At 56.3% G+C, this 55,722-nt stretch carries 64 protein-coding genes and 4 tRNA genes (1 of these 68 only partly in view); 12 read left to right on the top strand and 56 right to left on the bottom strand.

Annotated elements, in window-relative coordinates:
- The 4 genes in view from KFS80_RS24875 to KFS80_RS24860 are tightly spaced (each overlapping or abutting the next) and all read left to right on the top strand, a layout consistent with a single transcriptional unit that may run on beyond the window.
- On the top strand, positions 1-837 hold the 3' portion of the coding sequence (locus tag KFS80_RS24875; RefSeq protein ID WP_159815621.1) for a DUF72 domain-containing protein. Its footprint begins 90 nt before the window's first position; the window shows 837 of its 927 coding nt (coding positions 91-927); the start codon falls outside the window, past its left edge; the stop codon is at positions 835-837.
- Positions 834-1,631 (top strand): endonuclease/exonuclease/phosphatase family protein, encoded by a 798-nt coding sequence (locus KFS80_RS24870; RefSeq protein ID WP_053124281.1) that lies wholly within the window; start codon positions 834-836, stop codon positions 1,629-1,631. Before KFS80_RS24875 ends, KFS80_RS24870 begins: the two co-directional genes overlap by 4 nt.
- Complete coding sequence (gene clsB, locus KFS80_RS24865) at positions 1,628-2,902, top strand: cardiolipin synthase ClsB (RefSeq protein ID WP_212546244.1); 1,275 nt, start codon at positions 1,628-1,630, stop codon at positions 2,900-2,902. The genes KFS80_RS24870 and clsB overlap by 4 nt, the downstream gene beginning before the upstream one ends.
- The gene (locus tag KFS80_RS24860) at positions 2,899-3,888 is read left to right on the top strand and encodes a lysylphosphatidylglycerol synthase domain-containing protein (protein ID WP_212546243.1); all 990 of its coding nucleotides are present in this window, start codon (positions 2,899-2,901) and stop codon (positions 3,886-3,888) included. The genes clsB and KFS80_RS24860 overlap by 4 nt, the downstream gene beginning before the upstream one ends.
- Positions 3,889-3,975: 87 nt before the next feature.
- On the opposite strand, the gene KFS80_RS24855 is transcribed toward KFS80_RS24860, so the two are convergent.
- The 3 genes from KFS80_RS24855 to KFS80_RS24845 all read right to left on the bottom strand — a co-directional run bounded on the left by KFS80_RS24855 (position 3,976) and on the right by KFS80_RS24845 (position 7,112).
- Entirely contained in the window at positions 3,976-4,731 is a 756-nt protein-coding gene (locus KFS80_RS24855) for an alpha/beta hydrolase family protein (RefSeq protein WP_008081888.1), read from the bottom strand.
- The gene (locus tag KFS80_RS24850) at positions 4,721-5,830 is read right to left on the bottom strand and encodes a DUF3182 family protein (protein ID WP_212546242.1); all 1,110 of its coding nucleotides are present in this window, start codon (positions 5,828-5,830) and stop codon (positions 4,721-4,723) included. Before KFS80_RS24850 ends, KFS80_RS24855 begins: the two co-directional genes overlap by 11 nt.
- 280 nt (positions 5,831-6,110) lie before the next feature.
- Entirely contained in the window at positions 6,111-7,112 is a 1,002-nt protein-coding gene (locus KFS80_RS24845; RefSeq protein ID WP_212546241.1) for a GlxA family transcriptional regulator, read from the bottom strand.
- Positions 7,113-7,212: 100 nt separating this feature from the next.
- Here KFS80_RS24845 and KFS80_RS24840 point away from each other — a divergent pair, with 100 nt between their 5' ends.
- The 7 genes from KFS80_RS24840 to KFS80_RS24810 all read left to right on the top strand — a co-directional run bounded on the left by KFS80_RS24840 (position 7,213) and on the right by KFS80_RS24810 (position 12,442).
- A complete protein-coding gene (locus KFS80_RS24840; protein ID WP_159814923.1) occupies positions 7,213-7,767 on the top strand; it encodes a cysteine hydrolase family protein in 555 nt (184 codons plus the stop codon).
- A 241-nt stretch (positions 7,768-8,008) separates the two neighbouring features.
- Positions 8,009-8,590 carry a YjfI family protein gene (locus tag KFS80_RS24835; RefSeq protein ID WP_246542012.1) on the top strand — a complete coding sequence of 194 codons (582 nt, stop codon included), beginning with the start codon at positions 8,009-8,011 and terminating at the stop codon, positions 8,588-8,590.
- Positions 8,591-8,607: 17 nt separating this feature from the next.
- Entirely contained in the window at positions 8,608-9,306 is a 699-nt protein-coding gene (locus KFS80_RS24830; protein ID WP_053124296.1) for a PspA/IM30 family protein, read from the top strand.
- 177 nt (positions 9,307-9,483) lie between these two features.
- Positions 9,484-10,134: a DUF2491 family protein gene (locus tag KFS80_RS24825; RefSeq protein WP_053124297.1), complete on the top strand. Its 651-nt coding sequence runs from the start codon at positions 9,484-9,486 to the stop codon at positions 10,132-10,134.
- 15 nt (positions 10,135-10,149) lie between these two features.
- Positions 10,150-10,575, top strand: a complete 426-nt coding sequence (locus tag KFS80_RS24820; protein ID WP_053124298.1) for a DUF350 domain-containing protein — start codon at positions 10,150-10,152, stop codon at positions 10,573-10,575.
- 17 nt (positions 10,576-10,592) lie between these two features.
- Positions 10,593-11,282, top strand: coding sequence for a DUF1190 domain-containing protein (locus KFS80_RS24815; protein WP_212546239.1), 690 nt, complete (start codon positions 10,593-10,595; stop codon positions 11,280-11,282).
- Positions 11,283-11,284: 2 nt separating this feature from the next.
- On the top strand, positions 11,285-12,442 hold the full coding sequence (locus KFS80_RS24810) for a glutathionylspermidine synthase family protein (RefSeq protein ID WP_212546238.1): 1,158 nt from the start codon (positions 11,285-11,287) through the stop codon (positions 12,440-12,442).
- A 68-nt stretch (positions 12,443-12,510) separates the two neighbouring features.
- On the opposite strand, the gene KFS80_RS24805 is transcribed toward KFS80_RS24810, so the two are convergent.
- From KFS80_RS24805 to KFS80_RS24795, 3 genes are all read right to left on the bottom strand, one after another.
- Positions 12,511-13,812, bottom strand: coding sequence for an acyltransferase family protein (locus KFS80_RS24805; protein ID WP_246542010.1), 1,302 nt, complete (start codon positions 13,810-13,812; stop codon positions 12,511-12,513).
- 170 nt (positions 13,813-13,982) lie between these two features.
- Positions 13,983-14,507: a single-stranded DNA-binding protein gene (locus KFS80_RS24800; protein ID WP_008081898.1), complete on the bottom strand. Its 525-nt coding sequence runs from the start codon at positions 14,505-14,507 to the stop codon at positions 13,983-13,985.
- A gap of 9 nt (positions 14,508-14,516) precedes the next feature.
- Positions 14,517-15,914, bottom strand: a complete 1,398-nt coding sequence (locus tag KFS80_RS24795; RefSeq protein WP_053124304.1) for an MFS transporter — start codon at positions 15,912-15,914, stop codon at positions 14,517-14,519.
- A 191-nt stretch (positions 15,915-16,105) separates the two neighbouring features.
- Between KFS80_RS24795 and uvrA the strand changes: the two genes are divergently transcribed.
- Entirely contained in the window at positions 16,106-18,940 is a 2,835-nt protein-coding gene (gene uvrA / locus KFS80_RS24790; RefSeq protein ID WP_008081903.1) for an excinuclease ABC subunit UvrA, read from the top strand.
- 65 nt (positions 18,941-19,005) lie between these two features.
- Here uvrA and bfr read toward each other — a convergent pair whose 3' ends face one another.
- The 50 genes from bfr to birA form a co-directional block, all read right to left on the bottom strand.
- Entirely contained in the window at positions 19,006-19,473 is a 468-nt protein-coding gene (gene bfr, locus KFS80_RS24785; protein ID WP_053124309.1) for a bacterioferritin, read from the bottom strand.
- 149 nt (positions 19,474-19,622) lie between these two features.
- On the bottom strand, positions 19,623-21,077 hold the full coding sequence (locus KFS80_RS24780; RefSeq protein ID WP_212546237.1) for a catalase: 1,455 nt from the start codon (positions 21,075-21,077) through the stop codon (positions 19,623-19,625).
- 242 nt (positions 21,078-21,319) lie between these two features.
- On the bottom strand, positions 21,320-21,706 hold the full coding sequence (gene rplQ / locus KFS80_RS24775; RefSeq protein ID WP_007918448.1) for a 50S ribosomal protein L17: 387 nt from the start codon (positions 21,704-21,706) through the stop codon (positions 21,320-21,322).
- Positions 21,707-21,748: 42 nt separating this feature from the next.
- Positions 21,749-22,750 (bottom strand): DNA-directed RNA polymerase subunit alpha, encoded by a 1,002-nt coding sequence (locus KFS80_RS24770; RefSeq protein ID WP_003186012.1) that lies wholly within the window; start codon positions 22,748-22,750, stop codon positions 21,749-21,751.
- 22 nt (positions 22,751-22,772) lie between these two features.
- Complete coding sequence (gene rpsD / locus KFS80_RS24765; protein WP_003176404.1) at positions 22,773-23,393, bottom strand: 30S ribosomal protein S4; 621 nt, start codon at positions 23,391-23,393, stop codon at positions 22,773-22,775.
- An 18-nt stretch (positions 23,394-23,411) separates the two neighbouring features.
- A complete protein-coding gene (gene rpsK, locus KFS80_RS24760) occupies positions 23,412-23,801 on the bottom strand; it encodes a 30S ribosomal protein S11 (protein ID WP_002555466.1) in 390 nt (129 codons plus the stop codon).
- A gap of 30 nt (positions 23,802-23,831) precedes the next feature.
- Positions 23,832-24,188 (bottom strand): 30S ribosomal protein S13, encoded by a 357-nt coding sequence (gene rpsM, locus KFS80_RS24755; RefSeq protein ID WP_003186020.1) that lies wholly within the window; start codon positions 24,186-24,188, stop codon positions 23,832-23,834.
- 129 nt (positions 24,189-24,317) lie between these two features.
- Positions 24,318-24,434, bottom strand: coding sequence for a 50S ribosomal protein L36 (rpmJ, locus tag KFS80_RS24750; RefSeq protein ID WP_002555468.1), 117 nt, complete (start codon positions 24,432-24,434; stop codon positions 24,318-24,320).
- Positions 24,435-24,462: 28 nt separating this feature from the next.
- Positions 24,463-25,791 (bottom strand): preprotein translocase subunit SecY, encoded by a 1,329-nt coding sequence (gene secY / locus KFS80_RS24745; protein ID WP_003228718.1) that lies wholly within the window; start codon positions 25,789-25,791, stop codon positions 24,463-24,465.
- Positions 25,792-26,229 carry a 50S ribosomal protein L15 gene (gene rplO / locus KFS80_RS24740; RefSeq protein WP_042561340.1) on the bottom strand — a complete coding sequence of 146 codons (438 nt, stop codon included), beginning with the start codon at positions 26,227-26,229 and terminating at the stop codon, positions 25,792-25,794.
- Positions 26,230-26,232: 3 nt separating this feature from the next.
- On the bottom strand, positions 26,233-26,409 hold the full coding sequence (gene rpmD / locus KFS80_RS24735; protein ID WP_003176408.1) for a 50S ribosomal protein L30: 177 nt from the start codon (positions 26,407-26,409) through the stop codon (positions 26,233-26,235).
- Between the two features lie 2 nt (positions 26,410-26,411).
- Positions 26,412-26,912, bottom strand: coding sequence for a 30S ribosomal protein S5 (rpsE, locus tag KFS80_RS24730; RefSeq protein WP_007943782.1), 501 nt, complete (start codon positions 26,910-26,912; stop codon positions 26,412-26,414).
- A gap of 3 nt (positions 26,913-26,915) precedes the next feature.
- Positions 26,916-27,266 carry a 50S ribosomal protein L18 gene (gene rplR / locus KFS80_RS24725; protein WP_003186037.1) on the bottom strand — a complete coding sequence of 117 codons (351 nt, stop codon included), beginning with the start codon at positions 27,264-27,266 and terminating at the stop codon, positions 26,916-26,918.
- A gap of 10 nt (positions 27,267-27,276) precedes the next feature.
- A complete protein-coding gene (rplF, locus tag KFS80_RS24720; RefSeq protein WP_003176412.1) occupies positions 27,277-27,810 on the bottom strand; it encodes a 50S ribosomal protein L6 in 534 nt (177 codons plus the stop codon).
- Positions 27,811-27,822: 12 nt separating this feature from the next.
- Complete coding sequence (gene rpsH / locus KFS80_RS24715) at positions 27,823-28,215, bottom strand: 30S ribosomal protein S8 (RefSeq protein ID WP_007918458.1); 393 nt, start codon at positions 28,213-28,215, stop codon at positions 27,823-27,825.
- 209 nt (positions 28,216-28,424) lie between these two features.
- Complete coding sequence (gene rpsN / locus KFS80_RS24710; RefSeq protein WP_003228726.1) at positions 28,425-28,730, bottom strand: 30S ribosomal protein S14; 306 nt, start codon at positions 28,728-28,730, stop codon at positions 28,425-28,427.
- A gap of 13 nt (positions 28,731-28,743) precedes the next feature.
- Positions 28,744-29,283 carry a 50S ribosomal protein L5 gene (gene rplE, locus KFS80_RS24705; protein WP_003176415.1) on the bottom strand — a complete coding sequence of 180 codons (540 nt, stop codon included), beginning with the start codon at positions 29,281-29,283 and terminating at the stop codon, positions 28,744-28,746.
- Between the two features lie 20 nt (positions 29,284-29,303).
- Positions 29,304-29,618 carry a 50S ribosomal protein L24 gene (gene rplX / locus KFS80_RS24700; RefSeq protein WP_008081905.1) on the bottom strand — a complete coding sequence of 105 codons (315 nt, stop codon included), beginning with the start codon at positions 29,616-29,618 and terminating at the stop codon, positions 29,304-29,306.
- 11 nt (positions 29,619-29,629) lie between these two features.
- A complete protein-coding gene (gene rplN / locus KFS80_RS24695) occupies positions 29,630-29,998 on the bottom strand; it encodes a 50S ribosomal protein L14 (RefSeq protein WP_002555479.1) in 369 nt (122 codons plus the stop codon).
- Between the two features lie 23 nt (positions 29,999-30,021).
- Positions 30,022-30,288, bottom strand: coding sequence for a 30S ribosomal protein S17 (gene rpsQ / locus KFS80_RS24690; protein ID WP_003176419.1), 267 nt, complete (start codon positions 30,286-30,288; stop codon positions 30,022-30,024).
- Between the two features lie 2 nt (positions 30,289-30,290).
- Positions 30,291-30,482 carry a 50S ribosomal protein L29 gene (rpmC, locus tag KFS80_RS24685; protein WP_002555481.1) on the bottom strand — a complete coding sequence of 64 codons (192 nt, stop codon included), beginning with the start codon at positions 30,480-30,482 and terminating at the stop codon, positions 30,291-30,293.
- Positions 30,482-30,895, bottom strand: coding sequence for a 50S ribosomal protein L16 (gene rplP / locus KFS80_RS24680; RefSeq protein ID WP_007896757.1), 414 nt, complete (start codon positions 30,893-30,895; stop codon positions 30,482-30,484). The genes rpmC and rplP overlap by 1 nt, the downstream gene beginning before the upstream one ends.
- A 12-nt stretch (positions 30,896-30,907) precedes the next feature.
- On the bottom strand, positions 30,908-31,594 hold the full coding sequence (rpsC, locus tag KFS80_RS24675; RefSeq protein ID WP_003176422.1) for a 30S ribosomal protein S3: 687 nt from the start codon (positions 31,592-31,594) through the stop codon (positions 30,908-30,910).
- 13 nt (positions 31,595-31,607) lie between these two features.
- Positions 31,608-31,940 carry a 50S ribosomal protein L22 gene (gene rplV, locus KFS80_RS24670; RefSeq protein ID WP_003103908.1) on the bottom strand — a complete coding sequence of 111 codons (333 nt, stop codon included), beginning with the start codon at positions 31,938-31,940 and terminating at the stop codon, positions 31,608-31,610.
- Between the two features lie 11 nt (positions 31,941-31,951).
- Positions 31,952-32,227 (bottom strand): 30S ribosomal protein S19, encoded by a 276-nt coding sequence (rpsS, locus tag KFS80_RS24665; RefSeq protein ID WP_003228731.1) that lies wholly within the window; start codon positions 32,225-32,227, stop codon positions 31,952-31,954.
- Positions 32,228-32,243: 16 nt separating this feature from the next.
- A complete protein-coding gene (gene rplB / locus KFS80_RS24660) occupies positions 32,244-33,068 on the bottom strand; it encodes a 50S ribosomal protein L2 (RefSeq protein WP_003228734.1) in 825 nt (274 codons plus the stop codon).
- Between the two features lie 14 nt (positions 33,069-33,082).
- Positions 33,083-33,382 (bottom strand): 50S ribosomal protein L23, encoded by a 300-nt coding sequence (rplW, locus tag KFS80_RS24655; RefSeq protein ID WP_002555488.1) that lies wholly within the window; start codon positions 33,380-33,382, stop codon positions 33,083-33,085.
- Positions 33,379-33,981 (bottom strand): 50S ribosomal protein L4, encoded by a 603-nt coding sequence (gene rplD / locus KFS80_RS24650; RefSeq protein ID WP_212546236.1) that lies wholly within the window; start codon positions 33,979-33,981, stop codon positions 33,379-33,381. The genes rplW and rplD overlap by 4 nt, the downstream gene beginning before the upstream one ends.
- A gap of 12 nt (positions 33,982-33,993) precedes the next feature.
- Complete coding sequence (gene rplC / locus KFS80_RS24645) at positions 33,994-34,629, bottom strand: 50S ribosomal protein L3 (RefSeq protein WP_003228738.1); 636 nt, start codon at positions 34,627-34,629, stop codon at positions 33,994-33,996.
- Positions 34,630-34,709: 80 nt separating this feature from the next.
- Positions 34,710-35,021, bottom strand: a complete 312-nt coding sequence (rpsJ, locus tag KFS80_RS24640; protein WP_003186070.1) for a 30S ribosomal protein S10 — start codon at positions 35,019-35,021, stop codon at positions 34,710-34,712.
- 159 nt (positions 35,022-35,180) lie between these two features.
- Positions 35,181-36,374 carry an elongation factor Tu gene (gene tuf / locus KFS80_RS24635; protein ID WP_007918472.1) on the bottom strand — a complete coding sequence of 398 codons (1,194 nt, stop codon included), beginning with the start codon at positions 36,372-36,374 and terminating at the stop codon, positions 35,181-35,183.
- 31 nt (positions 36,375-36,405) lie between these two features.
- A complete protein-coding gene (fusA, locus tag KFS80_RS24630; protein ID WP_053124314.1) occupies positions 36,406-38,511 on the bottom strand; it encodes an elongation factor G in 2,106 nt (701 codons plus the stop codon).
- Positions 38,512-38,541: 30 nt separating this feature from the next.
- Positions 38,542-39,015 (bottom strand): 30S ribosomal protein S7, encoded by a 474-nt coding sequence (gene rpsG / locus KFS80_RS24625; RefSeq protein WP_007916467.1) that lies wholly within the window; start codon positions 39,013-39,015, stop codon positions 38,542-38,544.
- 107 nt (positions 39,016-39,122) lie between these two features.
- Complete coding sequence (gene rpsL / locus KFS80_RS24620) at positions 39,123-39,494, bottom strand: 30S ribosomal protein S12 (protein WP_003186084.1); 372 nt, start codon at positions 39,492-39,494, stop codon at positions 39,123-39,125.
- A 216-nt stretch (positions 39,495-39,710) separates the two neighbouring features.
- Positions 39,711-43,910 (bottom strand): DNA-directed RNA polymerase subunit beta', encoded by a 4,200-nt coding sequence (rpoC, locus tag KFS80_RS24615; protein WP_053124316.1) that lies wholly within the window; start codon positions 43,908-43,910, stop codon positions 39,711-39,713.
- A gap of 64 nt (positions 43,911-43,974) precedes the next feature.
- Positions 43,975-48,048 carry a DNA-directed RNA polymerase subunit beta gene (gene rpoB / locus KFS80_RS24610; RefSeq protein ID WP_212546235.1) on the bottom strand — a complete coding sequence of 1,358 codons (4,074 nt, stop codon included), beginning with the start codon at positions 48,046-48,048 and terminating at the stop codon, positions 43,975-43,977.
- 221 nt (positions 48,049-48,269) lie between these two features.
- The gene (gene rplL / locus KFS80_RS24605; protein WP_053124318.1) at positions 48,270-48,635 is read right to left on the bottom strand and encodes a 50S ribosomal protein L7/L12; all 366 of its coding nucleotides are present in this window, start codon (positions 48,633-48,635) and stop codon (positions 48,270-48,272) included.
- Positions 48,636-48,714: 79 nt separating this feature from the next.
- Entirely contained in the window at positions 48,715-49,215 is a 501-nt protein-coding gene (gene rplJ / locus KFS80_RS24600; RefSeq protein ID WP_053124320.1) for a 50S ribosomal protein L10, read from the bottom strand.
- 196 nt (positions 49,216-49,411) lie between these two features.
- Positions 49,412-50,107, bottom strand: coding sequence for a 50S ribosomal protein L1 (gene rplA / locus KFS80_RS24595; protein ID WP_053124322.1), 696 nt, complete (start codon positions 50,105-50,107; stop codon positions 49,412-49,414).
- Positions 50,107-50,538 (bottom strand): 50S ribosomal protein L11, encoded by a 432-nt coding sequence (gene rplK, locus KFS80_RS24590; protein WP_003228756.1) that lies wholly within the window; start codon positions 50,536-50,538, stop codon positions 50,107-50,109. The genes rplA and rplK overlap by 1 nt, the downstream gene beginning before the upstream one ends.
- A 117-nt stretch (positions 50,539-50,655) precedes the next feature.
- On the bottom strand, positions 50,656-51,189 hold the full coding sequence (gene nusG, locus KFS80_RS24585) for a transcription termination/antitermination protein NusG (RefSeq protein ID WP_007916492.1): 534 nt from the start codon (positions 51,187-51,189) through the stop codon (positions 50,656-50,658).
- A gap of 9 nt (positions 51,190-51,198) precedes the next feature.
- Positions 51,199-51,567: a preprotein translocase subunit SecE gene (secE, locus tag KFS80_RS24580; protein WP_008081915.1), complete on the bottom strand. Its 369-nt coding sequence runs from the start codon at positions 51,565-51,567 to the stop codon at positions 51,199-51,201.
- 45 nt (positions 51,568-51,612) lie between these two features.
- Positions 51,613-51,688 (bottom strand) — tRNA-Trp (locus KFS80_RS24575).
- A gap of 53 nt (positions 51,689-51,741) precedes the next feature.
- Positions 51,742-52,935, bottom strand: coding sequence for an elongation factor Tu (gene tuf, locus KFS80_RS24570; protein ID WP_053124324.1), 1,194 nt, complete (start codon positions 52,933-52,935; stop codon positions 51,742-51,744).
- 84 nt (positions 52,936-53,019) lie between these two features.
- A tRNA-Thr gene (locus KFS80_RS24565) sits at positions 53,020-53,095 on the bottom strand.
- A gap of 26 nt (positions 53,096-53,121) precedes the next feature.
- A tRNA-Gly gene (locus tag KFS80_RS24560) sits at positions 53,122-53,195 on the bottom strand.
- Positions 53,196-53,220: 25 nt separating this feature from the next.
- Positions 53,221-53,305: transfer RNA gene (locus tag KFS80_RS24555), tRNA-Tyr, on the bottom strand.
- A gap of 143 nt (positions 53,306-53,448) precedes the next feature.
- Positions 53,449-53,886, bottom strand: coding sequence for a hypothetical protein (locus tag KFS80_RS24550; RefSeq protein WP_159814927.1), 438 nt, complete (start codon positions 53,884-53,886; stop codon positions 53,449-53,451).
- Positions 53,887-53,893: 7 nt separating this feature from the next.
- Positions 53,894-54,643, bottom strand: a complete 750-nt coding sequence (locus KFS80_RS24545) for a pantothenate kinase (protein WP_212546234.1) — start codon at positions 54,641-54,643, stop codon at positions 53,894-53,896.
- Entirely contained in the window at positions 54,633-55,586 is a 954-nt protein-coding gene (gene birA, locus KFS80_RS24540) for a bifunctional biotin--[acetyl-CoA-carboxylase] ligase/biotin operon repressor BirA (protein ID WP_212546233.1), read from the bottom strand. Before birA ends, KFS80_RS24545 begins: the two co-directional genes overlap by 11 nt.
- Positions 55,587-55,722 lie beyond the last annotated feature (136 nt).

Genomic DNA, 55,722 nt, shown 5'->3' with positions numbered 1-55,722 from the left:
CTGCAGTTCGCGTCGAGGGCGGTCAACAGCATCGAAATCAATGGATCGTTCTACGCCCTGCAACGGCCCGAACGCTATGCGCAGTGGTACGCCGAAACACCCGACGACTTCGTCTTCAGCGTCAAAGCCCCGCGCTTCATCACCCATATCCGCCGTTTGCGCGATATCGAAAAACCCTTGGCTAACTTCTTCGCCTCCGGGATTCTCGAGCTCAAGGAAAAACTCGGGCCGATCCTTTGGCAGTTCCCGCCGAACTTCAAATTCGAGCCCGAGCGTTTCGAGCATTTCCTCGCGCTATTGCCGCACGACACCGAAGCGGCGGCCGCCCTCGCCCATCAACACGACTCCCACCTGCACGGCCACGCGAGCATGAAAGCCTGGCGCAAAAAGCCGCTGCGTCATGCCGTGGAAATCCGCAACGACAGCTTCCTCGATCCCGAATTTGTGCGGTTACTGAAGCGTTACAACACCGCGCTGGTAATCGCCGACACCGCCGATAAATGGCCCTACCGCGAAGACCTGACCAGCGACTTCGTTTATCTGCGCCTGCACGGCGCCGAAGAACTCTACGCCAGCGGTTACACCGCGCCAGCCCTCAAGCGTTGGGCCGAGCGCATCGACGCCTGGCACCATGGCGAGCAACCGAAAGATGCCCATCTGATCGCCCCGCGCTTGAAGCCGCGCGCACGCAAATCCCGCGAAGTGTTCTGCTATTTCGACAACGACATCAAAGTCCGCGCGCCCTACGACGCCCGTGATCTGCTGCACCGTTTCGAGCTGGATAAAGACCTCGCCACCACCCCCGGCGAACCCGCTGGCGAAGGAGTGCTGGCATGAGTATTTCAGAACCGGTCGGCTTCACCGATGAAGGCTCGGTCGTCGCGCCGTCGGTGCGCACATTCACCGTGCTGACGGTCAATACCCACAAGGGTTTTACCGCCCTCAACCGGCGCTTCATCCTTCCGGAATTGCGCGAAGCGGTGCGCAGCGTCGCCGCCGACGTGGTGTTCCTGCAGGAAGTCCACGGCACCCACGAACATCATCACAAGCGCTACAGCAATTGGCCGACGATGCCGCAGTATGAATTCCTCGCCGACAGCCTCTGGCCGCAGTTCGCCTATGGGCGCAACGCGGTGTACCCGGACGGTGATCACGGCAATGCGTTGCTGTCGAAATTCCAGATCATCCGCCACGACAATCTCGACGTGTCGATCAGCGGCCATGAGAACCGTGGCCTGCTGCATTGCGTGCTGCGTCTGCCCGGCGACGGCGCCGAGATCCATGCGATCTGCGTGCATCTGGGCCTGCGTGAAAGTCATCGCAACGCGCAGCTGAAGCTACTCGGCGAACGCTTGGCCGAACTGCCGGACGACGCGCCCGTGATCGTCGCCGGTGACTTCAATGACTGGCGCCAGCGCGCCGATGCGTTGCTCAAACCCTGCGGCCTGCGCGAAGTCTTTGCCGAGCACCACGGCAAACCGGCGCGCAGTTTCCCCGCACGTCTGCCGACCCTGCGCCTCGACCGTATCTATGTCCGTAACCTCAAAGCCAGCCAGCCGAAAGTCCTTGCCAACCGGCCCTGGTCTCACCTTTCCGACCACGCACCGTTATCGGTGGAGATCGAACTATGAACAGCACGCCGCTGGAGAAATCCGCCGTGGAACCCATCAGCATTACCCCTCCGGTGCGCGAGCCCGGCCAGGTCGACGTCGAGTACCGCTGGCAGGGCGGCAACCATGTGCAATTGCTGGAAAACGGCGAGGAATATTTTCCTCGCGTGTTTGAAGCGATGCGCGCGGCGAAGAGTGAAATTCTGCTGGAGACCTTTATCGTTTTCGAAGACAAGGTCGGCGCCGAGTTGCAGGAGATTCTGATTGATGCGGCCAAGCGCGGCGTGCGCACCACCGTCAGCCTCGACGGCTTCGGTTGTGGCGAGTTGACCACCGGCTATCTCGCCGCGCTGAGCGAGGCCGGTGTGCATTTGCAGATCTTCGATCCAGCGCCGAAACGCCTCGGCATTCGTACCAACTGGTTCCGCCGCTTGCACCGCAAAATCGTCGTGGTCGACGGCATGGTCGCGTTCATCGGCGGGATCAATTTTTCCGGCGATCATCTGGCTGATTTCGGTCCTGAAGCCAAGCAGGATTATTCGGTGGAAATTCAGGGCCCGGCGGTCGCCGACATCCATCACTTCGCCCTGCTGCAAAGTGGCCGGCCGGGCCGCGCGCGGTTCTGGTGGCAACGCCGGCGCCAGCGTCGCGCGGAAATGGCCTTCGATGATCATGACGGTCAGGTACGCCTGGTGTTCCGCGACAACGACCAGCACAGCACCGATATCGAAGACGTTTATCTGCAAGTGCTGCGCCGCGCCAAACGCCGTGTGGTGATCGCCAACGCCTACTTCTTTCCCGGTTACCGCTTGCTGCGTGAAATGCGCAATGCCGCCCGGCGCGGTGTCGATGTGCGGCTGATCCTGCAAGGCCAGCCAGACATGCTGGTGGCGAAGCTCGCGGCGCGCATGACCTACGATTATTTGCTCAAGGCTGGCGTGCAGATTCATGAGTATTGCCAGCGTCCGCTGCACGGCAAAGTCGCGCTGGTCGATGAAGAATGGAGCACCGTCGGTTCGAGCAATCTCGATCCGCTGAGTCTGTCGCTGAACCTGGAAGCCAACGTGCTGATCCGTGACCGCGCGTTCAATCAGCACCTGTTCGAGCGCCTCGAAGACCTCAGCCAAAACCACTGCAAAGCCATGGACGCCAGCAAGTCGCCGCGCGGACGTATCTGGCACATGACCGTGGGCTTTCTGGTGTTCCACTTTCTGCGGCATTTCCCGGCGATGGCGGGTTGGTTGCCGGCGCACAAACCGCGGCTCAAGCCGTTTCGAGGTAACCGCTCATGAGCCATTCCGAAGCGCACCCGAGCGGTCACGCGGCGCCAGCGACGCACTCGAAATGGAGCCGCTGGAAACGTCCGCTGACGCTGCTGTTTTTCCTCGCACTGATCGTGCTGCTGACGATGTTCGCCACGCGCATCGAATGGAAAGAAGTGCTGGAAACCCTCGCCGACTTCAAGGTGCGCACGCTGATCATTGCCGCCAGCCTGACGCTGCTGAGCTTTCTGGTGTACGCCAGTTTCGACCTGATCGGCCGCACCTACATTCGTCAGGATCTGACCTGGAAACAGATCCTGCCGGTGGGGATTATCAGCTACGCGTTCAATCTGAACCTGAGCGCGTGGGTCGGCGGCATCGCCATGCGTTATCGGCTGTATTCACGGTTGGGCGTGAGTAAAGGCAACATCGCCAAGATTCTCGGGCTGAGCCTGGCGACTAACTGGTTTGGCTACATGACCATTGCCGGTGCGGTGTTCAGCAGCGGTCTGGTGACTATGCCGCCGGGGTGGAAGGTCAGCAGCGATGCGTTGCAGGGCATCGGGATTTTATTGCTGCTGGTCAGCGCCGGCTACCTCGCGGCGTGTCAGTTTTCCAAGCGCCGCGAGTGGTCGATTCGTGGCGTGGAAATCAACCTGCCGTCGCTGCGCATGGCAGTGTTGCAACTGCTGTTGGGCGCGTTGAACTGGTCGCTCATGGCGGCGGTGATTTTCACGTTATTGCCGAGCAAATTGGATTATCCGTTGGTGCTGGGCGTGCTGTTGATCAGCGCGATTGCCGGGGTGATCACGCATATTCCGGCGGGGCTTGGCGTGCTGGAAGCGGTGTTTGTTGCGCTGCTGCAACACGAGGCTTCGCGAGGGAGCCTGGTGGCGGGGTTGTTGGCGTATCGGGCGATTTATTTTCTGTTGCCGTTGTTGATAACGGTGGTGATGTATTTGGTGGTAGAGGCGAAGGCCAAGGCGTTGCGGATAGAGAAAAAACCTAGGCATTAAGATCAAGAGATCGCAGCCTTCGGCAGCTCCTACAGTTGGAATGCATTCTCCCTGTAGGAGCTGCCGCAGGCTGCGATCTTTTGATCCTCAAGACTGAATAATGCTCAACCGTTCGCCGACGACCATCTCGGTAATCCAGTCCACCAATATCGAGGTGTAAGCCTGCTGCGAAACCGGCTCGCTCAGCGCGTGATCGGCGCCATCGATAATCCGATGCGTCAACGAATGCGTCTGCTGACACGCCGCGCGATAACTCATGATCGCCGCGTGCGGCACGTAGTCGTCGGTTTCCGATTCCACCAGCAACACATCCCCGGTGAACTGCGAGCACGCATGCAGCGCACGGTTACTGTCGGCGCGCACCAGCGTGCTTCGATAATCACGTAAATCCGCTTTATCCAGCTCCCGCTTCGGCGTGTGCCATTGCTCGTCGCGATACAACGCCGGCACCCGCAGCGCCAGCCAACGCACCGGGCGCAGCGACGTCAGGATTGCAGCCAGATAACCACCGTAACTGGTGCCGACCACCGCAATCGCCGAGGTATCGAGCGCCGGATGCGCGAGCAAGCGATCGTAAGCAGCAAGCAGATCACGCAGATTGTCTTCACGGGTGACGCGGGTCAGCGGAATTCCGGTGCCACCGGTATGCCCGCGCAAGTCGAAGGTCAGGCACACGCAACCCAGCCCGGCGATACCTTTGGCCCGTTCAAGATCTCGCTCCTGACTGCCGCCCCATCCGTGAACAAACAATACCCCCGGGACTTTCGATTTGGGACTGAGAAACGTCCCGCTCATCTGTTCATCATCAATGTCGATTTGAATGCTTTCGCTTCTAGCCGTCATAAGATTTGACCGTTACGTATTTGAGGAGAAATTCACTGTTTTCCGCCGGGCCGCGATACACCTCGATGGCGTCCGCCGGCAGCGGCTGATCGATGTAGGTTTCCACCGACGACACACGAATCGCGCGCATCCCCGGGTCGTTGACGAAGCTTTGCAGCGCGGCAACTTCAGCACTGCTGGCACCGCCCATGCGCCAGGATTGTTCGAGCACGCCGCTGCGGGTTTTGCCGTTGCTGTCCAACCCTTGAGCGATGTCGTAATTGCGCCGCGAGGCGTAGAAGCGCGGATAAGCTTCATCGGCGGCACTGTCGAAAATCTGCGCCTGTTCGATGGCCAGCCGGACATCATCCGCCAGATCCAGCGCCAGCAGATCGTCATAGCCGCCCTGCACCACCAGCAGGTTCGAACCACCATACACGTCTTCGCCGTGGGCATCTTTGGTCAAGTATTGATCACCGCAGTAGCTCAGCACTTTGTCGCCGATGAACGTCTGCCCGACGCTGTGAGTAACGACGTCGCTCAAGTCCTGTTCCAGCACCACGCCTTCGCTGAACTGTTTTTCGCTATCGGGCCGGGCGAGGATTTCATCGAAGGCGTCGAGGCTCTTGATCACTTCCTGGCCGCGACCGGCGCAGGCATGAACCGGCTTCAAACGGATCGGCCCGCTGTACAGCAAATGCTCGGCGGCGGGTCGCGCATCTTCCAGGGAAAACACGCTGAGGCCGTCGAGCACCACGTTGCGCACCCGTTCGGAAAACAGCGGCGACCAGCCCTCAGGCGCATGAGCCAAGTGGCTGCGCAAACCGTGGCTGATGGCTTTGGTGCAAATGAAGTCGTGCTCGACAAATCCGCCCCACAAATCTTCCGGGCCTTTGATGCCGAGCTCGTGAGCGTGGGTAGCGCCGACGATGGTTTGCGTCGGCAGCAAGTAGAGGTCACGACCGCGATGTTTTTCCGGGTCGTAACTGCCACCGAATTTGAACCCGAGAATTTGCGCCAGCCAGCGGGCCAGCGCTTTGTTGGTTTGCACTTCATGCTGCGGCGCGCCGGCACGCACCGAGTGGGCGACGACGATTTTCCTGCGGGTGATCGGGGTCATGCGTCCCCCTTCCCTCGGTTCGATGACTGTAGCGGTGAAGGGTGCAGAGATCAGGCCAACGGCTGCTCTACGGAAACTTTTGTTTAATCAAAAACTTGGCGAAATCGTGCTGGCACCACGCCTGTTTCAATCTGCACGACCACCCGTAAATCCCCGGCAAATTGCACGATCCTCAGCCCTGTGGGGTTCATTGTGGGAGCGAGCCTGCTCGCGAAGACGTAGTGTCAGTCCACATCAATTTCGCAGATCCACCGCTTTCGCGAGCAGGCTCGCTCCCACATTAAGAATTTGTCGCCTTCAAGTTCGGGGTCACACCAAACCGCGCCCGATAATCACTCGGCGCCAGCCCGGTGATCTTCCTGAAGATCGCCCGAAACGCTCCCGGATCCTGATACCCCACCGTCCACGCAATGTGATCGATCGTGCCATTGGTGAACTCGAGCATCTCGCGCGCCTTGCCCACCCGCAGATGCTGACAATACTCGGTCGGCTTCAACCCGCTCGCCGCGCGAAACCGCCGCAGAAACGTGCGCTCCTCCAGCCCTGCACGCTCGGCCATCGCGGTCAGCGAAACATCCGTCGCGCCGGTGCTTTGCAGCCAATGCTGAACCTTGAGAATCGCCGCATCGCCATGGCTGAGAATCGGTGCAAAATTGCTCCCGCACTCACTGGCACTGTCGCTATGCTCGATCACCAGAAAACGTGCGGTGCCGGTGGCGATGCTCGGCCCGAGCAGCCTGTCGACCAGGCGCAAGCCAAGCTCCGACCAGGCCATCAATCCAGCGGTGGTAATCAGGTCGCCGTCATCGACGATGGGCGTATCGGCTTTCAATTTGATCTTCGGGTATTGCTCGGCGAACGCCTTGGCCGACGTCCAGTGGGTGGTGGCGCTACGGCCATCGAGCAAACCGCTTTCCGCCAACATCAGCGAACCCACGCAGACTCCGCCGAGTGTCGCGCCACGGGCATGTTGATCGCGCAACCACTGCGCAAGGCTGGGTGGCATGTTTGCCGAACTGAAGCCGCCAATTGACGGCGGAATCAGCACCGCCAGCAAATCGCTTTCGTCGCCCGGATGACTGTCGTAAACCCGCGCGGGCGGCTGATCACCGTTGACCTGCCAATGACTGACCCGCAGCACCGGCAATTGCGCGGTCTGATGCTCAGCGGCAATGCGGTTGGCCACGCCGAACAGATCGGTCAAGCCATGCACCGCCGCCATCTGCGCGCCGGGATAGATCAGCACGCCGAGTTCAGCGATGGCGGCTTTTTCAACGCCCATTGTCAGTTCTCCCCTGTCTATTGTCGGTGCGGCCAATCCTCGAATCATCGGCCAGCGCCAATACTTGCACCACACCAACAAGCACTTCGAGGACACACCCATGGCCAAGCAAGCACTCATCGTAGTCGATATCCAGAACGACTACTTCCCCCAAGGCAAGTGGCCGCTGGTCGGCGCTGATGCCGCCGCCGACAACGCCGTGCGACTGATTGCAGCGTTCCGTGAGGCGGGCGATTCAGTGGTGCACATCCGCCACGAATTCACTTCGCCGGATGCGCCGTTTTTCACCCCGGGCTCAGACGGCGCCAAGCTGCACCCGAAAGTGCTCAACCGCGCCGACGAGCCGGTCGTGCTCAAGCACTTCGTCAATTCGTTTCGCGAGACTGAACTGCAATCGATCCTCGATGAGCAAGGCATCAAGGAGCTGGTGGTGGTCGGCAGCATGAGCCACATGTGCGTCGATGGCATCACTCGCGCGGCAGCGGATCTTGGCTACACCGTGACGGTGATTCACGACGCCTGCGCCAGCCGCGATCTGGAATTCAACGGCCTGACCGTGCCTGCCGCCCATGTACACGCTGCGTTCATGTCGGCACTGCGCTTTGCCTACGCCAGTGTGATCTCGACGGACGAATTTCTGTCGGCTGATCGCTAAGCAACACTTTGCAAACAGTCTATAAACAGAGGGCCCGCCACGTTGCGGGCCTTTTTTCGTCTGTCTTAAAAAACTCACGCGTGAGTCATTGCTGGCATTTTGGATTGGTTGTAGTGTGGCTCACGCGTGAGATGTTCATAACCGAGTCATAGCCATGAAAAGCCGTTCCCCCACCGCGAAATCCGAAAGTCCCAAGGGAGAGCGCGCGAAGGCGTCCGCAAAAAAACCGTCGAGCTTTTATATGAAGCAGATGCGTGCGGGCCTGGCCGCTGCCGGTTATGTGAAACACGAAACTTGGGTGCTTCCCGAAAACCGAAGCTTGCTCAAGCAAATGGAGCAACAGCTACGCCAACCGATTCTGGCTGGCTCTTTCATGTCGGAGAATTACATGAGCGCAGGCAACAACTGGAATATCGATAGCCTCTTCAACGCCCTCAAGGCCCTGGACGAGGTGGCTTCGCACGAGATCACGCTGTCGCTGATCCAGAGCTCCGAACCCAGCATCAAGCTGGAAATGAACGAATTCGGCGGTCTGCCGATTCACATCGCCGTCGCCGGTCAACAGATCATCGTTGACACCGTGCTGGTCGATATCGATTCGATCACCGACGTGCACGCCTTCAACGACGCCGTCTTGCGCAGCCGGGAAATGTTCCCGCTGTCGTCGATCGGTATCGAGTCGATGCCCAACGGGCAGACCGTTTACAACATGTTTGGCGCCCTCAGCGCCGACTCGAGCCTGACCAACGTCGTCACCGAGGTGAAAACCCTGGTCGACAACGTGCAGCGCGCGAGCGAAGCCTTCGAACACTTCTTCAAGTAATCAACAGGGAAAATCCAATGACTCAGTCCATCTGGAGCAAGTTGTTCACCGCGCTGCGCGGCGGCGCCAATGAAGTCGGCGAATCGATCGTCGACCAACAGGCCCTGCGCATCCTCGATCAGGAAATCCGCGATGCCGACACCGCCCTGTCGAACGCACGTCGCGAGCTGGTCACCATCATGGCCAAGCACAAACTGGCCGCCGATCGCGTGAGCGAGTACGACGCCAAGATCAAGGATCTCGAAGCCAAGGCTGTGTCTGCACTCAACGCTGGCCGTGAAGACCTGGCGCTGGAAGTGGCCGAAGCGATTTCGACCCTGACCAACGACCTCGATGCCGAGAAAAAGCAGAGCGACGAGTTCGGTGTCTACGCCGAAAACATGCGCAAAGACATCAACAAGGCCGAAGCCCGCATCAAGAGCCTGCGCCAGCAAGTCGACATGGCCAAGGCCCGCGACAGCGTGCAAAAGGCTCAGGTCAGTGCGTCCATCGCCAGCGGCGGTGCCAACGGCAAACTGGAAACCGCAGTGGGCACTCTGAACCGTCTGCAGGCCAAGCAGCAGCAACGCGCCGCCGAGCTGAGTGCAGCCGATGAACTGGCAGACGCCGCGACCGGCAATGACCTGGATCGCAAACTGCAAGAAGCCGGCATCACCCCGAACGCCGGCAGCGCCAACGCGATTCTTGAGCGCCTGAAGCAGAAATCCGCTCAGTAACATCGCAACCTGCCCTGTGTAGGAGCTGCCGAAGGCTGCGATCTTTTGATCTTGTCTTTAAAAACAAAATCAAAAGATCGCAGCCTTCGGCAGCTCCTACATGGGATCCCGGCCCGGTACACTAGCCACGCTTTTTTCCGCCGACGAACACTTCCACCCGCCTCAAGGAACGTACCCATGGGATGGTTTAAAGATTTGCTGGGCACCAGCAACTGGCAGACCGCTGCGCCGACACCGACCGTTGCCAGTGGCCCACTCGGCATGGCCCAGGGCAAGGCTGTCAGGTTCGATACGACGCTGGCGCTGTTGCTCGACGGTTCGACCACGGTGCGCGTGCCCTTCGATCAAGCGATCTGGAGCGCCGGTTGGGTCGACCTCGGCCAGTCGAACAAACTGCACCGCTATTACATGAACGACGAGGATTTCTGGCTGCAGATCCACGTTACCGGCGATGACCAGATCGAATCGGTCACGCTGTTCAACTACCTCAGTTACGTGACCGTCAACAGTGACGCCGAACTGCAGCGCCTGGCCGGCCCTAACAGCGCGATCGGCCTGCCGACCTACACCCACGATGGCGTCGAGTACACCCGCGAATGGGGCACCGAACAGGGCCAGACCGAACTGGTGCCGATGACCGAACAAGTCATCAATCCGGACGAGTCCTACACCATCGAACACCACTCGATGCTATATGCACGCGAAACCGGCCTGACCGATCGCCGCGAACTGCTGCTGTTCTCCGTCGAACAGGACGAAGAAGGCACCGTCAGCCTGAGCACCTCGTTGGGTATCTCGCTGTACACGACTGATCTGAGCCCCATCTAAAAAAGGAAGTTTTTCATGCTGGAAGTGCTGGCCGTTTCCCTGAACAAAACCGCGCTGGTCGGTTTCGTCGTCTACCTGATCGGCGCCGTGCTGCTGTTCATGCTGTTCCAATTCGTCTACACGCGCATCACCCCGCACAAAGAGTTCGAGTTGATTCGCTCCGGCAACGTCGCCGCCGCTATTGCCCTGTCCGGTGCGATCATCGGTTTCGCGATCCCGGCCAGCAACGTGATCGCCTTCTCGGTCAATGTCCTCGACTTCGTCCTGTGGGCGGTGATTGCCGCTGTTGTGCAACTGCTGGCATTCCTCGCCACCGGCCTGGTGCTCAAAGGCACCTCGCAGCGCATTGCCAACGGTGAAATCGCTTCGGGCATTTACGTGGCAGCGGTCGCCATCAGCGTCGGCATGCTTAACGCCGCGTGCATGACCCCGTCCAACTGACCGGCAGGAAGCCTTCGATGAAACGCAGTAAATATGTGCAGTTGTCCCTCGCCGCGTCGGTGGCCATGGCCATCTCCGGTGAAGCGGCGGCGGTCGAGCAGCCGCGTAACTTCCAGAGCGTGGAACAGTGCGTCGATGCCGAAGTGGCCGCCGATGTCTGCTCCAACGCCTACGTCGCAGCCCTGACCGAACACCGGCGCATCGCCCCGGCGTACGACGACAAGGCCAAGTGCGACGCCGACTTCGCCGCCGATTGGTGTCAGAAAAATTCCGACGGCCGCTTCGTGCCGAAACTCGGCGGCTTCAAAGTGCCGCAGAACGGTGAACCGGCGCAGAACCTCGACGCCATCGCCGGCGCGCAAATGCCGGCGGGTGACGCAGCCGCCGCGCAGAATGTGCAAAACACTTCGCACACCTCCAGTGGCGGCGGCAGTGGCTGGCTGACCGGTTGGCTGATCGGCAATGCGATGAGCAACAACGTCAATCGCACGGTGTACCGCGATCGCGACACACGCCAGCCCTACAACACTTCGACGCAATACCGCAGAGCCGAAACGACGACGCGCAGCCAAACGGATTACGAAAGCAGCAAAAGCAAACCGGTCAACGTTGCCTCGTCGACCTCGCGCGGCGGCTTCGGTAGCCAGTCGAGTGCTCGCAGCGGTTGGGGTGGCTGGGGCAGCAGTTCCGGTCGCTCGAGCAGCTGACGATGAAGAAAATCCTCTGCGCCGAGCGCCCCGACTGGAAACAGACCGCCGAAAGCCTCGGCTTTATGTTTCACACCATCGACGACGAGCCCTACTGGGACGAAAGCGCGTACTACCAGTTCACGCTCGCGCAGATCGAAAACGATCTTGAGGATCCGACCACCGAGCTGCACGAGATGTGCATGGATCTGGTCGACCGGGTTGTTAATAGCGAAGAGTTGCTGGATCGTCTGAGCATCCCTGCGCCGTACTACGACATGATCCGCACCTCCTGGCGCGAAGGTCATCCGCATCTGTACGGGCGCATGGATTTTTCCTACAGCGGTAACGGCCCGGCGAAACTGCTGGAGCTCAACTACGACACGCCGACCAGCCTGTACGAGGCAGCGGCGTTTCAGTGGGGCTGGCTGGAGCAATGCATCGAGCGCGGCACGCTGCCGGCGAATGCCGACCAGTTCAACAGCATCGACACCAAGCTGCATCAGGCCTTTGCCGAACTGAAGCTGACGCGGCCGTTCTATTTTTCTTCGATGAAAGACTCGATCGAAGACAAGGGCACCACCGATTACCTGCGGCTGATCGCAGAAAAAGTCGGCATCGAATCGCGGCACATCGACATTGAAGACATTGGCCTGACTTCTGAGGGCCGCTTTGTCGATCTGCAGGATCGCTGGATCCCGCACCTGTTCAAGCTGCACGCCTGGGAGTTCATCTTCCACGAACCTTTCGGCGCGGCGATTGCCGAGTGCGATACGCAGTTTTTTGAACCGGCGTGGAAGGCGATTCTGTCGAACAAAGGCGCGCTCCCTTTATTGTGGGAACTGCACAAGGGTCATCCGAACTTGCTCGCGGCGCACCTTGATCCAAACCCGGCCAGTGCGGTGCCCAAGGGTTGGGTGCGCAAGCCGTACTTTTCCCGTGAAGGCGCGAACATTGAGTTGCACACGGCTGAAGGTCTGATCGTCAAAGAAGACGGGCCCTACACCGATGCGCCGTTTATCCTGCAGGAATTTGCGCCACTGCCGAAGTTTGGCGACAGCTACACGCTGATTGGTTCGTGGGTGATTGGCGATCAAGCAGCGGGGATTGGCGTGCGCGAAGACAACAGCCTGATCACCAAAGACTCGAGCCGCTTCCTGCCGCACCTGATCCTCGACTGAGCCATAGGCCACTTTTCAGCCATAAAAAAACCGTAGCGCGTGAGCTCTACGGTTTTTTTCGCCCTCGGTCAAGACAGCTCTGTCGAGCGTACCGGACGATCTGCCGGGAGTTTGTCCCTGGCGGTTTCCGACGTGCTCACACCAGCCATTCTGCGCCGTGCGATTTCCGCGCCGCGTCGACGCAGCGGAGTCTCGACAAAACGGTAGTTCAACTCGCTGCAGACCAACATGATCGCAAACGAGGTGAGCAACATTTCCACGGTGAACTCAGGCCCCAGTTCGACACCTCTGTCGCTGGCCACTCGACTCCAGATTTCGGTACTCAAGTGGTAGGCGAACATGTGTATGACGTACAAAGCGTAAGAACGCGAGCCTAGCCATTGGGCAATTCCACTCAAGAACGCCGGGCAGTAGACATAGCCTTTTTGATAACTCGAGAGCCAGACCAGAACCAATGCATTCAACGCGATCAGCCCCACCGCGATGGGCATGGCGATCAGTTGCCCGGCAATGGCCCCGAGCATGTACAGCAAGAACAGCGTCAACCCGAACCGTTTGATCAGGCTGGCGCCCAGCGCCACTGGCTCAATGTCTTTGTACAGTGAGGTGCGCGTGAACAGGCACAGAAGAATCCCCCACATCATCGCATCCAGACGGAACGAGAAGAGCATGGCCGCCGTTGGCCCGCCGAAGGCATAACGATTGAACGGGAACTGCACGGCAATCAGTGCGAGCAGGGCGATTACTCGCCAACGGGTGGATGTGATCAGCAGCAGAAACAGCGGGAAGATGAAGTAAAACTGCTCCTCCAGCGCCAGGCTCCAGTACACCGAATTTGGCCCCAGCAGCACACCGTACTGGTTCGCCAGGTTGCCGGTGAAGGTGGCGACGGCCGTGAAGCTGCGCAAATTATCGAACCACGACTGGAATGCATTCGACTGGTTGAAAAAGATCGAGAACGCCAGCGGAATCAATACCCACAGCCACGCCGTGGGCAGCAGGCGGTAGGCCCGCCGGATCCAGAACGAGGTGGCCGCGAGGCCGAATCGGCCCTGCTCACGATTTTTATCAAAATAGTCGAGGTACGCTTTGCTGACCACGTAACCGGAAATACAGAAAAAAAGGTCCACCCCCGACCACGGGGAAAACACATTGAACACTTTCTGCATGAAGTCGCTATGGAATGGCAACAACAACGAACTATGGGCCAACACCGTCATCAGGATGGCCACGCCGCGCAGATACTCGATTTCCTTGTTCTTGCTACTGCTCATCGTTTTCTCTTGTTTTTGTGATGGACGCAGCCCAGCTCCCCGGGATCCTGCTTTTGCAAAAAGGCGCCTGAATATCCAGTCGCAGGTACGGATCATGGTGCGACTGGCGGCAGCCTTCAAGACTCAGTGCGAAACTTTCCGTAACCAGACCAAACGACTCATCGGTCATGAGTTGAACGAGGCGACATTTTTGGCCCGCCCTTAACGACAAAACCCCCGCAATGCGGGGGCTTCGAGGCTAAATCAAAGGTGATTCAGCGGGCAAATCAGAACGGGATATCGTCATCAAAGCTGTCGAAATCCGGAGCCGGTTGCGGTGCGGCCTGCTGAGGAGCCGGGGCCGAACGCTGTTGCGGAGCCGACTGCTGCGGACGCGGCGCCTGCTGGCGTGGAGCTGGAGCGGACTGCTGATAGTTGTTGCCACCGCCTTGTTGGTCGCCCTGTTGTGGACGGCCGCCGAGCAGTTGCATGGTGCCTTGCATGTCGACCACGATTTCGGTGGTGTAACGCTTGATACCGTCTTTTTCCCACTCACGGGTCTGCAGCTTGCCTTCGATGTAAACCTGCGAACCCTTGCGCAGGTATTCGCCGGCGATTTCGGCGACTTTGCCGAACATCGAAACACGGTGCCACTCGGTCTTTTCGACCTTCTGACCGGTTTGCTTGTCGGTCCACTGTTCGCTGGTTGCCAGACTCAGGTTGGTCACGGCGTTACCGTTAGGCAGGTAGCGAACTTCGGGATCCTGGCCGCAAGTGCCGACCAATATGACTTTGTTAACCCCACGGGCCATAACGTTCTCCTAGGCGTCGCAAGCAGCCCCGGCCGGGTTGTTCACCAGGCGTTCGAGGGTGTCGCGATCCACTAATTCTTTGTCCAGTTTGATGTAAACAGCCGCTTCATCAGCAACTATCACTGCATCGGTTACCCCTACGAGGGCCTTGAGGCGCTCGACCAGACCCGCTTCGCGGATCGCCTCGGGCGACAACGGCAAGCGCAGGCTCGTCACGTAGGGAGGTTCGCGCATGGTAACAGCAAAGGCCAGCCAAAGTGCAGCCAGCCCGGCACATCCAAGGAACACAACCGACAGACCGCCATGCTGAAACAACCAGCCGCCGAGTATCCCGCCGAGTGCCGAACCGAGGAACTGGCTGGTGGAATACACGCCCATGGCCGTGCCCTTCCCGCCCGCCGGTGAAACCTTGCTGATCAGCGACGGCAATGAAGCCTCCAGCAGATTGAACGCGGTGAAAAACACCACCGTGCCGATCACCAGAGCCCGCAAGCTGTCACCGAACTGCCAGAAGAATAGCTCAGTCAGCATCAGCGTCGTCACGGCGCCGAGCAAAACTCGTTTCATTTTGCGTTTCTTCTCGCCATAGATGATGAACGGGATCATGGCGAAGAACGAAACCAGCAACGCGGTGAGGTAGACCCACCAGTGCTGTTCCTTGGGCAAACCGGCTTTTTCGACCAGTGCCAGAGGCAGCGCGACGAAGCTCGACATCAACATGGCATGTAACACAAAGATGCCCAGATCGAGGCGCAGCAGATCAGGATGTTTGAGCGTCGGCATCAACGCCTGACGCGCCACACCGGATTCGCGGTGAGTCAGCGGCCCGGTCGATTTCGGCACCATGAACATGACGATGACGATGCCCACCAGCGCCATGCCACCGGTGGCGAGAAACAGTCCGGACAAGCCAAACGCACGGGTCAGCAATGGCCCGACGACCATGGCCACGGCGAACGACAGACCAATCGTCATGCCGATCATGGCCATCGCTTTGGTACGGTGCTGCTCGCGAGTCAGGTCGGAAAGCAACGCCATGACCGCTGCGGAAATCGCCCCGGCGCCTTGCAGGATTCGCCCGGCGATCACGCCCCAGATCGAATCGGCCTGAGAGGCCAGCACGCTGCCGAGGGCGAAGACGATCAGCCCGAGGTAAATAACCGGGCGACGGCCAATGCGGTCGGAAATGACCCCGAACGGGATCTGAAAAATCGCCTGGGTCAGGCCGTAAGCGCCGATGGCCAACCCGATCAGGGCCGGGGTCGCTCCCGCCAAATCCATGCCGTAGGTTGCCAGTACCGGCAACACCATGAACATGCCAAGCATACGGAAGGCGAACACCAGGGCCAGACCGCTCGCTGCGCGGGTCTCGCTGCCACTCATGCGTTCGCTGTGGGGATCGTGCATGGATAAACCTCGTGTGAACCGGCGGCGATTCTACCAGTCCCATCGAAAGACGGGGTAGATCGCGACGCTTTGACGCGTACAGATGAAACACTCTTCATTCAGGGCAAACAACGCTACGCTTGATAGTGTGCATCCATCCAGTATTTGCCCGTATACTCTTACGCTTTCGACGCCCGCCGAGCGAGGCCACTTTGGACAAGATCCTGATACGTGGGGCCCGTACCCACAACCTGAAGAACATCGACCTGACCCTGCCACGGGACAAACTGATCGTCATCACCGGCCTGTCCGGATCCGGCAAGTCGTCCCTGGCTTTCGACACACTGTACGCCGAAGGTCAGCGCCGCTATGTCGAATCGCTGTCGGCCTATGCCCGCCAGTTCCTGTCGATGATGGAAAAACCCGACGTCGACACCATTGAAGGCCTGTCGCCGGCGATTTCCATCGAACAGAAATCGACCTCGCACAACCCGCGATCCACGGTCGGCACCATCACCGAAATCTACGACTACCTGCGTCTGCTCTATGCACGCGTGGGTACGCCGCGCTGCCCGGATCACGATATTCCGCTGGAAGCGCAGACCGTCAGCCAGATGGTCGACCTGGTGCTGGCACAGCCCGAAGGCAGCAAACTGATGCTGCTGGCGCCAGTGATCCGCGAGCGCAAAGGTGAACACCTTTCAGTTTTCGAAGAGCTGCGTGCGCAAGGTTTCGTCCGCGCGCGCGTCAACGGGCGTATTTGTGAGCTCGACGAGTTGCCGAAACTGGATAAACAGAAGAAGCACTCGATTGACGTGATCGTCGACCGCTTCAAGGTGCGCGCCGATCTGCAACAGCGTCTGGCCGAATCGTTCGAAACCGCGCTGAAACTGGCAGACGGCATCGCACTGGTTGCGCCGATGGACGACGAGCCGGGCGAAGAGATGATTTTCTCCGCACGCTTCGCCTGCCCGATCTGCGGCCACGCGATCAGCGAGCTGGAACCGAAACTGTTCTCCTTCAACAACCCGGCCGGCGCCTGCCCGACGTGCGATGGTCTGGGGGTGAAGCAGTTCTTCGACATCAAGCGACTGGTCAACGGCGAGCTGACCCTGGCCGAAGGCGCGATACGCGGCTGGGACCGGCGTAACGTCTATTACTTCCAGATGCTGGGTTCGCTTGCGTCGCACTATAAGTTCAGCCTGGAAAAACCGTTCAACGAACTGACCGCCGAGCAGCAGAAACAAATCCTCCACGGCAGCGGCTCGCAGAACGTCGACTTCAAATATTTGAACGACCGTGGCGATATCGTCAAACGTTCGCACCCGTTCGAAGGCATCGTGCCAAACCTGGAGCGTCGCTATCGCGAGACCGAGTCGGCCAGCGTGCGCGAAGAGTTGGCCAAGTTCCTTAGCACCCAGTCCTGCCCGGATTGCCGTGGCACGCGTCTACGTCGTGAAGCACGCCATGTGTGGGTCGGCGAGAAGACATTGCCAGCGGTGACCAACCTGCCGATCGGCGATGCCTGCGTGTACTTCGGCGAACTGAAGATGACCGGGCGTCGCGGCGAGATCGCTGACAAGATTCTCAAGGAAATCCGCGAGCGTCTGCAGTTCCTCGTTAACGTCGGTCTCGACTATCTGTCGCTGGATCGCAGCGCCGACACCCTGTCCGGCGGCGAAGCACAGCGTATTCGCCTGGCCAGCCAGATCGGTGCCGGCCTCGTCGGTGTTTTGTACATCCTCGATGAACCGTCGATTGGTTTGCACCAACGCGACAACGACCGCTTGCTCGGCACGCTCAAGCATCTGCGTGACATCGGCAACACGGTGATCGTGGTTGAGCACGACGAAGATGCGATTCGTCTGGCCGACTATGTCGTGGATATTGGCCCGGGCGCCGGTGTGCACGGCGGGCAGATTGTTGCCGAAGGTACGCCGGCCGAAGTCATGGCGCACCCGGATTCCCTGACCGGTAAATACCTGTCCGGCCGGGTGAAGATCGAAGTGCCGGCCAAACGTACGCCACGCAACAAGAAGCTGACTCTGTCGCTCAAGGGCGCGCGCGGTAACAACCTGCGCAATGTCGACCTGGAAATTCCGATCGGCCTGCTGACCTGCGTGACTGGCGTGTCCGGCTCGGGCAAATCGACGCTGATCAACAACACGCTGTTTCCGCTGAGCGCCACCGCACTTAACGGCGCGACGACGCTGGAAGCCGCCGCGCATGACAGCATCAAGGGCCTGGAACATCTCGATAAAGTTGTCGACATCGACCAAAGCCCGATCGGTCGTACGCCGCGCTCCAACCCGGCGACGTACACCGGACTGTTCACGCCAATCCGCGAGCTGTTCGCTGGCGTTCCCGAGTCGCGTTCCCGTGGTTACGGCCCGGGGCGTTTCTCGTTCAACGTCAAGGGCGGTCGCTGCGAGGCCTGCCAGGGCGACGGTCTGATCAAGGTCGAAATGCACTTCTTGCCGGACATCTATGTGCCGTGCGACGTGTGCAAGAGCAAGCGCTACAACCGCGAAACCCTTGAGATCAAATACAAGGGCAAGAATATCCACGAAACCCTCGAAATGACCATCGAGGAAGCGCGGGTGTTCTTCGATGCGGTGCCAGCGCTGGCGCGCAAGCTGCAAACGTTAATGGATGTCGGCCTGTCGTACATCAAGCTCGGGCAGTCGGCGACCACGTTGTCCGGCGGTGAAGCGCAGCGCGTCAAGCTGTCCCGCGAGCTGTCGAAGCGCGACACCGGCAAAACTCTGTACATCCTCGACGAGCCGACCACAGGCCTGCACTTCGCGGATATCCAGCAATTGCTCGACGTGCTGCACCGCCTGCGCGATCACGGCAACACCGTGGTGGTGATCGAGCACAACCTCGACGTGATCAAGACGGCCGACTGGCTGGTCGATCTCGGGCCGGAGGGTGGTTCCAAAGGTGGGCAGATCATCGCCGTGGGTACGCCAGAGCAAGTGGCCGAGATGAAACAGTCTCACACTGGCCATTACCTCAAGCCGTTGCTGATCCGCGATCGGGCTTAAACGCCGGGCATGAAAAAGCCCCTGTCACTTCAACAGTGACAGGGGCTTTTTTGTACCTACTGCGATCAGGAGGTGTGCGATTGCAGGTAGTTCTCGAGACCGATCAGTTTGATCAGGCCCAACTGCTTTTCCAGCCAGTAGGTGTGATCTTCTTCGGTGTCGTTCAACTGCACACGCAGGATCTCGCGGCTGACGTAGTCTTTGTGCTGTTCGCACAGCTCGATGCCTTTGCACAGCGCTGCACGAACTTTGTACTCAAGGCGCAGATCCGCTTCGAGCATCTCCGGCACAGTACTGCCGACATCCAGATCATCCGGACGCATGCGCGGTGTGCCTTCGAGCATCAGAATGCGGCGCATCAACGCATCAGCGTGACCCGCTTCTTCTTCCATCTCGTGATTGATTCGCTCGTAGAGCTTGGTGAACCCCCAGTCCTCATACATCCGCGAATGAACGAAATATTGATCACGCGCGGCCAGTTCGCCGGTCAGCAACGTGTTGAGGTAATCGATTACGTCTGGGTGGCCTTGCATCGCCCTACATCTCCCTACTTGAAAGTCTGTAGTTTGAACCAACATGACCGGAAGGTCACCCGTTTAGCGCAATAAAAGCGAAGATATTCTGAGAAAAGCAGTCTAAATAACGCAAAAACCGCCCAAATGAGGGCGGTTCTGCTTCTCGTTTAGACTTCGTTAAGCTGTACGTTGAGCAGCTTTGCGATTGCTTCTCCATACGCCGGATCGGCTTTGTAGAAATGCTGCAACTGGCGATCAACGACATCGCTCGAAACACCACTCAGTGCACCGGCGATGTTGCTGACCAGCAGTGCTCTTTGATCGTCGCTCATCAACCGGAACAGCGCACCGGCGTGGCTGTAGTAATCGGTGTCTTCGCGGTGATCGTAACGGTCAGCCGCACCGTTCAGGGCCAGCGCAGGCTCAGCGTAATGCGGAGCTTGTTTCGGCGATTCGATGTAGCTGTTCGGCTCGTAGTTAGGCGCCGCACCACCGTTGCTGCCGAACGCCATCGAACCGTCGCGCTGGTAAGTATTTACCGGGCTACGTGGCGCGTTCACCGGCAGCTGCTGGTGATTGGTGCCTACGCGGTAGCGATGCGCATCGGCGTAAGCGAAGACGCGACCTTGCAGCATGCGATCCGGCGACAGACCGACACCTGGCACCATATTGCTTGGGCCGAACGCGGCTTGTTCAACTTCAGCGAAGTAGTTCTGCGGGTTGCGATTCAGTTCCAGCTCGCCCACTTCGATCAGCGGGAATTCTTTCTGCGACCAGGTTTTGGTCACGTCGAACGGGTTCTCGTAATGCGCCGCCGCTTGCGCCTCGGTCATGATCTGAATGCACACGCGCCATTTCGGGAAATCACCACGCTCGATCGCTTCGAACAGATCGCGCTGGGCGTAATCCGGATCTGTGCCGGCAATAAGGGCAGCATCCGCAGGTGCCAGATTCTTGATGCCTTGTTTTGTCTTGTAGTGCCACTTCACCCAGTGACGCTCGCCTTGCGCGCTGATGAGGCTGTACGTGTGACTGCCGAAGCCGTGCATGTGACGGTAGCCGTCAGGAATGCCGCGATCGGAGAACAGAATGGTCACCTGGTGCAGCGCCTCAGGCGAATGCGACCAGAAGTCCCACATCATCTGGGCGCTCTTCAGATTGCTTTGCGGCAGCCGCTTTTGCGTGTGAATGAAGTCCGGGAATTTCAGAGGATCACGGATGAAGAACACCGGGGTGTTGTTGCCAACGATGTCCCAGTTGCCTTCCTCGGTATAGAACTTCAGCGCGAAGCCACGTGGATCTCGCTCGGTGTCGGCCGAACCACGTTCGCCACCCACGGTAGAGAAACGCAGGAATGTCGGGGTTTGTTTGCCTACAGATTCAAACAGTTTGGCGCTGGTGTACTCGGTGATATCACGAGTGACAGTGAACGTGCCGTAAGCGCCCGAGCCTTTGGCGTGTACGCGACGTTCAGGAATGTTTTCACGATTGAAGTGAGCAAGTTTCTCGAGCAGGTGGAAATCGTCGAGAAGCAGCGGGCCACGTGGGCCGGCGGAGCGAGAATTCTGGTTATCAGCGACAGGTGCGCCACTGGCGGTCGTAAGCGTTTTGATCTGGCTCATACGGTCTTCTTCCTCTGTCAGTCTTGGAACTGCCGGCTAATCGGCTTTGGTGGGAAGTATTGATCATCGACGTGAGAGCCACAAATTCATTAACTCGTGCACATCGATAGAAAATTACTAATTATGATTCCCGCCCCATGGTGACAGCTGACCTATGTCAGACGCTTGTACGAACAGCGCATTTTTCATGCAGACACAAAAAACCGGGCACTAGGCCCGGTTCTTTGTTTCAGACTGACGTCTTACTCGGCGGATACAGCTTCGCCAGCAGTAGCACGATCAACCAACTCGACGTACGCCATAGGCGCGTTGTCGCCAGTGCGGAAACCGCACTTGAGGATGCGCAGGTAGCCACCCTCACGGGTAGCGTAACGCTTGCCCAGGTCGTTGAAGAGCTTACCAACGATGGCTTTCGAACGAGTACGGTCGAATGCCAGACGGCGGTTAGCCAGGCTGTCTGTCTTGGCCAGAGTGATCAGCGGCTCAGCAACGCGACGCAGTTCTTTGGCTTTCGGCAGTGTAGTTTTGATCAGCTCGTGCTCGAACAGCGACACCGCCATGTTTTGGAACATGGCCTTGCGGTGCGAGCTGGTGCGGCTCAGGTGACGACCACTTTTACGATGACGCATGGTTCATTCCTTACCAAACACTACGTTCGGTGATTACGACGATCAGGCAGTCGCCTTGTCGTCCTTCTTAAGACTTGCAGGCGGCCAGTTGTCGAGGCGCATGCCGAGGGACAGACCGCGGGAGGCCAGAACGTCCTTGATTTCAGTCAAGGATTTCTTGCCCAGGTTCGGAGTCTTCAACAGCTCTACTTCGGTACGCTGAATCAGGTCACCGATGTAGTAGATGTTTTCCGCCTTAAGGCAGTTAGCCGAACGTACAGTCAGTTCCAGATCGTCAACCGGGCGAAGCAGGATCGGATCGATCTCGTCTTCCTGCTCGACAACCACTGGCTCACTGTCACCTTTGAGGTCGACGAACGCAGCCAACTGCTGTTGCAGGATGGTTGCAGCGCGGCGAATAGCCTCTTCAGGATCCAGAGTACCGTTGGTTTCCAGATCAATAACCAGCTTGTCCAGGTTAGTACGCTGCTCGACACGGGCGTTTTCCACCACGTATGCGATACGGCGAACCGGGCTGAACGAAGAGTCAAGCTGCAAGCGACCGATGCTGCGGCTTTCGTCTTCATCGCTCTGACGCGAGTCTGCTGGTTCATAACCACGACCACGAGCTACGGTGAGCTTCATGTTCAGGGCGCCGTTAGACGCCAGGTTAGCGATTACGTGATCGGGATTAACGATCTCGACATCATGATCCAGCTGAATATCGGCAGCGGTAACCACCCCCGAACCCTTCTTCGACAAGGTCAGCGTAACTTCGTCACGACCGTGCAGCTTGATAGCCAGACCTTTAAGGTTCAACAGGATTTCAATTACGTCTTCCTGTACACCTTCGATGGCGCTGTACTCGTGGAGTACACCGTCAATCTCGGCCTCGACTACTGCGCAGCCGGGCATTGAGGACAACAGGATGCGTCGCAGCGCGTTGCCCAGGGTGTGGCCAAAACCACGCTCGAGAGGCTCGAGAGTGATCTTGGCGCGGGTTGGACTGACAACCTGCACATCAATATGGCGGGGTGTCAGGAACTCATTTACCGAAATCTGCATGGATGCACCTATTTTCTAGCCCTTACTTGGAGTAGAGCTCGACAATCAGGCTTTCGTTGATGTCGGCGGACAGATCACTGCGAGCAGGAACGTTCTTGAAAACGCCCGACTTCTTCTCAGTGTCTACTTCTACCCATTCTACGCGGCCACGTTGGGCACACAGATCGAGAGCTTGGACAATGCGAAGTTGGTTTTTTGCTTTTTCGCGAACTGCAACCACGTCACCAGCACGAACCTGATACGACGGAACGTTTACGGTCTGACCGTTAACGCTGATCGACTTGTGCGATACCAGCTGACGGGATTCGGCACGAGTCGAACCAAAGCCCATACGGTATACAACGTTGTCCAGACGGCATTCGAGCAGTTGCAGCAGGTTTTCACCGGTTGCACCTTTCTTGCCAGCAGCTTCTTTGTAGTAGCCGCTGAATTGACGCTCGAGAACGCCGTAGATACGACGGACCTTCTGCTTTTCACGCAGTTGGGTGCCGTAATCGGACTGGCGACCGCGGCGTTGGCCGTGGATACCAGGTGCTGCTTCAATGTTGCACTTCGATTCGATCGCGCGCACGCCGCTCTTCAGGAAGAGATCGGTGCCTTCGCGACGAGCGAGTTTGCATTTTGGACCAATGTAACGAGCCATTCTTTACAATCTCCTGGATTACACGCGGCGCTTCTTCGGCGGACGGCACCCGTTGTGCGGGATTGGCGTCACGTCGGTGATGCTGGCGATCTTATAGCCACAGCCGTTCAATGCACGGACAGCAGACTCACGACCTGGACCTGGACCTTTGACGTTAACGTCGAGGTTTTTCAGGCCATATTCCAGCGCAGCTTGACCAGCACGTTCAGCAGCTACTTGAGCAGCAAACGGGGTGGACTTGCGGGAACCGCGGAAACCCGAACCACCGGAGGTAGCCCAAGAAAGCGCGTTACCTTGACGGTCGGTGATGGTCACGATTGTGTTGTTAAAAGAAGCATGGATGTGGGCGATGCCATCAACCACTGTCTTTTTAACTTTTTTACGAGGACGAGCAGCAGGTTTTGCCATGATTAATTTCCTGTCGATTCGCGTGGGCGATTACTTGCGGATCGGCTTACGCGGACCTTTACGGGTACGCGCGTTAGTCTTGGTACGCTGACCGCGTACTGGAAGACCACGACGATGACGCAGACCACGGTAGCAACCGAGGTCCATCAAACGCTTGATTTTCATGTTGATTTCGCGACGCAGGTCACCTTCAGTGGTGAACTTCGCCACTTCGCCACGCAATTGCTCAATCTGCTCATCGCTCAGATCTTTGATCTTTGCGGCTGGGTTTACCCCAGTCACTGCGCAAATTTTCTGCGCAGTAGTGCGACCAACACCATAGATGTAGGTCAGCGAGATAACAGTGTGCTTGTTATCTGGAATGTTAACGCCTGCAATACGGGCCATTCAGTGGGACTCCAATTGACAGCTACCTACGCCCCGGAAGCCAAGAAATAGGGCGCGAGATAATATCGCTGTAATAACAAATAATCAACCCGGCAGCGCACTAGCTGCCGGGCTTCAAGCGGATCACACTCAGCCTTGGCGCTGTTTGTGACGCGGTTCCGCGCTGCAAATTACTCGAACAACACCTTCGCGGCGAATAATCTTGCAGTTACGGCACAGCTTTTTCACCGATGCACGAACTTTCATCACCAACTCCTCGAACCTTATGGGGTACTCAGCGCAACATGCCGCTGCCGTAGCCCTTCAGGTTGGCTTTCTTCATCAGGGATTCGTACTGGTGCGAAACGAGGTGCGATTGTACTTGGGACATGAAGTCCATCACAACCACGACCACGATCAGCAACGAGGTCCCGCCAAGGTAGAACGGTACGTTTGCTGCGACCACCAGGAACTGGGGAAGCAGGCACACGGCCGTCATGTAAAGAGCACCGAACATGGTCAAGCGAGTCAGAACGCCATCAATGTAGCGCGCAGACTGCTCACCTGGACGGATGCCCGGAATAAAGGCACCGGACTTCTTCAGGTTTTCCGCTACGTCTTTCGGATTGAACATCAACGCCGTATAGAAGAAGCAGAAGAAAATAATCCCTGCACTAAACAGCAGAATATTCAACGGCTGACCAGGAGCGATCGACTGCGAGATGTCCTGCAACCAGCCCATACCTTCAGACTGACCAAACCAGGCACCCAACGAAGCCGGAAACAGCAAAATGCTGCTCGCGAAAATAGCTGGAATAACACCAGCCATGTTCACTTTCAGCGGCAAGTGGCTTGTCTGCGCAGCAAAAACCTTGCGGCCCTGCTGACGCTTGGCGTAGTGAACAGCAATACGACGCTGACCACGCTCAATGAACACCACGAAACCGATAATCGCTACTGCCAGCAAACCGATGGCAACCAGGGCGAAGATGTTGATATCACCCTGACGTGCAGACTCGAAAGACTGCCCGATTGCTCTCGGAAGACCGGCGACGATACCCGAAAAAATCAACATCGAGATACCGTTACCTACACCGCGCTCAGTAATCTGCTCACCCAGCCACATCATGAACATCGCACCAGCCACAAACGTGGATACCGCGACGAAATGGAAGCCAAAGTCACCAGTGAACGCAACGCCCTGCCCCGCCAGACCTATGGACATGCCAATAGCCTGAACAAGAGCGAGGACGACGGTGCCGTAGCGGGTGTACTGGCTGATCTTGCGACGGCCAGCTTCACCTTCCTTCTTCAACTGCTCCAGCTGCGGGCTGACGGCGGTCATCAGTTGCATGATGATCGATGCCGAAATGTACGGCATGATCCCCAGTGCAAAGATGCTCATCCGTTCCAGCGCGCCGCCGGAGAACATGTTGAACAAGCTAAGAATGGTCCCCTCATTCTGTCGAAACAGGTCTGCGAGTCGGTCCGGGTTAATACCTGGAACCGGGATGTGTGCGCCTATTCGGTAGACGATAATCGCCAGGAACAGAAAACGCAGACGAGCCCAGAGTTCAGACATACCGCCTTTGCCGAGCGCAGAGAGAGCACCTTGCTTAGCCATTTATTCCTCGAACTTGCCGCCAGCTGCTTCGATAGCCGAACGCGCACCTTTGGTGGCGCCGATTCCCTTGCCGATAGTGACAGCGCGAGTCACTTCACCGGACAGCATGATTTTCACACGCTGTACGTTGACGTTGATCACGTTGGCATCTTTCAGGGACTGCACGGTAACGATGTCGCCTTCCACTTTAGCCAGCTCGGACAAACGCACTTCTGCGCGATCCATGGCCTTCAGGGAAACGAAACCGAACTTCGGCAGACGACGATGCAGCGGCTGTTGACCGCCTTCAAAGCCTGGAGCAATAGTGCCACCAGAGCGGGAGGTTTGACCTTTGTGGCCACGGCCACCAGTCTTACCCAAACCGCTACCGATACCACGGCCCGGACGATGCTTTTCGCGACGGGAACCCGGCGCTGGACTCAGATCATTGAGTTTCATCGATTAACCCTCGACACGCAGCATGTAGTAAGCCTTGTTGATCATCCCGCGATTCTCGGGAGTATCCTGGACTTCTACAGTGTGACCGATGCGACGCAGACCCAGACCCTTAACGCACAGTTTGTGGTTAGGGATGCGGCCGGTCATGCTTTTGATCAGCGTTACTTTAACGGTAGCCATGATCAGAAGATCTCCTTGACGCTTTTGCCACGCTTGGCGGCAATGGATTCAGGAGATTGCATAGCTTTCAAACCTTTGAAAGTGGCGTGAACCACGTTTACCGGGTTAGTCGAGCCGTAGCACTTGGCCAGAACGTTCTGAACGCCAGCAACTTCGAGGACAGCACGCATAGCGCCGCCAGCGATGATACCGGTACCTTCAGAAGCAGGCTGCATGTACACCTTCGAAGCGCCGTGACCGGACTTCATTGCGTACTGCAGAGTGGTGCCGTTCAGGTCAACTTGGATCATGTTGCGGCGAGCAGCTTCCATTGCCTTCTGGATCGCAGCAGGCACTTCACGTGACTTGCCACGGCCGAAGCCAACACGCCCTTTACCATCACCAACCACGGTCAACGCGGTGAAAGTGAAGATACGGCCGCCTTTAACGGTTTTGGCTACGCGGTTAACTTGAACCAGCTTCTCAATGTAGCCTTCGTCGCGCTTTTGGTCGTTATTTGACATAACTTAGAACTCCAGCCCAGCTTCACGAGCAGCATCAGCCAGCGCTTTAACGCGGCCGTGGTACTTGAAGCCAGAGCGGTCGAAAGCCACTTGCGAGACGCCAGCGGCCTTAGCACGCGTAGCGACCAGCTGGCCAACCTTTGTGGCCGCGTCGATGTTGCCAGTGGCGCCATCACGCAGTTCTTTATCCAAAGTCGAGGCAGATGCCAGGACTTTGTTGCCGTCGGCCGAGATGACCTGGGCGTAGATGTGCTGCGACGAGCGGAACACGCAGAGACGCACGACTTCTAGTTCGTGCATTTTCAGGCGTGCTTTGCGAGCGCGACGCAGTCGAGTAACTTTTTTGTCGGTCATTTGCTATGCCCTACTTCTTCTTGGCTTCTTTACGACGGACGACTTCGTCCGCGTAGCGCACACCTTTGCCTTTGTACGGCTCTGGTGGACGGAAGTCGCGGATCTCAGCGGCCACTTGACCTACCAGCTGCTTATCGATGCCCTTGATCAGGATATCGGTCTGGCTAGGAGTCTCAGCGGTGATGCCTTCCGGCAGTTCGTAATCCACTGGGTGCGAGAAGCCAAGGGCAAGGTTCAGAACCGTGCCTTTTGCTTGCGCTTTGTAACCAACACCGACCAGCTGGAGCTTACGCTCGAAGCCTTGGCTTACGCCTTGGACCATGTTGTTTACCAACGCACGCGTGGTACCGGCCATTGCGCGAGTTTGTTGATCGCCATTGCGAGCAGCGAAACGCAGCTCACCAGCTTCTTCAACAATCTCAACGGACGAATGGATGTTCAGTTCGAGAGTGCCCTTGGCACCCTTCACCGAAAGCTGTTGGCCTGCGAATTTTACTTCGACACCGGCTGGCAGCTTAACGGGGTTCTTAGCGACGCGAGACATGCTTATCCCCCCTTAGAACACAGTGCAAAGAACTTCGCCGCCGACACCGGCAGCGCGCGCAGCACGATCCGTCATCACACCTTTGTTGGTGGAGACGATAGACACGCCAAGACCGCCACGAACTTTCGGCAGATCTTCAACGGACTTGTACTGACGCAGGCCTGGACGACTAACGCGCTTCACTTCTTCGATAACCGGACGGCCTTCGAAGTACTTCAGCTCGATGGACAACGACGGCTTAGCGTCGGTGGTGATCTGAAAATCCGCGATGTAACCTTCGTCCTTCAGGACTTTTGCTACAGCCACCTTCAACGTGGAAGACGGCATGCTTACGACAGACTTTTCAGCCATCTGGGCATTACGGATTCGAGTTAGCATGTCCGCTAACGGGTCCTGCATACTCATGGGCTAGACGCTCCTAATACAGAAAAATTAGCCTTGCGGCTACTACTTTTCGCCGAGAACTTCCGGGCATGAAAAACACGGGCTCAGGCGAGCCGGTCATTCTAGACACACCCCAGAAATGAATCAAGCCCCAAAAGGGGCTTGATTCAGATTCAAGGCCACCGATGGTCAGGTTCTTGCGAACCTGAACATCGAGACTTTGACAGCAATTACCAGCTGGCTTTAACCAGACCTGGTACGTCACCACGCATTGCAGCTTCACGCAGCTTGTTACGGCCAAGGCCGAACTTGCGGTAAACGCCGTGCGGACGACCAGTCAGGCGGCAACGGTTACGCATGCGCGAAGCGCTTGCGTCACGTGGTTGCTTCTGCAGAGCTACGGTAGCTTCCCAACGTGCTTCTGGACTTGCGTTCAGATCAACGATGATAGCTTTCAGCGCTGCACGCTTGGTGGCGTACTTGGCAACAGTGAGCTGACGCTTCAGCTCACGGTTTTTCATGCTCTTCTTGGCCATTTTCCTACTCCAATCAGTTGCGGAACGGGAATTTGAAAGCACGCAGCAGAGCGCGGCCTTCATCATCGTTCTTGGCAGTGGTGGTCAGGGTAATGTCCAGACCGCGGAGAGCATCGATCTTGTCGTAGTCGATTTCCGGGAAAATGATCTGCTCTTTCACGCCCATGCTGTAGTTACCACGACCATCGAAGGACTTGGCATTCAGGCCGCGGAAGTCGCGAACCCGAGGCAGGGAGATCGACAGCAGACGATCCAGGAACTCGTACATACGCTCACGGCGCAGAGTCACTTTGACGCCGATCGGCCATCCTTCACGGACTTTAAAGCCAGCGATGGATTTACGAGCGTAGGTCACAACGACTTTTTGGCCGGTGATCTTTTCCAGGTCAGCAACAGCATGCTCGATGACTTTCTTGTCACCAACAGCTTCGCCCAGACCCATGTTCAGGGTGATCTTTGTAACGCGTGGAACTTCCATCACGTTCGAAAGCTTAAGTTCTTCCTTAAGCTTCGGTGCGATTTCCTTCCAGTAAATCTCTTTTAGTCGTGCCATGGTCTTCTACCTAGCAGTGTTCAAGCATCAACCGCTTTTTGGGTCGACTTGAAGACACGAATTTTCTTGCCGTCTTCTACTTTGAAACCAACGCGGTCAGCCTTGTTGGTTTCGCCGTTGAAAATGGCGACGTTAGAAGCATCCAGTGGAGCTTCTTTTTCGACGATACCGCCTTGCACGCCCGACATCGGGTTAGGCTTGGTATGACGCTTAACCAGGTTCAAACCGCTGATAACCAGACGGTTATTAGCGAGAACCTTAAGCACCTTACCGCGCTTACCTTTGTCTTTGCCGGCGATCACGATGATCTCGTCGTCACGACGAATCTTTTGCATGTCGGATCTCCTTACAGCACTTCTGGGGCGAGCGAGACGATCTTCATGAACTTCTCAGTACGAAGTTCACGGGTCACTGGCCCAAAGATACGGGTGCCGATCGGCTCTTGCTTGTTGTTCAGAAGAACAGCAGCGTTGCCATCAAAGCGGATAATGGAGCCATCAGCACGACGTACGCCGTGACGAGTGCGGACTACAACAGCAGTCATCACTTGGCCTTTTTTCACCTTACCGCGAGGAATTGCTTCCTTCACGGTAACTTTGATGATGTCACCGATACCAGCGTAACGACGATGGGAGCCACCCAGCACCTTGATGCACATAACACGGCGAGCGCCGCTGTTATCGGCCACATCGAGCATGGATTGAGTCTGAATCATATAATTTCTCCGACCCCTAGTCCTTAGACTTCCACAGCGCGTTCGAGAACATCAACCAGCGCCCAAGACTTGGTCTTGGCCAAAGGACGAGTTTCACGAATAGTGACTTTGTCGCCGATGTGGCACTGATTGGTTTCGTCGTGCGCGTGCAGCTTAGTCGAACGCTTAACGTATTTACCGTAGATCGGGTGCTTAACGCGACGCTCGATCAGTACGGTGATGGTTTTGTCCATCTTGTCGCTGACAACACGGCCAGTCAGCGTACGGACAGTTTTTTCGGCTTCAGCCATGATTACTTACCTGCCTGCTGGTTGAGCACAGTCTTCACGCGAGCGATGTCACGCTTAACTTGCGAGAGCAGATGCGACTGCCCCAACTGGCCAGTTGCTTTCTGCATACGCAGATTGAACTGGTCGCGCAGCAAGCCGAGCAGTTGCTCATTCAGCTGCTGTGCGGATTTTTCACGAAGTTCATTCGCTTTCATCACATCACCGTCCGTTTAACAAAGGCGGTGGCGAGCGGCAGCTTTGCAGCAGCCAGGGCAAAAGCCTCACGCGCCAGCTCTTCAGAAACACCCTCGATTTCATACAGGACTTTACCTGGCTGAATCTGGGCAACCCAGTACTCCACACTACCCTTACCTTTACCCATACGAACTTCGAGGGGCTTTTTGGAAATAGGCTTGTCCGGGAATACACGGATCCAGATCTTGCCGCCACGTTTAACGTGACGGGTCAGTGCACGACGCGCTGACTCGATCTGACGAGCGGTGAGACGACCACGAGCTACAGACTTCAGCGCGAACTCGCCGAAGCTGACTTTGCTACCGCGCTGAGCCAGACCACGGTTGTGGCCTGTCATCTGCTTGCGGAACTTCGTACGCTTAGGTTGCAACATTTGGCGTACCCCTTACTTAGCAGCTTTTTTACGAGGCGCTGGTGCTTGTGGTTTCAGCTCTTCTTGGCGACCACCAATTACTTCGCCTTTGAAGATCCAAACCTTTACACCGATCACACCATAAGTGGTGTGAGCTTCGTAGTTGGCATAGTCGATGTCGGCACGCAGGGTGTGCAATGGCACACGACCTTCGCGATACCATTCAGTACGTGCGATTTCAGCACCGCCGAGACGACCGCTCACTTGGATTTTGATGCCTTTGGCACCAATGCGCATGGCGTTCTGTACTGCGCGCTTCATAGCGCGACGGAACATTACACGACGCTCCAGCTGCTGAGCTACGCTCTGCGCAACCAGCATACCGTCGAGTTCCGGCTTGCGGATCTCTTCGATATTGATGTGCACAGGCACACCCATTTGCTTGGTCAGGTCCTGACGCAGTTTCTCAACATCTTCACCTTTCTTCCCGATAACGATACCTGGACGAGCGGTGTGGATGGTGATACGTGCAGTTTGGGCCGGACGATGGATATCGATACGGCTTACGGACGCGCTTTTTAGTTTGTCTTGGAGATACTCACGCACTTTCAGATCTGCGAACAAGTAGTCCGCATAAGTCCGACCGTCTGCGTACCAGACGGAGGTGTGCTCCTTGACGATTCCCAGGCGAATGCCAATGGGATGTACTTTCTGACCCATCTCTTCGACTCCGTTACTTGTCAGCAACCTTGACAGTGATATGGCAAGACCGCTTGACGATGCGATCAGCACGGCCTTTGGCACGTGGCATGATGCGCTTCAGCGAACGCCCTTCGTTGACGAAAACGGTGCTGACCTTCAGGTCATCAACGTCTGCGCCTTCGTTATGCTCGGCGTTGGCTACGGCCGACTCCAGCACTTTCTTCATGATCTCGGCGGCTTTCTTACTGCTGAAAGCCAACAAGTTGAGCGCTTCGCCCACCTTCTTCCCGCGGATCTGGTCGGCGACCAAGCGGGCTTTCTGGGCGGAGATTCGAGCGCCCGACAACTTAGCGGCTACTTCCATTTCCTAACCCCTTAACGCTTGGCTTTCTTGTCAGCCACGTGCCCACGATAAGTGCGGGTACCGGCGAACTCGCCCAGTTTATGGCCGACCATGTCTTCGTTCACGAGAACTGGGACGTGCTGACGACCGTTATGTACGGCGATGGTCAAACCGACCATCTGTGGCAGGATCATCGAACGACGCGACCAAGTCTTAATTGGTTTGCGATCGTTCTTTTCCGCCGCCACTTCGATCTTCTTCAGTAGGTGAAGATCAATAAAAGGACCTTTTTTCAGAGAACGTGGCACTGTCGTATCCCTCTATTTACTTGCGACGACGGACGATCATTTTGTCGGTACGCTTATTACCACGAGTCTTCGCGCCCTTAGTCGGGAAGCCCCATGGCGATACCGGATGACGACCACCAGAGGTACGACCTTCACCACCACCATGTGGGTGGTCAACCGGGTTCATGGCAACACCACGAACGGTTGGGCGAACGCCACGCCAGCGTTTGGCACCAGCTTTACCCAGCGAACGCAGGCTGTGCTCGGAGTTCGAGACTTCGCCCAGGGTCGCACGGCATTCAGCCAGGACTTTACGCATTTCACCGGAACGCAGACGCAGGGTCACGTACACACCTTCACGAGCGATCAGCTGAGCCGAAGCACCAGCGGAACGAGCGATCTGTGCGCCTTTACCTGGCTTCAGTTCGATGCCGTGTACAGTAGAACCCACTGGAATGTTGCGCAGTTGCAGAGCGTTACCTGGCTTGATTGGAGCCAGAGCGCCTGCGATCAGCTGGTCGCCAGCACTCACGCCTTTAGGGGCGATGATGTAGCGACGCTCGCCGTCTGCGTAGCAGAGCAGTGCGATGTGAGCAGTACGGTTTGGATCGTATTCGATACGCTCGACAGTGGCGACGATGCCATCTTTGTCGTTGCGACGGAAATCGACCATACGATAATGCTGCTTATGACCACCACCGATGTGACGCGTGGTAATACGGCCATTGTTGTTACGACCACCAGTCTTCGATTTTTTCTCGAGCAGCGGTGCGTGAGGAGCGCCTTTATGCAGCTCCTGGTTGACCACCTTGACCACAAAACGGCGGCCAGGGGAAGTCGGTTTGCATTTAACGATTGCCATGATGCACCCCTTCCTTACTCAGCACTGCTGCTGAAATCGAGATCTTGGCCTGGCTGAAGGGAGATAACTGCCTTCTTCCAGTCATTACGCTTGCCCAGACCGCGAGCTGTGCGCTTGCTCTTACCCAGAACGTTCAGGGTAGTAACACGCTCAACTTTCACGCTGAACAGGCTTTCGACGGCCTTCTTGATTTCCAGCTTGGTTGCGTCAGTAGCAACCTTGAAAACGAACTGGCCTTTCTTGTCTGCCAGAACCGTAGCCTTCTCGGAAACGTGCGGGCCAAGCAGAACTTTAAATACGCGTTCCTGGTTCATCCCAGCAGCTCCTCGAATTTCTTCACGGCCGACACGGTGATCAACACCTTGTCGTATGCGATCAGACTAACTGGATCGGAACCTTGAACGTCACCTACATCTACGTGCGGCAGGTTACGAGCAGCCAGGTACAGGTTCTGATCAACAGCGTCCGACACGATCAAAACGTCGGTCAGGCTCATGTTGTTCAGCTTGCCCAGCAGATCTTTGGTTTTCGGAGTTTCAACAGCGAAATCCTGAACCACGACCAGACGATCAGTACGCACCAGCTCAGCAAGGATGGAACGCATTGCTGCGCGATACATCTTCTTGTTCAGCTTCTGGGAGTGATCCTGTGGACGTGCTGCAAAAGTGGTACCGCCGCCACGCCAGATTGGGCTACGGATAGTACCGGCACGAGCACGGCCAGTACCTTTCTGACGCCATGGGCGCTTACCGCCACCACGAACGTCGGAACGGGTCTTTTGCTGCTTGGTACCTTGACGGCCGCCGGCCATGTAGGCCACGACTGCTTGGTGAACCAGCGTCTCGTTGAATTCGCCGCCAAATGTCAGTTCGGAAACTTCGATCGCTTGAGCGTCATTTACATTTAATTGCATGTCAGCTTCCCCTTAACCGCGAGCCTTGGCTGCTGGACGTACAACCAGGTTGCCGCCAGTAGCGCCAGGAACAGCACCCTTGACCAACAACAGATTGCGTTCAGCGTCCACGCGCACTACTTCCAGGGACTGCACGGTCACGCGCTCAGCGCCCATATGACCGGACATTTTTTTGCCCTTGAATACACGACCAGGAGTCTGGCACTGGCCGATAGAACCTGGGACGCGGTGGGATACGGAGTTACCGTGGGTGTTATCTTGCCCGCGGAAATTCCAACGCTTGATCGTACCCTGGAAGCCTTTACCCTTGGACTGACCGGTTACATCAACCAGTTGACCAGCGGCGAAGATTTCAGCGTTGATCAGATCGCCAGCCTGGTACTCGCCTTCTTCAAGACGGAATTCCATGGTGGTGCGACCAGCGGCAACGTTCGCCTTAGCGAAGTGGCCAGCCTGAGCTGCTGTTACACGCGAAGCACGACGCTCGCCGACAGTGACTTGCACTGCACGATAGCCATCGGTCTCTTCAGTTTTGAACTGGGTGACGCGATTCGGTTCGATCTCAATGACCGTGACCGGAATGGAGACACCTTCTTCGGTGAAAATACGGGTCATACCGCATTTACGACCGACTACACCAATAGTCATGTTGTAAACCTCATGAGTGTACGGGGCTTTCACCCGCTATGGCCGCCCATTTCAGAGCGTTACACGACTAAGACCGAGTCTTAGCCGAGGCTGATCTGCACTTCCACACCGGCCGCAAGATCAAGCTTCATAAGAGCATCAACGGTTTTATCCGTTGGCTGGACGATGTCCAGAACGCGCTTATGAGTGCGGATTTCGTACTGGTCGCGCGCGTCTTTGTTGACGTGCGGAGAAACCAGAACGGTGAACCGCTCTTTACGGGTAGGCAGTGGAATTGGACCACGCACTTGAGCACCAGTACGTTTCGCGGTTTCCACGATTTCCTGGGTTGATTGGTCGATCAGGCGATGGTCGAAAGCCTTCAACCTGATACGGATTTGCTGATTTTGCATTGGATTTCAGACTCCGGCTGCTATTCCCACCGAGCGCAATACGCCCGTTAAAAGGAGGCGCAATTCTATAGACGCCCCATATAGGTGTCAACCCAATAAAAAAAGCCCCCGCTGAGCGGGGGCTTTTTCAAAGCATCAAGCAATCTCTATAAAAGAGAATTACGCGATGATTTTGGCTACGACGCCAGCGCCGACGGTACGACCGCCTTCACGGATAGCGAAACGCAGACCGTCTTCCATTGCGATGGTTTTGATCAGGGTAACAGTCATCTGAATGTTGTCACCTGGCATTACCATTTCAACGCCTTCTGGCAGCTCGCAGTTACCAGTCACGTCAGTAGTACGGAAGTAGAACTGTGGACGGTAGCCTTTGAAGAACGGAGTGTGACGACCGCCTTCTTCTTTGCTCAGAACGTAAACTTCTGCGGTGAAAGTGGTGTGCGGCTTAACCGAACCCGGCTTAACCAGAACCTGACCACGTTCAACGTCGTCACGCTTGGTGCCACGCAGCAGAACGCCGCAGTTCTCACCAGCACGACCTTCATCGAGCAGCTTGCGGAACATTTCAACACCGGTGCAAGTAGTAACGGTGGTGTCACGCAGACCAACGATTTCCAGCGGATCTTGAACGCGAACGATACCGCGCTCGATACGACCAGTCACAACAGTACCGCGACCGGAGATCGAGAATACGTCTTCGATTGGCATCAGGAACGGCTTGTCAGTCACACGAACTGGTTCTGGGATGTAGCTGTCCAGAGTCTCAACCAGTTTCTTGACGGCAGTGGTGCCCATCTCGTTGTCGTCTTTGCCTTCCAGAGCCATACGAGCCGAACCGATGATGATTGGAGTGTCATCGCCCGGGAAGTCGTAGGTGGACAGCAGGTCGCGAACTTCCATCTCAACCAGTTCCAGCAGCTCAGCGTCGTCTACCAGGTCAGCCTTGTTCAGGAAAACCACGATGTACGGAACGCCTACCTGACGGGACAGCAGGATGTGCTCACGGGTTTGTGGCATCGGACCATCAGCGGCCGAGCAAACCAGAATAGCGCCGTCCATTTGAGCAGCACCGGTGATCATGTTCTTCACATAGTCAGCGTGACCTGGGCAGTCAACGTGAGCGTAGTGACGGATCTTCGAGTTGTACTCAACGTGTGCGGTGTTGATGGTGATACCGCGAGCTTTCTCTTCTGGTGCGCTGTCGATCTTGTCGAAGTCAACGATTGCGGAACCGAAAACTTCGGAGCAAACGCGAGTCAGAGCAGCAGTCAGAGTGGTTTTACCGTGGTCAACGTGACCGATGGTGCCAACGTTGACGTGCGGTAGGGAACGATCAAATTTTTCTTTAGCCACGACAATTAACTCCTAGCCTAAAGGGGCTGAATCAGCCTTGTTTTTTGGTTACGGATTCGACGATGTGCGACGGAGCCGTATCGTATTTTTTGAATTCCATAGAGTAGCTTGCGCGACCCTGGGACATGGAACGAACGTCGGTCGCATAACCGAACATCTCACCCAGTGGAACCTCGGCACGGATAACCTTGCCGGACACTGTGTCTTCCATACCCTGGATCATGCCGCGACGACGGTTAAGGTCGCCCATCACATCACCCATATAGTCTTCAGGCGTAACAACCTCTACAGCCATGATCGGCTCAAGCAACTCACCACCGCCCTTCTGGGCCAGTTGCTTGGTCGCCATGGAGGCAGCCACTTTAAACGCCATCTCGTTGGAGTCGACGTCGTGGTAAGAACCATCGAACACGGTAGCCTTCAGGCCGATCAGCGGATAGCCGGCAACAACGCCGTTCTTCATCTGCTCTTCGATACCCTTCTGGATAGCCGGGATGTATTCCTTAGGAACCACACCACCTACAACTTCGTTCACGAATTGCAGACCTTCCTGACCTTCGTCAGCAGGAGCAAAACGGATCCAGCAGTGGCCGAACTGACCACGACCGCCGGATTGACGAACGAACTTGCCTTCGATTTCACAGTTCTTCGTGATGCGCTCACGATACGAAACCTGAGGCTTGCCGATGTTGGCTTCGACGTTGAACTCACGGCGCATCCGGTCAACCAGGATGTCCAGGTGCAGCTCGCCCATGCCGGAGATGATCGTTTGACCAGTCTCTTCATCAGTTTTAACGCGGAAAGACGGGTCTTCCTGAGCAAGTTTGCCCAGAGCGATACCCATTTTTTCCTGGTCATCCTTGGTCTTAGGCTCTACGGCAACCGAAATAACCGGCTCCGGGAAGTCCATGCGAACCAGGATGATTGGCTTGTCAGCGTTGCAGAGGGTTTCACCAGTGGTGACGTCCTTCATGCCGATCAGGGCCGCGATGTCACCAGCGCGTACTTCCTTGATCTCTTCACGGGCGTTTGCGTGCATTTGCACCATACGACCCACGCGCTCTTTCTTGCCTTTAACCGAGTTGATCACGCCGTCGCCGGAGTTCAACACGCCCGAGTAAACGCGGACGAAGGTCAAGGTACCCACGAATGGGTCAGTGGCAATTTTAAATGCCAGAGCGGAGAACGGTTCTGCGTCGTCTGCATGACGCTCCAGCTCGATAGTCTCGTCATCAGGGTCAGTACCCTTGATGGCAGGAATATCCACTGGTGCCGGCAGGTAGTCGATCACAGCATCGAGAACCAGGGGAACGCCCTTGTTCTTGAACGAGGAACCGCAAACAGCCAAGACGATCTCACCAGCGATAGTACGCTGACGCAGAGCGGCCTTGATTTCCACGTTGGTGAGTTCTTCACCTTCGAGGTACTTGTTCATCAGCTCTTCGCTGGCTTCGGCAGCAGCCTCAACCATGTTGTTGCGCCACTCGTCAGCCAATTCTTGCAGCTCTGCAGGAATAGGCTTGCGAACAGGAACCATGCCCTTGTCAGCGTCGTTCCAGTAAACAGCTTCCATGGTCAACAGATCGATCTGACCCTGGAAGTTGTCTTCGGAACCGATAGCCAACTGGATCGGCACCGGAGTGTGACCCAGACGCTGCTTGATCTGACCGATCACGCGCAGGAAGTTGGCACCAGCACGGTCCATCTTGTTTACGTAAACAAGACGTGGAACGCCGTATTTGTTGGCTTGACGCCATACGGTTTCCGACTGAGGCTCAACACCCGAAGTACCGCAGAACACAACAACAGCGCCGTCGAGTACGCGCAGGGAACGTTCAACTTCAATGGTGAAGTCTACGTGGCCCGGGGTATCGATTACGTTGAAGCGGTGCTCGTCTTTGTACTGCTTCTCGGAACCTTTCCAGAAGGCGGTGATGGCAGCAGAAGTAATGGTAATACCACGCTCCTGCTCCTGCACCATCCAGTCTGTGGTCGCGGCGCCATCATGCACCTCGCCCATTTTGTGACTTTTGCCAGTGTAAAAAAGGACGCGCTCGGTGGTGGTGGTTTTACCAGCATCCACGTGAGCGACGATACCGATGTTACGGTAGCGACTAATCGGAGTAGTACGAGCCATAAAGCCCTCGCAAAATTAGTGAAGCTAAAATTAGAAGCGGTAGTGCGAGAAAGCTTTGTTGGCTTCAGCCATACGGTGCACGTCTTCACGCTTCTTAACAGCAGCACCTTTACCTTCAGCAGCATCCAGCAGTTCGCCAGCCAAACGCAGAGCCATAGACTTCTCGCCACGCTTACGGGCGAAGTCTACCAACCAGCGCATTGCCAGAGCGTTACGACGGGAAGGACGAACCTCGACCGGAACCTGGTAAGTAGCACCACCAACGCGGCGCGACTTCACTTCGACCAGCGGAGCGATGGCGTCGAGTGCTTTTTCGAAGAGTTCCAGGGGATCGGTGCCAGCCTTACGGGTCGCAACGGTTTCCAGGGCACCATAAACGATACGCTCGGCAACGGCTTTCTTGCCGCTTTCCATAACGTGGTTCATGAATTTGGCGAGGATCTGGCTTCCGTATTTCGGATCGTCCAGAATCTCACGCTTTGCTGCTACGCGACGTCTTGGCATGATAAGCCCTCAAGCGGTCTTCAGGTTAGCTCGGGACAGATCCAATGGATGCGTGCCCGACCTTACTCTTATCGACTCAATAAAATGAAAATCTGCAAAACGGCCGATTATTTCGGACGCTTGGTACCGTACTTCGAACGACCCTGGTTACGACCTTTAACGCCGGAAGTATCCAAAGAACCGCGAACGGTGTGGTAACGAACACCTGGCAAGTCTTTTACACGACCGCCGCGGATCAGCACCACGCTGTGCTCTTGCAGGTTGTGACCTTCACCACCGATGTACGAAGAAACTTCGAAACCGTTGGTCAGGCGCACACGGCATACTTTACGCAGTGCCGAGTTAGGTTTTTTCGGCGTGGTGGTGTACACACGGGTGCACACGCCACGACGTTGCGGGCAGTTCTGCAGCGCAGGTACGTCGGATTTCTCGACGATACGCTTACGCGGCTGACGTACCAGCTGGTTGATAGTTGCCATCTACTAGCTCCACTGTTGTCTTGCGACGCTATTGTCTTGCAAGAAAAGCAAAATGGCAGGAACGAATTCCCGCCAAATTTAGGGGATCAAGAGTCTAAAGAGGATCTTGTCCCCAGTCAAGGCAAGGCCCCGACCTCCCCGCCCCTCGAACCTCGACAAAATGTCTCGATTCGACGAACGGGGCGATCAGGGCCCTACTCTCATTTATCGCAGAACTCAGTTACCGCTCGAGTTCAACGCTTCGGTCAGTGCAGCTTCCACTTCACTGGCGCTTACGCGCAACGGCTTGTCTGCTTCACGACGACGCTTGCGCTCGCTGTGATATGCCAGGCCAGTACCGGCCGGGATCAGACGACCCACGACTACGTTTTCTTTCAGGCCGCGCAGATAATCGCGCTTGCCGGTGACTGCCGCTTCGGTCAGTACACGAGTGGTTTCCTGGAAGGAAGCCGCCGAGATGAACGATTCGGTGGACAACGACGCCTTGGTGATACCCAGCAGAACGCGAGTGAACTTGGAGACAAACTTGTCTTCCGCGCCCAGACGCTCGTTCTCTACCAGTACGTGAGTCAGTTCCATCTGGTCGCCCTTGATGAAACTCGAATCGCCGGATTCAGCGATCTCAACTTTACGCAGCATCTGACGCAAGATGGTCTCGATGTGCTTATCGTTGATCTTCACGCCTTGCAGACGGTAAACGTCCTGGATCTCGTTAACGATGTACTTGGCCAGCGCGCTCACACCCAGCAGACGCAGGATGTCGTGCGGATCGCTTGGACCGTCGGAGATAACTTCGCCGCGGTTTACCTGTTCGCCTTCGAAGACGTTCAGGTGACGCCACTTCGGAATCAGCTCTTCATACGGATCACTACCGTCGTTCGGGGTAATGACCAGACGGCGCTTGCCTTTGGTCTCTTTACCGAACGCGATGGTGCCGCTGACTTCAGCCAGAATCGACGCTTCTTTCGGACGACGAGCTTCGAACAAGTCGGCAACACGCGGCAGACCACCGGTGATGTCACGGGTCTTCGAAGTTTCTTGCGGGATACGCGCGATAACATCACCGATCGCGATCTTCGCACCATCCGCTACACCGACCAGGGCGTTGGCTGGCAGGAAGTACTGAGCGATAACGTCAGTGCCTGGCAGCAACAGATCCTTGCCGTTGTCATCGACCATCTTAACGGCAGGACGGATGTCTTTACCGGCAGCTGGACGATCTTTCGCGTCGAGTACTTCAATGTTGGTCATACCGGTCAATTCGTCAGTCTGACGCTTGATCGTGATGCCTTCTTCCATGCCCACGTAGGTCACGGTACCTTTCATTTCGGTAACGATCGGGTGAGTGTGCGGATCCCACTTGGCCACGATTGCGCCAGCGTCGACCTTGTCACCTTCTTTAACCGAAATCACAGCACCGTACGGCAGCTTGTAACGCTCGCGTTCGCGACCGAATTCGTCAGCAATTGCCAACTCACCGGAACGGGACACAGCTACCAGGCAACCATCTACTCGCTCAACGTGTTTCAGGTTGTGCAGGCGGACGGTACCGCCATTCTTCACCTGAACGCTGTCAGCTGCAGAGGTCCGGCTTGCCGCACCACCGATGTGGAACGTACGCATAGTCAGCTGGGTACCCGGCTCACCGATGGACTGGGCAGCGATAACGCCGACCGCTTCACCGATGTTCACCTGGTGACCACGAGCCAGATCGCGGCCGTAGCACTTGGCGCAGATACCGTAGCGGGTTTCGCAGCTGATCGGCGAGCGAACAATCACTTCGTCGATGCTGTTGAGTTCGATGAACTCGACCCACTTCTCGTCTACCAGCGTGCCGGCAGGAACGATGACTTCTTCGGTACCAGGCTTGAATACGTCACGGGCAATAACACGACCCAATACGCGCTCACCCAACGGCTCTACAACGTCACCGCCTTCAATGTGCGGAGTCATCAGCAGACCGTGTTCGGTGCCGCAATCGATCTCGGTTACAACCAGATCCTGCGCCACGTCTACCAGACGACGAGTCAGGTAACCGGAGTTCGCAGTTTTCAACGCGGTATCCGCCAGACCTTTACGAGCACCGTGAGTGGAGATGAAGTACTGAAGTACGCTCAAACCTTCACGGAAGTTCGCAGTAATCGGCGTCTCAATGATGGAACCGTCCGGCTTGGCCATCAGACCACGCATACCGGCCAGCTGACGAATCTGTGCTGCGGAACCCCGCGCACCCGAGTCAGCCATCATGTACATCGAGTTGAAAGACTCTTGATCGACTTCAACGCCGTGACGGTCGATAACCTTCTCTTTCGAGAGGTTGGCCATCATTGCCTTGGAAACTTCGTCGTTCGCTTTCGACCAAAGGTCGATCACTTTGTTGTACTTCTCGCCCTGGGTTACCAGGCCGGAGGCGTACTGGCTCTCGATCTCTTTCACTTCGTCGGTAGCGGCACCGATGATGCGGGCTTTCTCGTCCGGGATAACGAAGTCGTTAACACCGATGGAAACGCCGGAGATGGTCGAGTAAGCGAAACCGGTGTACATCAACTGGTCAGCGAAGATCACGGTCTCTTTCAAACCAACCACGCGGTAGCACTGGTTGATCAGCTTGGAGATCGCCTTTTTCTTCATTGGCAGGTTGACGACGTCGTACGACAGACCTGGCGGAACAACCTGGAACAACAGCGCACGGCCAACGGTAGTGTCGACGATACGGGTGTTCTTGACGCTGCCACCGTCACGATCATTAACGGTTTCGTTAATACGTACTTTAACTTTGGCGTGCAGTGCGGCTTCGCCGGCACGGAACACACGGTCAACTTCCTGCAGATCCGCGAATACACGACCTTCGCCCTTGGCGTTGATCGCTTCACGAGTCATGTAGTACAGACCCAATACAACGTCCTGCGACGGAACGATGATTGGCTCACCGTTGGCTGGCGACAGAATGTTGTTGGTCGACATCATCAACGCACGCGCTTCCAACTGAGCTTCCAGTGTCAGCGGTACGTGCACGGCCATTTGGTCGCCGTCGAAGTCGGCGTTGTACGCGGCGCAGACCAGCGGGTGCAGCTGGATAGCCTTACCTTCGATCAGTACCGGTTCAAACGCCTGGATACCCAGACGGTGAAGGGTCGGTGCACGGTTGAGAAGAACCGGGTGTTCGCGAATCACTTCAGCGAGAACGTCCCAAACCTCTGGCAGTTCGCGCTCGACCATTTTCTTGGCCGCTTTGATGGTGGTCGCGAGACCACGCATTTCCAGCTTGCCGAAAATGAACGGTTTGAACAGCTCGAGAGCCATCTTCTTCGGCAGACCGCACTGGTGCAGACGCAGGGTCGGGCCTACGGTAATTACCGAACGACCGGAGTAGTCAACACGCTTACCGAGCAAGTTCTGACGGAAACGACCTTGCTTACCCTTGATCATGTCAGCCAGGGATTTCAGAGGACGCTTGTTCGAACCAGTGATAGCGCGGCCACGACGACCGTTGTCGAGCAGCGCATCGACAGCTTCCTGCAACATACGCTTTTCGTTGCGCACGATGATGTCCGGAGCGGACAGATCCAGCAGGCGCTTCAAACGGTTGTTACGGTTGATTACTCGACGATACAGATCGTTGAGGTCGGAAGTCGCGAAACGACCGCCATCCAGTGGTACCAGTGGACGCAGATCTGGCGGCAGAACCGGCAGAACGGTCAGCACCATCCACTCTGGCAGGTTGCCGGAACCCTGGAAGGCTTCCATCAACTTCAGACGCTTGGACAGCTTCTTGATCTTGGTTTCGGAGTTGGTTTGCGGAATTTCTTCGCGCAGACGGCCAATCTCGTGCTCCAGGTCGATAGCGTGCAGCAGTTCACGGACAGCTTCAGCACCCATACGGGCGTCGAAGTCGTCACCGAACTCTTCCAGCGCTTCGAAATACTGCTCGTCGTTCAGCAGCTGACCTTTCTCAAGGGTGGTCATGCCTGGGTCGATAACGACATAGCTCTCGAAGTAGAGAACGCGTTCGATATCACGCAGGGTCATGTCCATCAGCAAGCCGATACGGGACGGCAGCGATTTCAGGAACCAGATGTGGGCAACCGGCGAAGCCAGTTCGATGTGCGCCATGCGCTCACGACGAACCTTGGCCAGTGCAACTTCAACGCCGCACTTCTCGCAGATCACACCACGGTGCTTCAAGCGCTTGTACTTACCGCACAGGCACTCGTAATCCTTTACCGGGCCAAAGATCTTGGCGCAGAACAGGCCGTCACGCTCAGGTTTGAACGTACGGTAGTTGATGGTTTCCGGCTTTTTAACTTCACCGAACGACCATGAGCGGATCATCTCAGGCGAGGCCAATCCGATACGGATGGCGTCGAACTCTTCGACTTGACCCTGGTTTTTCAGCAAATTCAGTAGGTCTTTCAAGGCCTTTCCTCCTGGCGGAGCAGAGAGCGGGCAATCCTGCCCCGCTCTCGATTCGCGTCACGTGTTATTCGGTTTCCAGATCGATATCGATGCCGAGGGAACGAATTTCCTTGATCAACACGTTGAAGGACTCGGGCATGCCCGGCTCCATACGGTGATCGCCATCCACGATGTTTTTGTACATCTTGGTACGGCCGTTCACATCGTCCGACTTCACTGTGAGCATTTCTTGCAGAGTGTATGCAGCACCGTATGCTTCCAGTGCCCAGACCTCCATCTCCCCGAAACGCTGACCACCGAACTGCGCCTTACCACCCAGCGGCTGCTGGGTAACCAGGCTGTACGAACCGGTAGAACGAGCGTGCATCTTGTCGTCTACCAAGTGGTTCAGCTTCAGCATGTACATGTAGCCAACGGTAACTGGACGCTCGAACTTGTTGCCGGTACGGCCGTCAGTCAGCTGCATCTGGCCGCTTTCCGGCAGGTCTGCCAGTTTCAGCATGGCCTTGATTTCGCTTTCCTTGGCGCCGTCGAACACTGGAGTGGCCATTGGAACGCCGCCACGCAGGTTCTTCGCCAGATCCAGGATTTCCTGATCGGAGAAGCTGTCCAGATCCTCGTTACGACCGCCGATCTGGTTGTAGATCTCGTCGAGGAAGGTACGCAGTTCAGCGACTTTACGCTGCTCTTCGATCATCCGGTTGATCTTCTCGCCCAGACCTTTGGCCGCGAGGCCCAGGTGGGTTTCAAGGATCTGACCAACGTTCATACGCGAAGGTACGCCCAGCGGGTTGAGGACGACGTCGACCGGGGTGCCATTGGCATCGTGCGGCATGTCTTCAACCGGCATGATCACGGAGACCACACCTTTGTTACCGTGACGACCGGCCATCTTGTCGCCCGGCTGGATGCGACGACGGATTGCCAGGTAAACCTTGACGATTTTCAGCACACCTGGAGCCAGGTCATCGCCCTGCTGCAGTTTGCGCTTCTTGTCTTCGAACTTGTCGTCCAGCAGACGGCGACGATCAACTATGTAGGCCTGAGCCTTCTCGAGCTGCTCGTTCAGAGCATCTTCAGCCATGCGCAGTTTGAACCACTGACCATGCTCAAGACCGTCGAGTACTTCGTCGGTGATGTCCTGACCTTTCTTCAGACCTGCGCCGCCTTCAGCCTTGTGGCCTACCAAAGCGGAACGCAGACGTTCGAAGGTCGCGCCTTCAACGATACGGAACTCTTCGTTCAGATCCTTGCGGATCTCGTCGAGCTGAGTCTTCTCGATCGACAGTGCACGAGCATCACGCTCAACGCCGTCGCGGGTGAAGACCTGTACGTCGATGACAGTACCTTTGGTACCGGTAGGTACACGCAGGGAAGTGTCTTTAACGTCGCTGGCTTTTTCACCGAAGATTGCACGCAGCAGTTTTTCTTCCGGAGTCAGTTGGGTCTCGCCTTTCGGAGTGACCTTACCGACCAGGATGTCGCCTGCGCCAACTTCAGCACCTACGTAAACGATACCGGCTTCGTCCAGTTTGTTCAGTGCAGCTTCACCCACGTTAGGGATGTCCGCAGTGATCTCTTCAGGCCCAAGCTTGGTGTCACGGGCCACACAGGTCAGTTCCTGAATGTGGATCGTGGTGAAACGGTCTTCTTGAACAACACGCTCGGACAGGCAGATGGAGTCTTCGAAGTTGAAGCCGTTCCATGCCATGAACGCGATGCGCATGTTCTGACCCAGTGCCAGTTCACCCATATCGGTGGACGGGCCGTCGGCCATGATGTCGCTACGCTGAACGCGATCACCCTTACGCACCAGCGGACGCTGGTTGATGCAGGTGTTCTGGTTCGAGCGGGTGTATTTGGTCAGGTTGTAGATGTCGACACCAGCTTCGCCGGTTTCAACTTCGTCATCAGCAACACGAACCACGATACGGCTGGCGTCGACGGAATCGATCACGCCGCCACGACGAGCCACGACGCAAACGCCGGAGTCACGGGCTACGTTACGCTCCATGCCAGTACCTACCAGCGGCTTGTCAGCGCGCAGGGTTGGTACAGCTTGACGCTGCATGTTCGAACCCATCAACGCACGGTTGGCGTCGTCGTGCTCGAGGAACGGAATCAGCGACGCTGCAACCGAAACTACCTGCTTCGGCGAAACGTCCATCAAGGTGACTTCTTCAGGCGCCTTAACGGTGAATTCGTTCAGGTGACGTACGGCTACCAGTTCGTCGATCAGGACTTTCTGGTCGCTCATGGTCGCCGAAGCCTGCGCGATCACGTGATCGGCCTCTTCAATAGCGGACAGGAACACGATCTCGTCGGTGACAACACCCTCTTTCACCACACGGTACGGGCTTTCCAGGAAACCGTACTGGTTGGTGCGAGCGTACGCAGCCAGGGAGTTGATCAGACCGATGTTCGGACCTTCCGGCGTTTCAATCGGGCATACACGACCGTAGTGAGTCGGGTGTACGTCACGGACTTCAAAGCCTGCGCGCTCACGAGTCAGACCGCCAGGGCCGAGTGCAGAGACACGACGCTTGTGGGTGATCTCGGACAGCGGGTTGTTCTGGTCCATGAACTGCGAGAGCTGGCTGGAACCGAAGAACTCTTTCACCGCCGCAGCCACTGGCTTGGCGTTGATCAGGTCTTGCGGCATCAGGCCTTCGCTTTCAGCCATCGACAGACGCTCTTTGACCGCACGCTCAACACGTACCAGGCCAACGCGGAACTGGTTCTCGGCCATTTCGCCTACGCAGCGAACACGACGGTTACCCAGGTGGTCGATGTCATCGACGATGCCTTTACCGTTACGGATGTCGACCAGAGTCTTCAGTACCGCGACGATGTCTTCCTTGCACAGCACGCCCGAACCTTCGATCTCGGTACGACCGATACGACGGTTGAACTTCATCCGGCCGACCGCAGACAGGTCATAGCGCTCAGGGCTGAAGAACAGGTTGTTGAACAGGGTTTCGGCAGCGTCTTTGGTTGGCGGCTCGCCTGGACGCATCATGCGATAGATCTCGACCAGCGCTTCCAATTGGTTGCTGGTGGAGTCGATTTTCAGCGTGTCAGAAACGAACGGACCGCAGTCGATGTCGTTGGTGTACAGAGTTTCGATGCGAACAACGCCGGACTTGGCAATTTTTGCCAGGACTTCGGTGTTCAGCTCGGTGTTGCACTCTGCCAGGATTTCGCCGGTAGCCGGGTGCACGATGACCTTGGCGGTAGTACGGCCCAGGACATAGTCCAGAGGTACTTCCAGGGTCTTGATGCCGGCTTTTTCGATCTGGTTGATGTGGCGCGCGGTAATACGGCGGCCCGCTTCAACAATGACCTTGCCCTTCTCGTCCTGAATGTCCAGAACCGCAATTTCACCACGCAGACGCGAAGCAATCAGTTCCAGGCTGAGGGTTTCGCCGCTCAGGTGGAAAACGTTGGTGGTGTAGAAAGCGTCCAGCACTTCTTCAGTGGTATAGCCGAGCGCGCGCAGCAGTACCGATGCCGGCAGCTTGCGACGACGGTCGATACGCACGAACACGCAGTCTTTCGGGTCGAACTCGAAGTCCAGCCACGAACCGCGGTAAGGAATGATGCGCGCGGAGTACAGCAGTTTGCCGGAGCTATGCGTCTTGCCGCGGTCGTGGTCGAAGAACACGCCCGGGGAACGGTGCAGCTGGGAAACGATTACACGCTCGGTACCGTTGATTACGAAGGTACCGTTCTCAGTCATCAGGGGGATTTCACCCATGTAGACTTCTTGCTCTTTGATGTCCTTGATCGCTTTGTTCGACGATTCTTTGTCGAAAATGATCAGGCGCACTTTTACCCGCAAAGGTACGGCGAAAGTTACACCGCGCAATACGCATTCTTTGACATCAAATGCCGGTTCGCCCAGGCGATAACCGACGTACTCCAGCGCAGCATTGCCGGAGTAGCTGATGATCGGGAAAACGGATTTGAAGGCCGCATGCAGGCCCACGTCGCGGAACTGATCTTTAGTCGCTCCCGCTTGCAAGAATTCACGATACGAATCCAGCTGGATGGCCAGGAGGTAAGGCACATCCATGACGTCCGGCAACTTGCTAAAGTCCTTGCGGATACGTTTTTTCTCAGTATATGAGTAAGCCATCAGCGTTCCCCAGCTTGGTCACCTGCTTGTTTGGCCCCTCCCGACGGGAGCAGCCAGAAAATCGTGCAAACCCCATGGTTTGCGCCACCGCATCGGGTGGTTACAGCGCCTTTATCAGCACCGACCCAGTCGGCTGCCAATAACGGAAAAAGGCCGGTGGCAAGAGCCACCAGCCATCAGCCTGTCGCTTGACGCTCGGGCTGGAGGTGCAAAGTCGAAAGTTACTTAACTTCGACTTCAGCGCCTGCTTCTTCCAGCTTCTTCTTCGCGTCTTCAGCAGCTTCTTTCGAAACGCCTTCAGCGATAACCTGAGGAGCGGTGTCAACCTTCTCCTTGGCTTCTTTCAGACCCAGACCGGTCAGTTCACGTACAGCCTTGATCACGTTGACTTTCTTCTCGCCAGCGCCTTTCAGGATTACGTTGAACTCGGTTTGCTCTTCAACAACAGCGGCAGCAGCAGCTGGACCAGCAGAAGCAGCGGCAGCGGATACGCCGAACTTCTCTTCCATTGCTTTGATCAGCTCAACGATTTCCAGAACCGATTTTTCGCCGATTGCGTCGATGATTTGTTCGTTAGTCAGAGACATGACTTATTTCCTGAATTGGGGGATAGCCTGGAGGCCATCGAAATAAACAAAAATACGCGATAAAAGGAAACGCTCAGCCTTAGGCTGCAGCAGCTTCTTTCTGGTCGCGAAGTGCCGCCAGAGTACGAGCCAATTTGCTGGTAGCGCCTTGAATCACGCTCATCAGCTGGGAAATTGCTTCGTCACGGGTCGGCAGGCTTGCCAGTACGTCGATCTGATTAGCTGCGAGGAACTTGCCCTCGAACGCAGCTGCCTTGATCTCGAACTTGTCCTGACCTTTAGCGAACTCTTTGAACAGACGAGCAGCAGCGCCCGGGTGTTCGTTGGAGAATGCGATCAAGGTCGGGCCGGTGAACACGTCGTTGAGAACACTGTATTCAGTGTCAGCAACAGCGCGCTTGAGCAGGGTGTTACGTACAACACGTACGTAAACGCCAGCTTCACGAGCCTCTTTACGGAGTCCGGTCATTGCGCCTACTGTTACGCCACGTGCATCAACCACGACAGCGGACAGAGCGACTTTGGCAGCCTCGTTGACTTCAGCGACGATGGCCTTCTTGTCTTCGAGATAAATTGCCACGGGTTAACTCCTGCTTGTTACCGTTTCATTCGATCGAAACCGAATGTCGTTTTGGTGTCTGATTCGGTAAGGAACCGGGAGCACCATCTGCGTAGGCTTGTGTATTAAGACTTGCGTCGCCTACGGTCTTGGATAGCCCCCGCCAGGCAGGGACCCCAATCTTTCAATTGACGTGCAAAGCACGCCAACTTTTTTCTTAAGCGTCCAGCGAGCTCTGGTCGATAACCAGACCTGGGCCCATAGTGGTGCTCAGGGTAACGCGCTTAACGTAAATACCTTTCGAGGAAGCTGGCTTGATACGCTTCAGATCAGCGATCAGGGCTTCAACGTTTTCCTTCAGCTTGACGGCGTCGAAGCCCATCTTGCCAACGGAGGTGTGGATAATGCCGTTTTTGTCGGTGCGATAACGAACCTGACCAGCTTTAGCGTTTTTAACAGCAGTCGCTACGTCTGGAGTTACGGTACCAACCTTAGGGTTAGGCATCAGACCACGTGGGCCGAGGATCTGACCCAGTTGACCTACAACGCGCATTGCATCCGGGGATGCGATCACTACGTCATAGTTCAGGTCGCCGCCTTTCATTTCGGCAGCCAGGTCGTCCATACCTACGCGATCAGCGCCGGCAGCCAGAGCGGCTTCAGCAGCTGGGCCTTGGGTGAACACAGCAACGCGAACGGTCTTGCCAGTGCCGTGTGGCAGCACAGTAGCGCTACGAACAACCTGGTCGGATTTACGCGGGTCTACACCCAGGTTTACAGCAATGTCGAACGACTCGCTGAACTTGACAGTCGACAGCTCAGCCAGCAGGGCAGCAGCATCTACAAAGCTGTAGCTTTTGCCTGCTTCGATTTTGCCGGCGATAGCCTTTTGGCGCTTGGTCAGCTTAGCCATTACACACCCTCCACGTTAAGGCCCATGCTACGAGCGGAACCGGCGATGGTACGCACGGCCGCATCCATATCAGCTGCAGTCAGATCCGCGTTTTTGGTTTTCGCGATTTCTTCCAGCTGAGCACGGGTAACGGTGCCAACCTTGACGGTGTTCGGACGAGCGGAACCGCTAGTCAGACCAGCCGCTTTCTTCAGCAGAACCGAAGCAGGGGTGGACTTGGTTTCGAAAGTGAAGCTACGGTCGCTGTAGACAGTGATGATCACTGGAGTCGGCAGACCAGCTTCAAGACCCTGAGTACGGGCGTTGAAAGCCTTGCAGAATTCCATGATGTTCACGCCGTGCTGACCCAGAGCTGGACCAACAGGTGGGCTTGGGTTAGCCTGAGCGGCCTTCACTTGCAGCTTGATGTAAGCGGTAATCTTCTTGGCCATGAGGCACTCCAATTACGGGTTCGAACGCCTCGAAAGGCTCCCCGGTTACTTGCGCGTTTATCCCAGTGACGACAAAACCCCACAGCCTAAGGCTGCGGGGTTGGGATGCTTTTTCAGTTAGACCTTTTCGACCTGACTGAACTCCAACTCTACCGGAGTAGAGCGACCGAAAATGAGCACTGCCACTTGGATCCGGCTCTTTTCGTAGTTAACTTCTTCAACAACGCCATTGAAATCAGCGAATGGACCGTCGTTGACTCGCACCGTTTCGCCCGGCTCGAAGAGAGTCTTCGGCTTAGGCTTGTCGCTACCATCAGCAACACGACGCAGAATTGCTTCTGCCTCTTTATCGGTGATTGGTGCAGGCTTGTCAGCGGTACCGCCGATGAAACCCATCACCCGAGGAGTATCCTTGACCAAGTGCCAAGTACCCTCATTCATGTCCATCTGAACCAGCACATAACCTGGGAAGAACTTGCGCTCGCTTTTGCGTTTCTGGCCATTACGCATTTCAACCACTTCTTCAGTGGGAACCAGAATTTCGCCGAAGCCATCTTCCATGCCAGCCAGCTTTACACGCTCTACCAAAGAGCGCATGACATGCTTCTCGTAACCCGAGTAAGCATGCACAACGTACCAACGCTTAGCCACGGGACACCCTTAGCCGACAATCAAGGAAACAAGCCAGCCGAGCAGGGAATCAAGCCCCCACAACAGCAACGCCATAACCAGAACAACAGCCACTACGATCAACGTGGTCTGCGTGGTTTCTTGGCGAGTTGGCCATACGACTTTACGAATCTCGGTGCGAGCTTCCTTAACCAGTACAAAGAAAGACTTGCCCTTGGCTGTCTGCAAGCCTACAAAGGCAGCTACAGCAGCGAGAGCAAGCAATGCCAGCACGCGGTACAGGATCGGCGAAGCAGAGTAATACTGATTGCCAACAACGCCAACAACCACCAAAGCAACTACTACAAGCCACTTGAGCAGATCGAAGCGAGAGCCTTGAGCTTCAGCCTTAGGAGTCATCTATGAAGATCCTGTGAAAAGAAAGCCAGACACACTGAGTGAATCTGGCAGGTCAGGAGGGAATCGAACCCCCAACCTACGGTTTTGGAGACCGTCGCTCTGCCAATTGAGCTACTGACCTAAAACAAAATCAGGCCGACCATTATGCCGGCCCGAAAAAGACATTACAACTGTTTACTCGATGATTTTGGCTACGACACCAGCGCCGACGGTACGACCGCCTTCACGGATAGCGAAACGCAGACCGTCTTCCATCGCGATGGTTTTGATCAGGGTAACAGTCATCTGAATGTTGTCACCCGGCATTACCATTTCAACGCCTTCTGGCAGCTCGCAGTTACCAGTCACGTCAGTCGTACGGAAGTAGAACTGTGGACGGTAGCCTTTGAAGAACGGAGTATGACGGCCGCCTTCTTCCTTGCTCAGAACGTATACTTCTGCAGTGAACTTGGTGTGCGGCTTAACCGAACCCGGCTTAACCAGAACCTGACCACGCTCAACGTCGTCACGCTTGGTGCCACGCAGCAGAACGCCGCAGTTCTCGCCAGCACGACCTTCGTCGAGCAGCTTGCGGAACATTTCAACACCGGTGCAAGTAGTCACGGTGGTGTCACGCAGACCAACGATTTCCAGCGGATCCTGAACGCGAACGATACCGCGCTCGATACGACCAGTCACAACAGTACCGCGACCAGAGATCGAGAATACGTCTTCGATTGGCATCAGGAACGGCTTGTCAGTCACGCGAACTGGCTCTGGGATGTAGCTGTCCAGAGTTTCAACCAGTTTCTTGACGGCAGTGGTGCCCATCTCGTTGTCGTCTTTGCCTTCCAGCGCCATACGAGCCGAACCGATGATGATTGGAGTGTCATCACCCGGGAAGTCGTAAGTCGACAACAGGTCACGAACTTCCATCTCAACCAGCTCCAACAGCTCAGCGTCATCTACCAGGTCAGCCTTGTTCAGGAAAACCACGATGTACGGAACGCCTACCTGACGGGACAGCAGGATGTGCTCACGGGTTTGCGGCATCGGACCATCAGCGGCCGAGCAAACCAGAATAGCGCCATCCATCTGAGCAGCACCGGTGATCATGTTCTTCACATAGTCAGCGTGACCTGGGCAGTCAACGTGAGCGTAGTGACGGATCTTCGAGTTGTACTCAACGTGCGCAGTGTTGATGGTGATACCGCGCGCTTTTTCTTCTGGGGCGCTGTCGATCTTGTCGAAATCAACGATTGCCGAGCCGAACACTTCGGAGCAAACGCGAGTCAGAGCAGCAGTCAGCGTGGTTTTACCGTGGTCAACGTGACCAATGGTCCCAACGTTGACGTGCGGCAGGGAACGATCAAATTTTTCCTTAGCCATCGATATCACCCTTAACAGAAGAATTGAGCAAACTACATTAGCCATTAAAACAAAGGCAGATATTTTCATATCTGCCTTGTTATATGGAGCTCTTGAGCGGATTTGAACCGCTGACCTCACCCTTACCAAGGGTGTGCTCTACCAACTGAGCTACAAGAGCAAAACACTTTGCACAACCTGCAAACTTGGAGCGGGTAGCGGGAATCGAACCCGCATCATCAGCTTGGAAGGCTGAGGTTCTACCACTAAACTATACCCGCGGAGCTTGCAGCTCACGCTTAAATCTGGTGGAGGGAGAAGGATTCGAACCTTCGAAGTCGTAGACGTCAGATTTACAGTCTGATCCCTTTGGCCGCTCGGGAACCCCTCCTAATCAGGCCGGCATTCTATACTATGCCAAACCCCTGTCAAGCATTTTCTCATTTAAAAACCTGAGGTTAGCTGCATTGACATCACTCTACTGCTGCGACCTTTTCAAGTCTTCGCTGTGGAGCGGGCGCCATTCTATGCAAACTATTCAGTAGGTGCAACCCCCTCGCACAGCATTATTTTATGTTTTAACTCATTGAATTCCTTGGAAAGGTTCTGCAGCTGCAAATCACCCAGCAAACGCTCGCCCTCAGGCGCGATCCGTAGCCAATAACCACTCTCCGGGACGTTTTTCTGCAAGGGTTGCGAGCGAACCTTCATTTCCTCAAGGCGCCGCTCAAGGGCCAGGGCCGGATCCTGAACAGCAAAACCACCCACATAAAGGCATTTTTTTTCGCCCTGGGCAGTTTCGGATTTCTCGCGGGAGGCGCCGCCGCTCTCACTTAGCAACCGGATATCCTGCTGAGACCCCTTATATAAACTGAGAGGCGTGACATCCTTGGCACGCAAAGGAGCTTCCTGCTGGTGCCAGACGTAATAGAACACATTGAGAACAAGGAGCAGCAGGAACAACCAACGCATACGAACCTCAGGACAAAGGACAGGCCATCGCCAACCCTACGAAAACCAAATCCGGGACGAGACGAGCACCAGGAGCAACACTGGCAACCAAGTCAGCATCGCCGCCAGTGACAAACACTCTAAAACTTTCCCCCCAATACTCACGCGCAATATCTAACTGAGTGAGTACAAATCCTTTAAGCATCAAAGAACAGCCCCGCTCTACAGCCTCAACCGTGGTTCGCCCAGGAGCCAGGCTCGTCAAGGCACGCTCCGCCGCAACATCTCCATAACGGATCTTCCGCGTATGGGTTCGCAACTGATTACGCATTAACGGCATGCCCGGACAGATAAAGCCACCCAAGTGCTCTCCATCTGCCGAGATGAAATCGGCGGTAACTGCCGTACCAAAATCCAGCACCAGGCAGGCACCCGACGCCAGGTGATACCCACCAAGCATGGCAAGCCACCGATCAAGCCCCAACCGCTCATAGTCTTCGTAGCCGTTTTTGACTCCGGACATTTCCCGAGCGGGCCGAGCGCACACCGCAGAAACACCGAACGCTTGCTCAAGCAGCTTAATGAGCGCTTCGGTTTCTTCAGCAGTCCTGACACTGACCAAACGGCATTTACGCAAAACTATTTTGCCAAGTGAGCGCAGACTTTCGATCAACGCCGAGTCGGAATCGACCACCCCCTCAGAAAACAGAGACGCAGCCGCGGCGTCCAATACACGCCACTTTATGAAGCTATTGCCGCAATCGAGCTCAAGAATCATCACGCAACCTCAAGCTGAGCTCACCACCACTAAAAAGTTTTTCCACACCATCCACCTGCAATCGCAGCGCACCTTGATTATCAATTCCAAGCACAACACCATCGATCTGGTTAGTGCCGGCGATCAATGAAACAGACCGCCCCTGCCACAGATGGCCGTCCTGCCACTCGGCTTGTAAAGCCGAGAAGCCTCTATCCTGGTGACGCTGGATATATGCCTGCAACTGCTCGCTCAACTGAACAGCTAACGCGTTGCGATCGCAGACCTGACCAGACTCGAGTCGCACGGATGTCCATTGCTGATCGACTTCCTCAGCGGCCTGCATATTAACGTTGATGCCTATACCCAAGACCACGTGACAAACGTCCGCGGGATCGCCGACGAGCTCAAGCAAGATACCGGCGATCTTCTTATTACCGACCAGAACATCGTTCGGCCACTTCAATCCCGCCCCGGCGACACCGACTTTTCGCAAGGTGTGCATGACAGCTAGACCCACGACAAGGCTCAACCCCTCCAATTGCCGCATTCCGCCATCGATGCGCAGCACGAGACTGTAATAAAGGTTGTCAGCAAATGGACTCACCCACTTGCGCCCTCTCCGTCCGCGCCCAGACACCTGCCGCTCAGCAAGCACGAGAAAAGGCGCCGATCGGCCCTGACCGATCGCGCGCAATCCCTCGGCATTTGTCGAGTCAATGGAGTCGAATACTGCAACCGGCCAGCCTGGCGCCATTTCCGCTATTTTGAGAGGATCAAGCAACATCAGAGGCGTCGCCAATTGATACCCGCGCCCGCGAACTTTATGGATGGACAGCCCGAGTTCAGCCTCAAGATGCTGAAGCTGTTTCCATACTGCACTTCGACTAATCCCCAGGGCCGCCCCCAGATCCTGACCAGAATGGAATCGCCCATCCTTCAGAAGGTTCAACAACGTCAACATGCAGGTCTCGCCTCACAATGAGGCCCGAATAATAGCTATGCCCCGGGCCGTTGCATAGAAATCAAGCACATGCATTTCCTGCGGGCAAAACAAAACCCCAACTGCTTTCGCAATTGGGGTTTCGGAATTTAATCTT

Origin of the sequence: Pseudomonas rustica, assembly GCF_018336155.1 — a bacterium.
Taxonomy (GTDB): Bacteria; Pseudomonadota; Gammaproteobacteria; order Pseudomonadales; family Pseudomonadaceae; genus Aquipseudomonas; species Aquipseudomonas rustica.
This window is presented reverse-complemented; position numbering and strand designations above follow the sequence as displayed.

Coding starts and splice junctions, on each gene's coding strand:
- KFS80_RS24825 (WP_053124297.1), top strand. CDS start 9,484: ATGGGATGGTTTAAAGATTTGCTGGGCACCAGCAACTGGCAGACCGCT.
- rpoB (WP_212546235.1), bottom strand. CDS start 48,048: ATGGCTTACTCATATACTGAGAAAAAACGTATCCGCAAGGACTTTAGC.
- rpmC (WP_002555481.1), bottom strand. CDS start 30,482: ATGAAAGCGAATGAACTTCGTGAAAAATCCGCACAGCAGCTGAATGAG.
- rpsL (WP_003186084.1), bottom strand. CDS start 39,494: ATGGCAACTATCAACCAGCTGGTACGTCAGCCGCGTAAGCGTATCGTC.
- rpsQ (WP_003176419.1), bottom strand. CDS start 30,288: ATGGCTGAAGCCGAAAAAACTGTCCGTACGCTGACTGGCCGTGTTGTC.
- KFS80_RS24835 (WP_246542012.1), top strand. CDS start 8,009: ATGAAGCAGATGCGTGCGGGCCTGGCCGCTGCCGGTTATGTGAAACAC.
- rplQ (WP_007918448.1), bottom strand. CDS start 21,706: ATGCGTCATCGTAAAAGTGGTCGTCACCTGAGCCGCACCAGCTCGCAC.
- clsB (WP_212546244.1), top strand. CDS start 1,628: ATGAACAGCACGCCGCTGGAGAAATCCGCCGTGGAACCCATCAGCATT.
- rplX (WP_008081905.1), bottom strand. CDS start 29,618: ATGCAAAAGATTCGTCGTGACGACGAGATCATCGTGATCGCCGGCAAA.
- rpsM (WP_003186020.1), bottom strand. CDS start 24,188: ATGGCCCGTATTGCAGGCGTTAACATTCCAGATAACAAGCACACTGTT.
- fusA (WP_053124314.1), bottom strand. CDS start 38,511: ATGGCTCGTACTACTCCGATTAGTCGCTACCGTAACATCGGTATCGTC.
- rplB (WP_003228734.1), bottom strand. CDS start 33,068: ATGGCAATCGTTAAATGCAAACCGACTTCCCCTGGCCGCCGTTTTGTG.
- tuf (WP_053124324.1), bottom strand. CDS start 52,935: ATGGCTAAGGAAAAATTTGATCGTTCCCTGCCGCACGTCAACGTTGGG.
- KFS80_RS24840 (WP_159814923.1), top strand. CDS start 7,213: ATGGCCAAGCAAGCACTCATCGTAGTCGATATCCAGAACGACTACTTC.
- KFS80_RS24810 (WP_212546238.1), top strand. CDS start 11,285: ATGAAGAAAATCCTCTGCGCCGAGCGCCCCGACTGGAAACAGACCGCC.
- rplV (WP_003103908.1), bottom strand. CDS start 31,940: ATGGAAGTAGCCGCTAAGTTGTCGGGCGCTCGAATCTCCGCCCAGAAA.
- KFS80_RS24545 (WP_212546234.1), bottom strand. CDS start 54,643: ATGATTCTTGAGCTCGATTGCGGCAATAGCTTCATAAAGTGGCGTGTA.
- KFS80_RS24860 (WP_212546243.1), top strand. CDS start 2,899: ATGAGCCATTCCGAAGCGCACCCGAGCGGTCACGCGGCGCCAGCGACG.
- KFS80_RS24770 (WP_003186012.1), bottom strand. CDS start 22,750: ATGCAGATTTCGGTAAATGAGTTCCTGACACCCCGCCATATTGATGTG.
- rplD (WP_212546236.1), bottom strand. CDS start 33,981: ATGCAATTAAATGTAAATGACGCTCAAGCGATCGAAGTTTCCGAACTG.
- rplA (WP_053124322.1), bottom strand. CDS start 50,107: ATGGCTAAGCTGACCAAGCGCCAAAAGGCTATCGCCGGCAAAATCGAA.
- rpsE (WP_007943782.1), bottom strand. CDS start 26,912: ATGTCAAATAACGACCAAAAGCGCGACGAAGGCTACATTGAGAAGCTG.
- rpmD (WP_003176408.1), bottom strand. CDS start 26,409: ATGGCTACCGTTAAAGTAACGCTGATCAAAAGCATGACCGGCCGCATC.
- KFS80_RS24805 (WP_246542010.1), bottom strand. CDS start 13,812: ATGATCCGTACCTGCGACTGGATATTCAGGCGCCTTTTTGCAAAAGCA.
- KFS80_RS24815 (WP_212546239.1), top strand. CDS start 10,593: ATGAAACGCAGTAAATATGTGCAGTTGTCCCTCGCCGCGTCGGTGGCC.
- rpsN (WP_003228726.1), bottom strand. CDS start 28,730: ATGGCCAAGAAGAGCATGAAAAACCGTGAGCTGAAGCGTCAGCTCACT.
- KFS80_RS24820 (WP_053124298.1), top strand. CDS start 10,150: ATGCTGGAAGTGCTGGCCGTTTCCCTGAACAAAACCGCGCTGGTCGGT.
- rpsK (WP_002555466.1), bottom strand. CDS start 23,801: ATGGCAAAACCTGCTGCTCGTCCTCGTAAAAAAGTTAAAAAGACAGTG.
- KFS80_RS24800 (WP_008081898.1), bottom strand. CDS start 14,507: ATGGCCCGTGGGGTTAACAAAGTCATATTGGTCGGCACTTGCGGCCAG.
- rplN (WP_002555479.1), bottom strand. CDS start 29,998: ATGATTCAGACTCAATCCATGCTCGATGTGGCCGATAACAGCGGCGCT.
- KFS80_RS24845 (WP_212546241.1), bottom strand. CDS start 7,112: ATGGGCGTTGAAAAAGCCGCCATCGCTGAACTCGGCGTGCTGATCTAT.
- KFS80_RS24830 (WP_053124296.1), top strand. CDS start 8,608: ATGACTCAGTCCATCTGGAGCAAGTTGTTCACCGCGCTGCGCGGCGGC.
- rplP (WP_007896757.1), bottom strand. CDS start 30,895: ATGTTGCAACCTAAGCGTACGAAGTTCCGCAAGCAGATGACAGGCCAC.
- secE (WP_008081915.1), bottom strand. CDS start 51,567: ATGACTCCTAAGGCTGAAGCTCAAGGCTCTCGCTTCGATCTGCTCAAG.
- rplW (WP_002555488.1), bottom strand. CDS start 33,382: ATGAACCAGGAACGCGTATTTAAAGTTCTGCTTGGCCCGCACGTTTCC.
- rplK (WP_003228756.1), bottom strand. CDS start 50,538: ATGGCCAAGAAGATTACCGCTTACATCAAGCTGCAAGTGAAGGCCGCT.
- KFS80_RS24855 (WP_008081888.1), bottom strand. CDS start 4,731: ATGACGGCTAGAAGCGAAAGCATTCAAATCGACATTGATGATGAACAG.
- secY (WP_003228718.1), bottom strand. CDS start 25,791: ATGGCTAAGCAAGGTGCTCTCTCTGCGCTCGGCAAAGGCGGTATGTCT.
- rplF (WP_003176412.1), bottom strand. CDS start 27,810: ATGTCTCGCGTCGCTAAGAACCCCGTTAAGCTGCCAGCCGGTGTCGAA.
- rplR (WP_003186037.1), bottom strand. CDS start 27,266: ATGACCGACAAAAAAGTTACTCGACTGCGTCGCGCTCGCAAAGCACGC.
- rpsJ (WP_003186070.1), bottom strand. CDS start 35,021: ATGCAAAATCAGCAAATCCGTATCAGGTTGAAGGCTTTCGACCATCGC.
- rpmJ (WP_002555468.1), bottom strand. CDS start 24,434: ATGAAAGTTCGTGCATCGGTGAAAAAGCTGTGCCGTAACTGCAAGATT.
- KFS80_RS24550 (WP_159814927.1), bottom strand. CDS start 53,886: ATGCGTTGGTTGTTCCTGCTGCTCCTTGTTCTCAATGTGTTCTATTAC.
- rpsG (WP_007916467.1), bottom strand. CDS start 39,015: ATGCCAAGACGTCGCGTAGCAGCAAAGCGTGAGATTCTGGACGATCCG.
- rplL (WP_053124318.1), bottom strand. CDS start 48,635: ATGTCTCTGACTAACGAACAAATCATCGACGCAATCGGCGAAAAATCG.
- rplC (WP_003228738.1), bottom strand. CDS start 34,629: ATGACTATTGGTGTAGTCGGTCGTAAATGCGGTATGACCCGTATTTTC.
- birA (WP_212546233.1), bottom strand. CDS start 55,586: ATGTTGACGTTGTTGAACCTTCTGAAGGATGGGCGATTCCATTCTGGT.
- bfr (WP_053124309.1), bottom strand. CDS start 19,473: ATGCAAGGCCACCCAGACGTAATCGATTACCTCAACACGTTGCTGACC.
- KFS80_RS24780 (WP_212546237.1), bottom strand. CDS start 21,077: ATGAGCCAGATCAAAACGCTTACGACCGCCAGTGGCGCACCTGTCGCT.
- rplO (WP_042561340.1), bottom strand. CDS start 26,229: ATGAAACTCAATGATCTGAGTCCAGCGCCGGGTTCCCGTCGCGAAAAG.
- KFS80_RS24795 (WP_053124304.1), bottom strand. CDS start 15,914: ATGCACGATCCCCACAGCGAACGCATGAGTGGCAGCGAGACCCGCGCA.
- rpsD (WP_003176404.1), bottom strand. CDS start 23,393: ATGGCTCGTTACATTGGTCCAAAATGCAAACTCGCTCGTCGCGAAGGC.
- rpsH (WP_007918458.1), bottom strand. CDS start 28,215: ATGAGTATGCAGGACCCGTTAGCGGACATGCTAACTCGAATCCGTAAT.
- rplE (WP_003176415.1), bottom strand. CDS start 29,283: ATGGCACGACTAAAAGAGATTTACTGGAAGGAAATCGCACCGAAGCTT.
- KFS80_RS24850 (WP_212546242.1), bottom strand. CDS start 5,830: ATGACCCCGATCACCCGCAGGAAAATCGTCGTCGCCCACTCGGTGCGT.
- KFS80_RS24870 (WP_053124281.1), top strand. CDS start 834: ATGAGTATTTCAGAACCGGTCGGCTTCACCGATGAAGGCTCGGTCGTC.
- rpsC (WP_003176422.1), bottom strand. CDS start 31,594: ATGGGTCAGAAAGTACATCCCATTGGCATTCGCCTGGGAATCGTCAAG.